46 protein-coding genes and 3 pseudogenes (1 of these 49 running past the window's edge) are annotated in these 50,217 nt (G+C 69.1%); 17 read left to right on the top strand and 32 right to left on the bottom strand.

Annotated elements, in window-relative coordinates:
* Positions 1–845, top strand: an 845-nt coding sequence (locus A5789_RS06565; protein WP_064927153.1) for an IS630 family transposase, incomplete at its 5' end; no start/stop codon positions are given.
* A 202-nt stretch (positions 846–1,047) separates the two neighbouring features.
* Here A5789_RS06565 and A5789_RS06560 read toward each other — a convergent pair.
* Together A5789_RS06560 and A5789_RS06555 are read right to left on the bottom strand one after the other, a co-directional pair.
* The gene (locus tag A5789_RS06560; protein WP_064901920.1) at positions 1,048–2,073 is read right to left on the bottom strand and encodes a C-terminal binding protein; all 1,026 of its coding nucleotides are present in this window, start codon (positions 2,071–2,073) and stop codon (positions 1,048–1,050) included.
* Positions 2,060–3,847: an IlvD/Edd family dehydratase gene (locus A5789_RS06555; RefSeq protein ID WP_064901919.1), complete on the bottom strand. Its 1,788-nt coding sequence runs from the start codon at positions 3,845–3,847 to the stop codon at positions 2,060–2,062. The genes A5789_RS06560 and A5789_RS06555 overlap by 14 nt, the downstream gene beginning before the upstream one ends.
* Positions 3,848–4,066: 219 nt before the next feature.
* On the opposite strand from A5789_RS06555, the gene A5789_RS06550 reads away from it, so the two are divergent.
* The gene (locus A5789_RS06550) at positions 4,067–5,059 is read left to right on the top strand and encodes a zinc-binding alcohol dehydrogenase family protein (RefSeq protein WP_064901918.1); all 993 of its coding nucleotides are present in this window, start codon (positions 4,067–4,069) and stop codon (positions 5,057–5,059) included.
* A 297-nt stretch (positions 5,060–5,356) separates the two neighbouring features.
* Here A5789_RS06550 and A5789_RS06545 read toward each other — a convergent pair whose 3' ends face one another.
* Positions 5,357–5,938, bottom strand: coding sequence for a TetR/AcrR family transcriptional regulator (locus A5789_RS06545; RefSeq protein WP_064901917.1), 582 nt, complete (start codon positions 5,936–5,938; stop codon positions 5,357–5,359).
* Between the two features lie 99 nt (positions 5,939–6,037).
* On the opposite strand from A5789_RS06545, the gene A5789_RS06540 reads away from it, so the two are divergent.
* Entirely contained in the window at positions 6,038–7,003 is a 966-nt protein-coding gene (locus tag A5789_RS06540; protein WP_227462923.1) for an NADP-dependent oxidoreductase, read from the top strand.
* Positions 7,004–7,212: 209 nt separating this feature from the next.
* Positions 7,213–7,614, top strand: a complete 402-nt coding sequence (locus A5789_RS06535) for a hypothetical protein (RefSeq protein ID WP_064901916.1) — start codon at positions 7,213–7,215, stop codon at positions 7,612–7,614.
* 132 nt (positions 7,615–7,746) lie between these two features.
* Here A5789_RS06535 and A5789_RS06530 read toward each other — a convergent pair whose 3' ends face one another.
* Positions 7,747–8,769, bottom strand: coding sequence for an NADP-dependent oxidoreductase (locus A5789_RS06530; RefSeq protein ID WP_064901915.1), 1,023 nt, complete (start codon positions 8,767–8,769; stop codon positions 7,747–7,749).
* A 253-nt stretch (positions 8,770–9,022) separates the two neighbouring features.
* Here A5789_RS06530 and A5789_RS06525 point away from each other — a divergent pair, with 253 nt between their 5' ends.
* Entirely contained in the window at positions 9,023–10,138 is a 1,116-nt protein-coding gene (locus tag A5789_RS06525; RefSeq protein ID WP_064901914.1) for an aminotransferase class I/II-fold pyridoxal phosphate-dependent enzyme, read from the top strand.
* A 19-nt stretch (positions 10,139–10,157) separates the two neighbouring features.
* On the opposite strand, the gene A5789_RS06520 is transcribed toward A5789_RS06525, so the two are convergent.
* Together A5789_RS06520 and A5789_RS06515 are read right to left on the bottom strand one after the other, a co-directional pair.
* On the bottom strand, positions 10,158–10,829 hold the full coding sequence (locus tag A5789_RS06520) for a DUF2064 domain-containing protein (protein ID WP_063015462.1): 672 nt from the start codon (positions 10,827–10,829) through the stop codon (positions 10,158–10,160).
* Positions 10,826–11,488 carry a glycosyltransferase family 2 protein gene (locus A5789_RS06515; RefSeq protein WP_227462922.1) on the bottom strand — a complete coding sequence of 221 codons (663 nt, stop codon included), beginning with the start codon at positions 11,486–11,488 and terminating at the stop codon, positions 10,826–10,828. The genes A5789_RS06520 and A5789_RS06515 overlap by 4 nt, the downstream gene beginning before the upstream one ends.
* Before the next feature lie 113 nt (positions 11,489–11,601).
* Here A5789_RS06515 and A5789_RS36335 point away from each other — a divergent pair, with 113 nt between their 5' ends.
* Genes A5789_RS36335 through A5789_RS06500 form a run of 3 tightly spaced genes read left to right on the top strand, consistent with a single transcriptional unit; the run spans position 11,602 to position 14,769 of the window.
* On the top strand, positions 11,602–13,008 hold the full coding sequence (locus A5789_RS36335; protein WP_369828757.1) for a hypothetical protein: 1,407 nt from the start codon (positions 11,602–11,604) through the stop codon (positions 13,006–13,008).
* Positions 13,009–13,013: 5 nt separating this feature from the next.
* Entirely contained in the window at positions 13,014–13,703 is a 690-nt protein-coding gene (locus tag A5789_RS36330) for a response regulator transcription factor (protein WP_064901939.1), read from the top strand.
* On the top strand, positions 13,693–14,769 hold the full coding sequence (locus tag A5789_RS06500) for a sensor histidine kinase KdpD (protein ID WP_082857128.1): 1,077 nt from the start codon (positions 13,693–13,695) through the stop codon (positions 14,767–14,769). Before A5789_RS36330 ends, A5789_RS06500 begins: the two co-directional genes overlap by 11 nt.
* A 9-nt stretch (positions 14,770–14,778) precedes the next feature.
* Here A5789_RS06500 and A5789_RS06495 read toward each other — a convergent pair whose 3' ends face one another.
* The gene (locus A5789_RS06495; RefSeq protein ID WP_064901912.1) at positions 14,779–15,843 is read right to left on the bottom strand and encodes an NAD(P)-dependent oxidoreductase; all 1,065 of its coding nucleotides are present in this window, start codon (positions 15,841–15,843) and stop codon (positions 14,779–14,781) included.
* Between the two features lie 172 nt (positions 15,844–16,015).
* Positions 16,016–16,501 (bottom strand): MarR family winged helix-turn-helix transcriptional regulator, encoded by a 486-nt coding sequence (locus A5789_RS06490; RefSeq protein WP_197516560.1) that lies wholly within the window; start codon positions 16,499–16,501, stop codon positions 16,016–16,018.
* 224 nt (positions 16,502–16,725) lie between these two features.
* On the opposite strand from A5789_RS06490, the gene A5789_RS06485 reads away from it, so the two are divergent.
* Entirely contained in the window at positions 16,726–18,333 is a 1,608-nt protein-coding gene (locus tag A5789_RS06485) for a carboxylesterase/lipase family protein (RefSeq protein ID WP_064901911.1), read from the top strand.
* A gap of 23 nt (positions 18,334–18,356) precedes the next feature.
* On the opposite strand, the gene A5789_RS06480 is transcribed toward A5789_RS06485, so the two are convergent.
* On the bottom strand, positions 18,357–19,838 hold the full coding sequence (locus A5789_RS06480) for an amidase (protein ID WP_064901910.1): 1,482 nt from the start codon (positions 19,836–19,838) through the stop codon (positions 18,357–18,359).
* Positions 19,839–20,163: 325 nt separating this feature from the next.
* On the opposite strand from A5789_RS06480, the gene A5789_RS06475 reads away from it, so the two are divergent.
* A complete protein-coding gene (locus A5789_RS06475; RefSeq protein ID WP_063910817.1) occupies positions 20,164–20,637 on the top strand; it encodes an NUDIX hydrolase in 474 nt (157 codons plus the stop codon).
* A gap of 37 nt (positions 20,638–20,674) precedes the next feature.
* On the opposite strand, the gene A5789_RS06470 is transcribed toward A5789_RS06475, so the two are convergent.
* On the bottom strand, positions 20,675–21,634 hold the full coding sequence (locus A5789_RS06470; protein ID WP_064901938.1) for an SDR family oxidoreductase: 960 nt from the start codon (positions 21,632–21,634) through the stop codon (positions 20,675–20,677).
* Positions 21,635–21,753: 119 nt separating this feature from the next.
* On the opposite strand from A5789_RS06470, the gene A5789_RS06465 reads away from it, so the two are divergent.
* Positions 21,754–22,341, top strand: coding sequence for a TetR/AcrR family transcriptional regulator (locus A5789_RS06465; RefSeq protein WP_064901909.1), 588 nt, complete (start codon positions 21,754–21,756; stop codon positions 22,339–22,341).
* 16 nt (positions 22,342–22,357) lie between these two features.
* On the opposite strand, the gene cbiE is transcribed toward A5789_RS06465, so the two are convergent.
* Entirely contained in the window at positions 22,358–23,653 is a 1,296-nt protein-coding gene (gene cbiE, locus A5789_RS06460) for a precorrin-6y C5,15-methyltransferase (decarboxylating) subunit CbiE (protein WP_082940499.1), read from the bottom strand.
* A gap of 121 nt (positions 23,654–23,774) precedes the next feature.
* Positions 23,775–24,530 carry an SDR family NAD(P)-dependent oxidoreductase gene (locus A5789_RS06455; protein ID WP_064901908.1) on the bottom strand — a complete coding sequence of 252 codons (756 nt, stop codon included), beginning with the start codon at positions 24,528–24,530 and terminating at the stop codon, positions 23,775–23,777.
* A 43-nt stretch (positions 24,531–24,573) separates the two neighbouring features.
* On the opposite strand from A5789_RS06455, the gene A5789_RS06450 reads away from it, so the two are divergent.
* Positions 24,574–24,984 carry a TIGR03618 family F420-dependent PPOX class oxidoreductase gene (locus A5789_RS06450; protein ID WP_063015455.1) on the top strand — a complete coding sequence of 137 codons (411 nt, stop codon included), beginning with the start codon at positions 24,574–24,576 and terminating at the stop codon, positions 24,982–24,984.
* Between the two features lie 57 nt (positions 24,985–25,041).
* Here the strand turns inward: A5789_RS06450 and A5789_RS06445 are convergent, their stop codons facing one another.
* A complete protein-coding gene (locus A5789_RS06445; protein ID WP_063015454.1) occupies positions 25,042–26,169 on the bottom strand; it encodes a Xaa-Pro peptidase family protein in 1,128 nt (375 codons plus the stop codon).
* 103 nt (positions 26,170–26,272) lie between these two features.
* On the opposite strand from A5789_RS06445, the gene A5789_RS06440 reads away from it, so the two are divergent.
* Positions 26,273–27,238: a 5'-3' exonuclease gene (locus A5789_RS06440; protein ID WP_064901936.1), complete on the top strand. Its 966-nt coding sequence runs from the start codon at positions 26,273–26,275 to the stop codon at positions 27,236–27,238.
* Positions 27,239–27,301: 63 nt separating this feature from the next.
* Here the strand turns inward: A5789_RS06440 and A5789_RS35320 are convergent, their stop codons facing one another.
* From A5789_RS35320 to A5789_RS06375, 13 genes are all read right to left on the bottom strand, one after another.
* A complete protein-coding gene (locus A5789_RS35320) occupies positions 27,302–28,045 on the bottom strand; it encodes a DUF4333 domain-containing protein (protein WP_063015453.1) in 744 nt (247 codons plus the stop codon).
* 104 nt (positions 28,046–28,149) lie between these two features.
* Positions 28,150–30,846 (bottom strand): RNA helicase, encoded by a 2,697-nt coding sequence (locus A5789_RS06430; RefSeq protein WP_064901935.1) that lies wholly within the window; start codon positions 30,844–30,846, stop codon positions 28,150–28,152.
* On the bottom strand, positions 30,843–31,832 hold the full coding sequence (tatC, locus tag A5789_RS06425; protein WP_064901907.1) for a twin-arginine translocase subunit TatC: 990 nt from the start codon (positions 31,830–31,832) through the stop codon (positions 30,843–30,845). The genes A5789_RS06430 and tatC overlap by 4 nt, the downstream gene beginning before the upstream one ends.
* A gap of 111 nt (positions 31,833–31,943) precedes the next feature.
* On the bottom strand, positions 31,944–32,234 hold the full coding sequence (tatA, locus tag A5789_RS06420) for a Sec-independent protein translocase subunit TatA (RefSeq protein WP_062997181.1): 291 nt from the start codon (positions 32,232–32,234) through the stop codon (positions 31,944–31,946).
* 67 nt (positions 32,235–32,301) lie between these two features.
* Complete coding sequence (locus tag A5789_RS06415) at positions 32,302–33,378, bottom strand: 2-dehydropantoate 2-reductase (RefSeq protein ID WP_082940498.1); 1,077 nt, start codon at positions 33,376–33,378, stop codon at positions 32,302–32,304.
* Positions 33,375–34,379, bottom strand: a complete 1,005-nt coding sequence (locus A5789_RS06410) for a YafY family protein (RefSeq protein WP_030518118.1) — start codon at positions 34,377–34,379, stop codon at positions 33,375–33,377. Before A5789_RS06410 ends, A5789_RS06415 begins: the two co-directional genes overlap by 4 nt.
* A 40-nt stretch (positions 34,380–34,419) precedes the next feature.
* Complete coding sequence (locus A5789_RS06405) at positions 34,420–35,415, bottom strand: YafY family protein (protein ID WP_030518119.1); 996 nt, start codon at positions 35,413–35,415, stop codon at positions 34,420–34,422.
* Between the two features lie 119 nt (positions 35,416–35,534).
* The gene (pafA, locus tag A5789_RS06400; protein ID WP_030518120.1) at positions 35,535–36,893 is read right to left on the bottom strand and encodes a Pup--protein ligase; all 1,359 of its coding nucleotides are present in this window, start codon (positions 36,891–36,893) and stop codon (positions 35,535–35,537) included.
* A gap of 313 nt (positions 36,894–37,206) precedes the next feature.
* Positions 37,207–37,989, bottom strand: a complete 783-nt coding sequence (prcA, locus tag A5789_RS06395; RefSeq protein ID WP_063015450.1) for a proteasome subunit alpha — start codon at positions 37,987–37,989, stop codon at positions 37,207–37,209.
* Positions 37,986–38,804 carry a proteasome subunit beta gene (gene prcB / locus A5789_RS06390; RefSeq protein WP_063015449.1) on the bottom strand — a complete coding sequence of 273 codons (819 nt, stop codon included), beginning with the start codon at positions 38,802–38,804 and terminating at the stop codon, positions 37,986–37,988. The genes prcA and prcB overlap by 4 nt, the downstream gene beginning before the upstream one ends.
* 26 nt (positions 38,805–38,830) lie before the next feature.
* Positions 38,831–39,025, bottom strand: coding sequence for a ubiquitin-like protein Pup (locus A5789_RS06385; RefSeq protein ID WP_030518123.1), 195 nt, complete (start codon positions 39,023–39,025; stop codon positions 38,831–38,833).
* Positions 39,026–39,207: 182 nt separating this feature from the next.
* Positions 39,208–40,707 (bottom strand): depupylase/deamidase Dop, encoded by a 1,500-nt coding sequence (gene dop / locus A5789_RS06380; protein WP_030518124.1) that lies wholly within the window; start codon positions 40,705–40,707, stop codon positions 39,208–39,210.
* An 82-nt stretch (positions 40,708–40,789) separates the two neighbouring features.
* Positions 40,790–41,545, bottom strand: a complete 756-nt coding sequence (locus A5789_RS06375; RefSeq protein ID WP_082940497.1) for a TetR/AcrR family transcriptional regulator — start codon at positions 41,543–41,545, stop codon at positions 40,790–40,792.
* Positions 41,546–41,644: 99 nt separating this feature from the next.
* Here A5789_RS06375 and A5789_RS06370 point away from each other — a divergent pair.
* Together A5789_RS06370 and A5789_RS37660 are read left to right on the top strand one after the other, a co-directional pair.
* Positions 41,645–42,543, top strand: a pseudogene (locus A5789_RS06370) (diiron oxygenase).
* Positions 42,540–43,430 (top strand): DUF4873 domain-containing protein, encoded by an 891-nt coding sequence (locus A5789_RS37660; RefSeq protein ID WP_227462921.1) that lies wholly within the window; start codon positions 42,540–42,542, stop codon positions 43,428–43,430. The pseudogene A5789_RS06370 and the gene A5789_RS37660 overlap by 4 nt, the downstream one beginning before the upstream one ends.
* Before the next feature lie 10 nt (positions 43,431–43,440).
* Here the strand turns inward: A5789_RS37660 and A5789_RS06360 are convergent, their stop codons facing one another.
* Both A5789_RS06360 and A5789_RS06355 read right to left on the bottom strand, forming a co-directional pair.
* Complete coding sequence (locus A5789_RS06360; protein ID WP_064901905.1) at positions 43,441–43,821, bottom strand: nuclear transport factor 2 family protein; 381 nt, start codon at positions 43,819–43,821, stop codon at positions 43,441–43,443.
* Positions 43,822–43,939: 118 nt separating this feature from the next.
* On the bottom strand, positions 43,940–44,308 hold the full coding sequence (locus A5789_RS06355) for an arsenate reductase family protein (RefSeq protein WP_064901904.1): 369 nt from the start codon (positions 44,306–44,308) through the stop codon (positions 43,940–43,942).
* Positions 44,309–44,349: 41 nt separating this feature from the next.
* Here A5789_RS06355 and A5789_RS06350 point away from each other — a divergent pair.
* Both A5789_RS06350 and A5789_RS06345 read left to right on the top strand, forming a co-directional pair.
* Positions 44,350–44,959, top strand: a pseudogene (locus tag A5789_RS06350) (TetR family transcriptional regulator).
* Between the two features lie 52 nt (positions 44,960–45,011).
* Positions 45,012–46,353: pseudogene (locus A5789_RS06345) on the top strand (FAD-dependent monooxygenase).
* Positions 46,354–46,368: 15 nt separating this feature from the next.
* On the opposite strand, the gene A5789_RS06340 reads toward A5789_RS06345, so the two are convergent.
* From A5789_RS06340 to A5789_RS06325, 4 genes are all read right to left on the bottom strand, one after another.
* On the bottom strand, positions 46,369–47,913 hold the full coding sequence (locus tag A5789_RS06340; RefSeq protein ID WP_227462893.1) for a glycosyltransferase family 39 protein: 1,545 nt from the start codon (positions 47,911–47,913) through the stop codon (positions 46,369–46,371).
* Positions 47,914–48,042: 129 nt separating this feature from the next.
* Positions 48,043–48,903, bottom strand: a complete 861-nt coding sequence (locus A5789_RS06335) for a biotin-dependent carboxyltransferase family protein (RefSeq protein ID WP_064901903.1) — start codon at positions 48,901–48,903, stop codon at positions 48,043–48,045.
* Positions 48,904–48,920: 17 nt separating this feature from the next.
* Entirely contained in the window at positions 48,921–49,553 is a 633-nt protein-coding gene (locus tag A5789_RS06330) for an allophanate hydrolase subunit 1 (RefSeq protein WP_063015444.1), read from the bottom strand.
* On the bottom strand, positions 49,550–50,217 hold the 3' portion of the coding sequence (locus tag A5789_RS06325; protein ID WP_064901902.1) for a LamB/YcsF family protein. 82 nt of this gene lie beyond the right edge of the window; 668 of the gene's 750 nt are visible here — the last part of the coding sequence; its start codon lies beyond the right edge, outside the window; it ends in the stop codon at positions 49,550–49,552. Before A5789_RS06325 ends, A5789_RS06330 begins: the two co-directional genes overlap by 4 nt.

Below are 50,217 nucleotides of genomic sequence, written 5' to 3'. Positions count from 1 at the left end.
CGCGGCCGGGCCGGCCGCCGTCGATTCTGCTGGATCAGGTGCAGCAGGTGGTGGAGATGACCTTGGAGCAGGCCCCGTCCGATGCCACGCACTGGTCTCGGTCGTCGATGGCGCAGCGGACGGGACTGTCGAAATCGACGGTCGGGCGGATCTGGCGGCGGTTCGAGCTGAGACCGCATCTGAGTGATGGTTTCAAGATCTCCACCGACCCTCTGTTCGTGGAGAAGGTCGTGGATGTTGTTGGCCTGTACCACAATCCGCCCGAACGGGCGGTCGTGTTGTGTGTAGACGAGAAGTCGCAAATCCAAGCCTTGGACCGGTCACAGCCGGTGCTGCCGATGATGCCGGGCATGCCCGAGCGTCGCACCCACGATTACGCCCGCCACGGCACCACCAGCCTGTTCGCCGCGTTCAACATCGCCGACGGCACCGTGATCGGCGAACTGCACCGCCGACACCGGGCCACCGAGTTCAAGAAATTCCTGACCAGTATCGACAAGGCCGTGCCGGCCGAACTGGATGTGCACGTGGTGTGTGACAACTACGCCACCCACAAGACCCCGCTGGTCCAGCAATGGCTCGCCGCACATCCGCGGTTCCACGTGCATTTCACCCCGACCGGATCGTCATGGCTCAACCAGGTCGAACGCTGGTTCGCCTTCCTCACTCAACAACTTCTGCGTCGCGGCGTCCACAAAAGCGTTGCGGCACTGGAGAAAGACGTCCGCAACTGGGTCGACCAGTGGAACACCAACCCACGCCCCTTCGTCTGGCGCAAGACCGCCGAAGAGATCCTCGACTCCCTCGCACGATATCTGCAACGGATTTCAGGCGCAGAACACTAGCGGCAACCGACTGCTCTCGCCGAAGCGGCCGAAATAGCCGAGGCCATCAACGCCCGTACGCCGATTCCGACGCCGAGCGCGGACTGACCCGGACTGTTCGAGTGGGACTGTGAACGTACGGCCGTCGACCGCGACTCCGGCAAGTTGATGCTGAAATACCCTCTGTGTGAGAGCCTTTCGGTTCGGCAGTCCGTCGGCCTTGTCAGCTCCGAACTTCGTTCCGCCCGGCGCCGGGCGGTAGGTCGTTGACCGGGTATCGCGCCGGTTTCCCGGTCAGAACCCGGACGGCCTCTTCCGCGGCGATGGCCCGCACCGTTCTGACAGCTTCCTCGGAGTAGTAGGCGGCGTGGGGTGTGACGATGATGTTGGGTAGTTCGAGGAGGGGGTTGGTCGGGCGCCATTCGCGCTGTTTCGCGGGCTCCTCCTCGAGGTCGTCCAGTGCCGCGCCGGCGATCCATCCTTCGGTGAGCGCCTGATGCAGCGCCGCGTCCTCCACGATCGGTCCGCGTGCTGTATTCACAAGGATGGCAGTCGATTTCATCCTGCGAAGCGTCGCACGGTCGAAGGTGTGGTGGGTCTGCGGAGTGAGCGGCGTTTGGACGATGACGTAGTCGGCACCTGCCACGAGGTCGTCGAACGACATCGGCCGGACCTGAGCTGCTCGGATCTCGGACTGGTCGGCGAAGGGGTCGTATGCCCAGACCTCTACGCCGAAGGCTTTCGCGCGTTCGGCGATGAGCCGTGCGATCGCCCCGAAGGACAGCAGGCCCAGCACCTGACCCCGCAATCTGTGGATGGGCTCCCCGGTCTTCCAATGCCATTCGCCCTGCCGGGTCGCCCGGTCGTACCGGCAGATCTTGCGGGCGGACGCGAGCCACAGCGCGACGGCATGATCGGCGACCTCTTCGGCACACCATTCGTTCGGCGCGTTCGTGACCTGTATTCCGTGGCGGGTCGCGGCGTCGACATCGACGATGTCCACTCCGGTGCCGTAGCGGGCGATCACCCGGCACCGGGTCATCGCGCTGATCGCGCGCGATCCGACCCGCGCGTACTGGGTCAGGACGCCGCCGGCCTCGCGGCCCGCCTCGATCACCTCGTCCTCGCTCTTGCACTGCGCGGCAACCAGCCGCAGACCGGCCCCCTCGATGATTGCGCGTTCGATATCCACATCGCCGAAGTCGAAGTCGGCGATCAGGATCGTTTCGCCGGAGTCAGTGTGAGTCACGAGGAATCCCCTTGGTGTGGACGAGGTCCTGGTACGCCACGGCAAGCTCGAGGCAGCCGCCGCTGTCCAGTTGGCCGACCGTGGCCCGGTAGATCTCCTGCCACGGTGTCTGGTTTTCCAGTTCCGGTGGTGTGTAGTCGGCCCACCGCGCGGTGATCTCCTCCTCCGACAGGAGGACGTCGACCCGCGCGTTGTCCAGATCGACACGGATCCGATCACCGGTGCGCAGGATGGCGAGATTCCCGCCGACCGCGGCCTCGGGGCTGGCGTTGAGGATGGACGGCGCGTCCGATGTGCCGCTCTGGCGACCGTCTCCGAGGGTGGGCAGCGCGGTGATGCCCCGTTGGATCACCGCGGCGGGAAGCTCCATGTTCACGACCTCGCCCGAGCCCGGATATCCGACGGGGCCGGTATAGCGGATGACAAGGATGCAGTCCCGGTCGATGCCCAGCTCCGGGTCTTCGATGCGAGCGTGGTAGTCCTCCGGCCCGTCGAACACGAGGGCGCGAAAGTCGAACGCCGACGGATCGTCGGGGTGCGAACCGCGGGCCCGGAAGTTGTCGGTGAGGACCGATGTCTTCATGATCGCCGAGTCGAACAGGTTCCCGGCCATGACGAGTAGTCCGCCGTTTGCGGTGACCGGGTCGTCGAGTGGGCGAATGACCGCCGGGTCGGCGGGCGGGACGTCCTCCAGGTTCTCCGCCACGGTTCGCCCCGAGACGGTTACGGCGTCCCCATGCAGGTGTCCCGCATCCAGCAGCGACCGCATGACTGCCGGGACACCGCCGGCGCGGTAGAAGTCCTCGCCGAGGAACTCCCCTGCGGGAGCCAGATTCACCAGCACGGGAATGTCGCGTCCGACGCGCTGCCAGTCCCGGTTGGACAACTCCACACCGACATGACGGGCAATCGCGTTGATGTGGATGGGCGCGTTGGTCGAGGCCGCGATGGCCGATGCGACAACGATCGCGTTCTCGAAGGCCCGCAGGGTCATGATCTTGCGGGGAGTCAGATCCTCTCGGACCAACGTGACAGCCCGAAGGCCGGTGGCGTAGGCCATCTGCGCCCGCTCGTTGTAGGGAGCCGGTATCGCCGCGCAGCCGGGCAACGACATTCCCAGCGCCTCGGCCAAACTGTTCATCGACAGTGCGGTGCCCATGGTGTTGCAATGGCCGATGCTGGGCGCGGAGGCGGTCACTCGCGTCAGATATTCGTCGTAGTCGATCTGCCCGCCGGCCAACAGCCGCTTCGACTGCCAGATCACCTGACCCGACCCGGTCCGCATGCCGCGATGATAGCCATTGAGCATAGGCCCTCCGGACAGGACGATCGCCGGGATATTGACCGTCGCCGCGGCGCTCAGACAGGCGGGCGTGGTCTTGTCGCAGCCCGTCGTCAGAACCACTCCGTCGAGTGGATATCCGTAGAGCACCTCGACCAGTCCGAGATACGCCAGGTTCCGATCCAGCGCCGCGGTGGGACGCTTTCCCGTCTCCTGCAACGGATGAACGGGGAATTCGAACGGAATGCCGCCGCCATCGCGGACGCCCGCCTTGATCCGGTCGGCGAGGGCGAGATGGTGCCGATTGCAGGGAACCAGATCATTACCCGTCTGAGCGATTCCGATGATCGGCCGGCCCGACTGAAGCTCTGCCCGGGTGAGACCGAAATTCAGGAACCGCTCGAGATAGAGAGCCGTCATCTCCCGGTTTCCCGAGTTGTCCCACCATGCCTGACTGCGTAGCTCCCCGACGGTGTGCTTCGTCTGCGACATAGATAAGAGCATGTCTTACGCAGGGCTTTTCGTGTAGCAGGTCGGAGCGGCGGCGAGTTGGACCGAAGTCTCTACCGGCGGGAAGGCCTGCTCTCCGCGGGAATGGACAATCATCGTGGCGTCGGTGGTCGCGCTCGGCGGCTCGGTCGCCAGGAATGTGCCTCCGCGTTGTGTAGTTGATCTCCATCGATCGACGGCAGTGAAGTGTTGGGAGTGACGATGCGAGCCCTGGTGATGACCGCCCCCGGCGGTGCGGAGAAGTCGGAGATCCGCGAGGTGGACCCGCCGCGACCCGCAGCGGGCGAGGTGACCATCGACGTTGCCTACGCGGGCGTGAACTTCATGGACGTGATGGCTCGCCGAGGCGATGCGGGCTACGCCTCGTCGTGGCCCTACCGCCCCGGATTGGAAATCGCGGGCACTGTGCGCGAAGTGGGTGCCGAGGTCACCGGACCGGCCGTCGGTGATCGGGTCGCGGCCGTAGCGCTCGGCGGCGGAGGTTTCGCCGAGATCGCCACGGCGCGAGCGGAACTCACCGTGCCGGTACCGGACGCCGTCCCGTTGAGCTCGGCCGCCGCCACCCCACTCGGCCTGGCGACCGCACTGCTGCTGCTCACCGAGGCCGGCCGCTTCACCGCTGGGGACACGGTTCTGGTGCACTCCGCCGCCGGCGGTATCGGCGGCGCGGTGGCACAGCTGGTGCCGCTGCTCGGTGGTGGCCGCCTCCTGGGGACAGTGAGCCGCGCCGGCAGGTCGGTGCCCGGCTACGACACCGTCCTCGTCCGCGGTGAAGGCCTGGCCGAGGAGATCCGCGCGGCGACCGATGGCCGCGGAGTGGACCTCGTGCTCGACCCGCTCGGCACCGAGGCACTGGATCTGGATCTGGATCTCGAGGTCACCCGCCCCACCGGCCGAATTGTCTTGTTCGGCAACGCAGGTGGCGGCGCACCCGCCCCGCTCCCGCCCTTCGGTCGCCTGCTTGGCGGCAACCTCACCCTGACCGGTTTCAGCCACCGCGGCCTCGTCGCCGGTGCGCCGGCGAAGGTCGCCGCCGCTACCCGCCGGGTGCTGGACTACCTCGCCGAGGGCACACTGTCGCTCCCGGTCACCGAACTGGCGTCGCTGGACGAGGTGATTGCCGGACACGACCTGCTGGCGTCCGGCCAGGGTGTGGGCAAATACGTCGCCAGCATCGGTTCGGTGTCGAACTAGGCGCACAGCGGAGTCAACGCCGTGCCGGCTCGGATATGGCGCGCAGGAAAACGATTGTGCGAGAGCGCAATCCGCTACGTCGTCGCCTGATCAGCTCGTCAGCCGGCGGATCGAGCGGGCCGGGCAGCACGGCGCGGGTTCATATTCGCACGGAACTCGAAGTCACGCCGCGTCGCACGCGGGCGGGGCGACGCGAAACAGTCTGGGCGGGTTGACCTTCCGCTTGCGCGACGGTGCCGTCGGTCCTGCGCTCGGTCACGCGGGATTGGTTGGCCGGTCGACCGTCCCAGGCCGGGCTCAGGCCGGCTGGGCGGCGGGTCGGAGGCCGTCCATCAGGAGGTTCAGTAGCCGGCTCGCCATGGCTTCATGGGTGGGCCTCGGGGTGACGGTGAAGATTCCGACGAGCATGGCGGCGATGTCTTCGGCGGTGGCGTCGGAACGAAGGTCGCCCGCCGCGTGGCCGGCGTCGAGGATCATGGTGATGGCCGCCAAGAGCTCGGTTCGGGTTTGGGCGTGGGCGATCTCGCCCGCCTCGATCATCGCCACCAGCGTGTCGAGCATCCCGTTCTTGGTCGCGATCCAGTCGCCGAACAAGTCCATCCATTGCCGCATCGCCGCGGCCGGGGGCAGTTGGCCGAGCAGTTCGCGGGCTCCGGTCGTCAGCCGCACGACCTGACCCCGGTAGACCGCGTCGACCAGCGACTCGCGGGTCGGGAAGTGCCGGTAGAGCGTGCCGATGCCGACGCCGGCCTCGCGCGCGATCGCACGGAGCGACGCGTCGGACTCACCCGAGGCGAACATGCGGGTCGCCACCGCGAGCAACTGGTCACGGTTACGGGTTGCGTCCGCGCGGGGCGCGCGCGTCTCCGATTCACTCAAAGCGGATCACGCTCCGTTTATGCTACGGTCGTTCATGTAAGCGGAGCATAGTCCGTTTCAGTGCGTTCTTCGGTCCGGACGAGACCTTCCCTCGGCCCGATGACAGAGGCATACATGCACGAACACAGCGATCGACGGCTGACGGGCAGGGCGGTCCGGCTCGAGTCGTTCGGCGGCCCCGAAGGTCTGGAAGTCCGTGAGATTCCGGCTCCGTCGGCCGGTCCGGGGCAGGTTCGCGTGCGGGTCACCGCGGCCGGCCTGAACCCGATGGATTGGAAGATGATCGTCGACGCCGACACTGCCGCCCGGTTCGGTTTGAGCCTTCCGGCGGGATTCGGGACCGATTACGCGGGAGTGGTCGACCAGGTCGGCGAGGGGGTGAGCGGCTTCGCGCCCGGCGAACGGGTGTTCGGGGCTGCCCTCTCCCGCGCGGTCGCCGACTTCGTGGTGGTCGACGCGGGCGGAGCGATCGCGGCGAACGAGGCCTATCGCACCCCGGACGAGGTCGACGATCGCACCGCCGCCACCCTTGTGATCGCCGGCCGCACGGCATCGGCGGCTCTCGCCGTGGTCAATCCCGGCCCGGGAGACACGGTGCTGATCGGCGGTGCGGGAGGCGGAGTCGGCGTGTTCGCTGTCCAACTGGCCCGGCTGGCGGGAGCGCGTGTGATCGGGACGGGATCGGCGACATCGGCCGATTTCCTGCGTGATCTCGGAGCCGAGCCGGTCATCTACGGCGACGGCCTGGCCGACCGGGTCCGCGCCCTCGCCCCCGGCGGTGTCACCGCCGCCCTCGACCTGCACGGGACCGAAACAGTGGACGCCGCAAGGGATCTCGGCGTCCCCGACAGCCGAATCAGCCTCATCGCCACACAAGTCGACGGCGTAACGTCGGCCAACGGCGCCACCGCCGCACCCGGTGCGGTGGACGAGTTGGCCCGCTCGGTCGCGGCCGGACAACTCCGGGTGCCGATCGCGGCGAGCTTCCCCATCGAGCAGATCCGCCGCGCGGCCGAACTGCAAGCCGGAGGGCATGTGCGGGGCAAGGTCGTCATCGACCTCTAGATCCAGTGCCGGCCGCGGCTCGGACCACCGTGCCCTGGACGATGCGATTCAGGCCCCTTCGGTCAGCGGCGCGTACAGCCCACCTGTCCGGTGTCAGAACGGCATCAGGGCCCTGTCAGCGGCACCGGACAAAGTAAGTCCATCGAACAGGCCGAGCCCCACCGAGACCGGTAGGGCAACCGCCACAACATCTTTCGAAGGAGTACGCCATGTCCACCGTCCTCGTTGCGACCAAGCAGGACCAGCTCACCGTGCGCACCGCCGCCTACGGCGCGGTCTCTCTGCTCGCCGCTACTTCCGACAAGCCCCACAAGGCCGCCACCGCGGGCTCGGTGGCGCTGATGTCGGCGACCGGTCCCGTCGGACATCTGCTGGCTGCGAAGTCCAAGGACATCACGTTGCGCGGAAAGTCCGTCGCCGAACTCGCCGACCAGGTACTGCCCGCGCTGACCACCGCGGTGACGGTGCTTGCCCAGCAGGATCCCGCCCGGGCCGACGACTTCCGCACCACCGTCGAAATGGCGCTCGAGGCCGCTGCGGCTCACGGCCGCCCCAGCCCCGTGACCTCCGAAATGATCCGCAAGATCAATGCGGCCATGCACACCGCGTAGAGACTGCACGCACCGTCGTCGGGCCGAGTTCCATCGCGCGGATGTGTCTCGGCCCGACGGTCTTCGAACAATCTGTGGCCTGACGTAGGCCCACCTTCCGGAGCGGCCTCGCGATCCTCGGCGATCGATAGGTCAGGACTCCACGATGTCGACCAACTGCTTACCGAGATTGCCGCCCTCGAAGACAGCGCGCAGTGCACCGGGAGCGGATTCCAAGCCGATACTCACGGTTTCGGCGATGGTGAGTTCGCCCCGGTCGTGCCAGTCGCGCAGCGCCGCGAACGCCTCGGGAAAGCGGTCGAGATAGTCGAGGAAGATGAACCCTTCCATGCGTGCCCGGCGCATGGCCAGCTGCATGTAGTTCCGCGGCCCGTACTGCGGGTCCGCGCCGCTGTACCCGGAAGAGATCGCACCGGCCAGAACGACACGAGCGCCGTGCGCCAGGTGCGCCAGACCATGCTCGAGAACGCGGCCGCCGACGCCGTCGAAGAAGACGTCGACACCGTCCGGGGCCAGGCGGGACAAACCGGCCGAGACGTCGTCGTTCTTGTAATCGATGGCGGCATGCAGGCCCGCCCGGTCGGTGATCCAGGTGCATTTGGCCGGACCGCCTGCGATGCCGATGACAGTGCAGCCCAAGGCTTTCGCTATCTGTCCCGCAATCGATCCGGTCACACCGGCCGCAGCCGACACCAGCACCGTCCGGCCCGGCTCGGGCCGGCCGATATCCGTCATACCGAAGTACGCGGTCAAGCCGGGCGCTCCGAACAGGCTCAGCATCAGCGTCGGGGCGACACCGTCGGGCACCACGTTCAGCCCGAACAAACCCCCGTCGGACGCGACGACGTAATCCTGCCAGCCGACCATACCGGCGACCCAGCTGCCCTCCGGATAGCTCACGGTGTTCGAGCGCACCACCTGCCCTACCCCGCTCCCCCGCATCACCATGCCGACCGGGACCGCATCGATGTAGTTGTCCGAATCGTTGAGCCATCCACGCTGAGTGGGATCGATACCCAGTCGATGCACCCTGACCAAGGCCTCCCCAGGCCCCGGCACCGGAATCGGAGCGCTTCCGAGCTCGAAATCACCCTCCCGCAACTCCCCTTCGGGCCGCCTCCGCAGAATCCACTGCCGGTTCACCGTATCCGCCACCGGGCGATGCTAAATCACACACATCACAACCTTCGAACCATTTTCCGCCGCGACCGGCAGGCACGGGTTCGACTACTACCCCGTCCCGACGAGACGAGATCATGACGTCATTGTTTCGTCATCGCATCGCGGGGCACCTCACCCTCCGAGTGCGCGATGATCTTCGGGGCGCCCGCTCATCAGGCTGTGGCGGCGGGCACCGACCAGGCATGGCGAATCACACCGACGAGCGCGACCTACCGAGGAGACCGAGGTGGCAACAGTCGCCGAACGCGTGCAGCAACATATCGGCCGCGGCCACGCGGCGCAGATGCGAGAAGCCCGGATGTTTCTTCGTGGCCCCGGCACCGCCGCCACCGACATCGGACTGTCGACGAGCGACTATCTGGCGCTGTCCGGCGACAGGCGGATCACAGCCGCCATGAGCGAGGCGCTGCTCACCCCGATCGAGCCCGAACCCGGTCCTCTGGCGCGTCGCCTGGCCGACTACACATACAGCGCTACGGCGGTGGTGTGCCAATCCGGCTGGGCGGCCAATATCGGGTTGTTGCAAGCCATTGCGGCGCCCGGCATTCCGATACATGTCGGGGAGAACACACACATGTCCTGGCGACAGGCGGCCCTGGCCGCGGCCGCGCCGCTGCACACCTTCGGGGACAACGACCCCGCCCGGCTGGCGGCGCAGATCCGCGCCCACGGCCCCGGCATCATCGCTGTCGACGCGATCGACAACACCACCGGCACACCCAGCCCCCTGGCGGCACTGTGCGACGTGGCCGACGAGACCGGTTCTCTGCTCGTGGTCGACGAATCGCACTCGCTGGGCGTCGTCGGCCCGCACGGTGCGGGTGCCGTGGTCGCGCTCGGGCTCACCCGGCGCGTGCCGTTTCGCACCGCCAGCCTGGCCAAGGCGTTCGTCGGCCGGGCCGGGCTGGTGACCGCGCTCGACCCCGAGTTCGCACCCTATTTCGATTCGGTGTCCTACCCTGCGATCTTCTCCTCGGGCCTGCGATCCCACGACATCGCCGGGCTGTCCGCGACCCTGGAGGTGATCCGAGCCGAGGACGGACGCCGCGCCCGGCTGCGCGAGATCGCCCATACCGTCCGAAAAGCGCTCGCCCGCACAGGTTTCGAGATGGCGGGAGTCGACAGCCACATCATCGCCGTTCCCGCCGGAACCGAAGCCGACGGTCGCGCGGTGCGCGCGATCCTGGAAGCACACGGTGTCCTCGGCGCGCCGTTCTGTCCGCCCGCCACCCCTGCGGGCAGGTCGCTGATCCGGCTGTCGCTGCACGCCGCCCTCACCGCCGAGCAGATCGGGCGAATCATCACCGCGTGCGAAGAGGTCCATGCCGTATACGGCGGGTGACCTCGGCCGCGCTCGGCGCTCATGCGTGCGGAGCCGTCACCGATCCGGCCGCCGCCGCGAACAGGCCCTGGCAGCCCGCTGCGACCTCGGCGATATCGGAGTACAGATCGACATCGTGGAGTTCCCGCAGCATATCGACGCGACAGCCGTTGCGCAGCAATGCCTCCCGAGTGAGCGCACCGGTTCGATCGGTGGACATCGGCACCTCCGCGAGGACTCGTGCCGGGCGCACGTCACACAGCCCCAGCGCCCACCAGCCGCCGTCGGCCGCCGGCCCCAGCACCGCATCCGGGCCGGCCAGCAGCCGAGCCCCGCATTCGGCCAGCAGCGCCGGCCCTGCCTGCGGGGTGTCCATCCCGATCTGCAGAACGGGCAGCCCGAATCGCGCCGCGTCGGCGTGCGCATTCGCCAGGCGCACACCGAAACCGTCGCCGCGCTGCGGGACCACATCGAAATCGCGCAGGGCCGAACCTATTTCGCGTGCGCGGCAGGCTCGCTCCAGATCGCCGGTCCACGCGACCACGCCTCGCGCCGCGCCGCAGTCGCGCGCCGCGGCCAGGGTGTCCAGGAGCGCGGCGGCGGCCAGATCCGCCGCCTCGGCCGGAGCCAGCGGCGGGGTCAGCCGGGTCTTGGCGAATCCGGCGACCGGCGCCTTCGCCACCACCAGCAGCGTCAATGGCAGAACAGTCATCGCACACTCCAGAAGTCGCGGGCGGCACGTACCGTCCCGATTACCGAACCGGACACTTTCGACACACCGTGGGTGCGCGGCCGATAGGTGACATCACGTTCGACCACCTTCCACCCGGCCCGCGCCGCGCCGGCCAGCAGGGCCAGCGGATATCCCGACCGGGGATGCAGCGGGCCCAGTGCCACCAGCTCGGAGCGGCGGATCACGCGCATCGCGGCCAGATCGTGCACGGGCAGCCCGTAATGGCGCCGCAACCAGTGCGCCAGCAGCCAATTGCCCAGGCGCGCATGCCACGGCCAGGCGCCGCGGACCGGGCGGCGGCGCCCGGCCACCATGGTCACGTCGGGGCCCAATTCGGCCACCAGCAGCGGTAATTCGTCGGGCGCCATCGAACCGTCACCGTCGAGCACCGCCACCAGTTCGGTTGTGGCGGCCGCGATCCCGGCTTGGACCGCGCTGCCGTAGCCCGGGACGGATTCGACGACCACCGTCGCGCCCGCGGCACGCGCCACCGCGGCGGTGTCATCGGTCGAACCGTTGTCCACGACGACCACCCGATACTCCGTCGGGACCGCCGCCAGGACGCCCGGTAGCGCGTCGGCCTCGTTCCGGCAGGGAATCACCACGGTCAGCTCTCCACTGGCTTCGACTGGGGTCACGTGTCGACCGTAAGGCCGATCGGACGAAAAACAGCTGGTGACACAGGTGACGAAAGTATGACGGCACGATCGCGTGCGCGCCGCGTCGCACCGACGGGACCTACGGTGAACGGGTGAGCGATACCCGCAGCAGCACCGCATCGCAGACACGGCGAGTATCGGGCGTGCGCGCCGATGTCGCCTGCGCGGCAGCAGCGACGATCCTGGTGGCGGCCGCCTTCCTCGTGCCGAGGATCAGCACACCGCACTATCGCGAATCGCTCTACGCCGCGGCGGCGCCGATCTTCGGCTCCTGGCTTCCACATATCGGCTGGGGTACGGGCCCCGCGATCGTGATCGCCTTCGCCGTGGTGCTCTACGGCCCCCGGCTCGCCGCCACGCTCACCTGGCGACGGCTGCTGCCGGCCACCTGGGTGACCGCACTGGCGTGGGCGTTCTCCCTGGCCATGGTCGACGGGTGGCAGCGCGGATTCGCCGGTCGGCTCACGACGATGCACGAGTATCTGCACGAGGTCGGCGGAGTGCACGACATTCCGGCGATGCTGCGCGGATTCTCCGCCCGCATCCTGGACTTTCAACCCGATTCGTGGACCACGCACGTGTCCGGTCACCCGCCGGGCGCACTGCTGGTGTTCGTCTGGATGGACCGGATCGGGTTGGGCGGCGGCGCATGGGCTTCCACGCTGTGCGTGGTGGTCGGCTGCAGCGCGTCGATGGCCGTGCTCGTGGCGATGCGGGCGTTGGGCGCGGAAAGCAGGGCGCGGGCGGCCGCACCGTATCTCGCCCTCGCGCCCGCGGCGATCTGGCTGGCGGTCTCGGCGGACGCGTTCTTCGCCGGAGTGGTCGCCTGGGCGGTGGCCGCGCTCGCGGTAGGACTCGGCGGCGCGCGGCCACGTCCGCTGATCCTGGTCGTCTCCGGGGTGCTGTTCGGATTCGGCATCTATCTCAACTACGGACTGGTTCTGATGGCCGTCCCGGCCGCGGCGGTGGCACTGCTGCGCGGTGTGCGAGCGGTGTGGCCCGCGGTGCTGGGCGCGCTGGCGGTCGTCGCCGCCTTCACGCTGTCGGGCTTCTGGTGGCTGGAGGGTTATCACCTGGTGGTGCAGCGCTACTACCAGGGCATCGCGACGACGCGTCCCGCGTCCTACTGGATCTGGGGAAATCTGGCGGCGACGGTGTGTGCGATCGGATTGGCGTCTGCCGCTGCGCTGCATCGGCTTCCGGGTGCGCTGCACCTTCCCGCACCCACGCAGATCCGCGCCGCCCCCGCGGCGGCGCTCGCGCGCTGGCGTGCCCGCGCGGACCCGGCGGCGCTGCTGGCTCTGGCCGCGCTGACCGGTCTTCTGCTCGCCGATCTCAGCGGCCTGAGCAAGGCCGAGACCGAGCGGATCTGGCTGCCGTTCGACATCTGGGTGATCGGCGGAACCGCCTTCCTGCCGGCGCACACCGCGCGCGCCTGGCTGACCGTCCAGGCCGTCGGCACCCTGGTGCTCGCCCACCTCGTTCTCACGAATTGGTGAGCGCGGTGCGCATTTTGATCGCCGATGACGATCCCGTCGTGCGTGAGGTGGTCCGCCGCTACCTCGAACGCGACGGCATGGAGGTCACCGAAGCCGCCGACGGCGTACAGGCGGAACGCGCCCTCGACGGCGGTGACATCGATCTGGCCGTTCTCGACGTGATGATGCCCGCGCCCGACGGCATCGAGTTGTGCCGGTCGGTGCGCGAGGGCGAGCGTCCCGAGACACCGATCATCATGCTCACCGCCCTCGGCGAGGAGGAGGATCGCGTGCTCGGACTGACAGCGGGCGCCGACGACTACCTGACCAAGCCGTTCAGTCCGCGCGAGCTGGCGCTGCGGGTGGCCTCGGTGCTGCGCCGCACCCACGGACCGGCACCGACGACCGGTGTGCTGCGCAGCGGCGAGATCCGCCTGCGGCCGGCGGCCCGGACGGTGGACATCGCCGGTCGGCCGGTATCGCTGACGGCACGCGAATTCGACCTGTTGTCTTTCCTGCTGGCCAATCAGCGGCGCGTGTTCAGCCGGACGGAGCTGCTCGCGCAGGTGTGGGGCTGGGATTTCGGCGACCAGTCGACGGTGACGGTGCACGTCAAACGCCTGCGTGCCAAACTCGGCGATACCCACCGGATCGAGACGGTGTGGGGGCGGGGCTACGCCTGGGGTATCGGGACAGGAGTCGATCGTGCCGAATGATGTTGCGGGACTGGTCGGATGGGCACTGGCCGGGTCGGTGCCGGTCGTCGCGCTCGGAGCGGTGCTGCTGCGCGCCTTTCGCAATCGGGCCCTCGGGCTGTCGATGGTGATTCTGGTGTTGATCCCGACGCTGGCCACCCTCAGCGGTTTCATCGCCGTCAGCGGTCTGATGTTCAGCGACGCGCTGGCCAAGATGTCGGTGGTCCTCGTCGTGGTCACGGCGGTGACCGTGCCCGCGGCGGTCGTCTTGGGCCGGGCGCAGGCACGGCAGCTGGTCTGGGAGAAACAGATGCTCGATCAGGAGCGCGCCGCCGAGGCGTCGCGGCGCGAACTGGTGGCGTGGGTCAGCCACGATCTGCGCACGCCGCTGGCCGGGATCCGGGCGATGGGCGAGGCGCTCGCCGACGGCGTGGTCGCGCAGACCGGAGATGTCGAGCGCTACGGCAGGCAGGTGGTGCGTGAGACCACGCGATTGTCGGGCATGGTCGACGACCTGTTCGAGATGTCGAAGATCAACGCCGGAGCCCTGCGCCTGCACCTGGAACCACTGGATCTGCGCGAACTCATCGACGAGGTGGTCGCCGCCACCGAGCCGGCCGCCGGGCGTGCGGGAGTGAAACTGTCTGCCCGGCAACCGGATTCGGCGATCACCGTGGCCGGCAGCGACCAGGCGCTGACCCGGGTGCTGACCAACCTCGTGGCCAATGCGATCGCGCACACCCCGCCGGGCGGATGTATCGACATCTCGGCCGGGGTCGCACACGCCGGCGCCTGGGTGCGCATCGACGACACCGGTCCCGGCATCGCCGAGGCGGATCTCCCCCGCATTTTCGAGGCCGGATATCGCGGCACCGCCGCGCGCTCGCCCGCGGCCGAGGGCGGAGGTAGCGGTATGGGCCTGGCGATCGCCGCCGGTCTGGTGTCGGTCCACCACGGCGAAATCAGCGCGTCGAACCGGGAACGAGGCGCTCGCTTCGACATTCGGCTGCCACTGCTCGGTGGTGCCGGCCGTGCCGCGGTGTCGCCGCCCGCTCACGAGCGCGGGTTGTCGATCTCGTCGTCCTGAGCGTCGCCGTCAGTGCCGCCACTGCGGCGCCCCCGCACCGGCGGCGGCCCGCAACGGAGCGGTGGCGAAGTCGGTGAGCCCCTGCGTGGGATCGATCGCCGCGGTGAAGCCCAGCAGTTCGCGGGCCCGATCCGGTCCCGCGACGATATGCCGCACATCGCCCGGCCGGAACTCGCCGGTCACCACCGGCTCGGGGCCGCCCTGGGCACGGGCGAGGATCGCGGCCACCGCGCCGATGCTGATCGGATGTCCCGATGCGATATTCAGCGCCGTGAACCGGTCCAACGGCTGTTCCACGGCCCGCCGGTTGGCGTCGGCGATATCGGTCACGTGCACGAAGTCGCGCATCTGGGCGCCGTCCTCGAATACGCGCGGCGCCGCCCCCGCCTCGAGCGCCGAGCGGAAGATCGCGGCCACACCGGAATACGGTGTATCCCTGGGCATCTCGGATCCGTAGACGTTGTGATAGCGCAGTGCGGTCACCGTCGAGCCGGTGGCCGTGGCCCACGCCGCGGCATAGTTCTCCTGCGCGAGTTTGCTGGCGGCATACAGGCTGCGCGGGTCCAGCGCCGCATCCTCCGGCACCGGCGCCCAGTGCAGTGGCGCACCGGTGTCGGGGTGGCGATGGTCGAATACACCGCGCTCGAGGTCTGCGCGCCGACGTGGCAACGGCGTCACCGCCACGGAATCGGCTGTGCGATAACGCCCTTCGCCGTACACCACCATCGACGATGCCAGCACCAGCCTGCGGCAACCGGCCCGATCCATCGCTGCCAGCAGTACCGCCGTTCCCAGATCGTTGTGACTGGCGTAGGCGGGCGCATCCTGAACGGTCACCCCCGCACCCACCACCGCGGCCTGATGGCACACCACATCGATTCCCGGCAGCACACGGTCGAGCGCGTCCTGGTCGCGGACGTCGACGCGATGCAGCCCGTCCGGCGGCCGGGCCTCGACGCCGTGCGCCGCACTGAGCATCGCATCGACCGCCACCACCTCGTGCCCCGAATCGGTCAACGCGCGCCACACATGAGATCCGATAAACCCGGCCGCTCCGGTCAGCAGAATCCGCATACCGAGATTCTGGCCACGGTCGCGGCGCGATGCGGGGACGCGGCGCCACCGGTAAGCAAACCGTCACAATTCGAAGCGACTCTCGGCCATCGCGAATCCGCGCCCGCAGCCGTGCGGATGGGGCGGCCTCATCGAACGCGCCTTCCGACGAAATCTCCGGGCGGCGACACCGTCACCGTGACCCCGGCTGACCGCTGAGCTCCGCGAGCAGCCGCCGCAATGCGGGGACCGCCGATTCCACCGCCCGGCGATCGGCGGCGGAGAGCCGGGCCAGCGTTTCGCGCAGCATCGCCGCGCTCGCGCGGTCGTACCGATCCAGCAGCTCGCGCGCCCGCGCCGACGCGACGAGCATCGCCCCACGCCCGTCCCCCGGTGTCGGCAGCCGCTCGACGAGGTCGTCCGCGGTCATGGTGCGCAGCAGATTGCTGATGGTGGACTGTGCCACGTTCAATTCGGCGGCCGCCCGGCTCGGCGCGACTCCGCCCGTCGCCACCAGGAGCCGGAGCAGTTCGATCTGCGCTTCGGGGAGATCCGGCAGATCCTCGGCGGCTCGCGTGCGACGCAGGACCGCCCGGCGCAGCGGTCCGAGCAACGCGCTGAGTTGGGCGTCCACCGGCACCCGCGAGACCGGATCCGTTGGTGAGGCCGAGGTTTCCACCCCCATATTCTGCCCGCACGGCCGGTACGGACCCGGCGGAAAGGATAAGTGGGGGACGCGACATACTTGGTTTTGCATTGAAAGTATCTTCGAATATCACTGCCGCGCAACCGAAAACGCATACGTGCGCGACAACCCTGGCTTTCACGAAAACGGTGCGCGCGGCGAAGACGCCCGCCTACAGTACTTTTGCTGCAAAATTAAATGGAGTCAGGGAGCTTCACATGCCGATCCGCACTGCCCCTCGCACCCGAGCGCGGTGGCTGTCCTCGATACTGATCAGCGTCGCCGCGGTAGCGATGGCGGTGGTGACACCGACCGCCCACGCCGCACCGGACGCCGGTTCGGAGCCGGTTGTCGGTGTCACCGGCGGGCAGATTCGCGGCGTACGCGCCGATGGTGTCGTTCGATATCTCGGGGTGCCGTTCGCGCAAGCCGCCCGGTTCGCGCCACCGCAGCCCGCACCGCCGTGGCCGGGTGTCCGCCCGGCGGTCGCCCACGGACCGCAATGCCCGCAGTCGTCTCCCGTGCCCGGAGTGGTGTTGCAGCCGTCGAGCGAAGACTGCCTCAGTATCGACCTCTACGTGCCCGAACACCCCGCCGGCACCGCGCTGCCGGTGATGGTGTGGCTCTACGGCGGCGCGTTCGTCCTCGGATCCAATGCCCAATACGACTCCCCCGCCCGCCTGGTCCGCGACGGACAGGTCATCGTGGCGGTCCCGAACTATCGCGTCGGGCCCTTCGGCTTTCTGGCCCTGCCCGAACTGGCCGCCGAAAATGGCGGCGCGACAGGGACATACGGCACCCTCGATCAGCAGGCCGCGCTGCGCTGGATTCACGACAATGCGACAGCCTTCGGCGGAGATCCCGGCAACGTCACGCTGTTCGGTGAATCCGCCGGCGGCATGAGCGTCTGCACCCAACTCGCCTCCCCGACAGCGCGCGGCCTCTACGCCAAAGCCATCGTCGAAAGCGGTTCGTGCGCACGAAGTCCGCTCGCACCACCCACCCCGCAGGTTGCCTATCAGCGATCCGGCGACTACGCATCCAGCCTGGGCTGCGCCGACCCCGCCACCCGGTTGGCCTGCCTGCGCACATTGCCCGTCGATCGGCTCCTCGACTCTCCGACCACGCAACTGAACACCATGGCCGTCACGTGGACACCCATCCGCGACGGGGTCGTGGTGACCGACACGCCCGAGAACGCCCTGGCGGGCGGCGCGGCGCGTGACATCCCACTGATTGTGGGCAGCAATGCCGACGAGGGCGCGACCTTCATCGCACTGCTCGACTACGGACACGGAACCACGCCCTCGGCAACCGATTACACGCAGTGGACCCGAGAACTGTTCGGCGATAGCGCCGATCGCGTACTCCAGCGCTACCCGATCTCGGCGTATCCCACGCCCGCGGCCGCCAAGGAACGCGTGCTCACCGACGGATTCTTCGCCTGCCCGGCACAATTCACCGCCGAGACCGCCCGCCGCGGCGGCGCGCAGGTGTGGCGGTACCAGTTCAACGACGCACCCCTGCCACCCAATCCGCTACTGCCGGGCGCGTTCCACGGCGCCGAGGTCCCCTACGTCTTCTCCTCGCTCATGGGCCTGCCCATTCCGTTGCCGCCCGCGGCCGACCGGCTTTCGCGCGATATTCAGGACAGCTGGGCGCAATTCGCCCACACCGGAAATCCCGAAACACCGGCCCTGACCCCGTGGCCCCATGCCGCCGCCGACACCACCCTCGAGCTCGGCAGCGACCGCATCGGACCCGCCGGCACCTTCGCCGCACAGCACCACTGCGACCTGTGGGCCGGTATCGATCACATCGGATAGCAGGCGACCGCTGCGCGCCGGTTTCAGCTCTGGAGCCGGCTCCGTTCGGCGACTTTGTCGAACCACGGCGCCGCCTGCTCGACCTGGGCGGCGATCTTGATCAGTGTCGATTCTCCGCCCAATGGGGCCACGAGTTGGACCCCCAGGGGAAGTCCATCGGCGGTCCAGTGCAGCGGCAGGGAGATCGCTGGTCTGCCGGTGATATTGGCGAGCTGGGTGTAGGGCACCCAGCCGAGATTACTGTTGATCAAGTCGTCGACGATCGAGGTGTGCTTGAGCAGGCCGGCGGTACGGGTCTTGAGAATCGCGTCGGTCACGCGTTGGAGCGACTTCGGCAATTCGAACTCCCCGATCTTGGGCGGCGGGGTGGCCATCGTGGGCGTCAGCAGCAGATCGTGGGCCCGGAAGTACTCGGTCAGTCGACGCGCATGGCCGTGCCGGGCCTCGACGGCGGCGACGTACTCCGGGCCTCGGGTCGCATTGCCCAACGCCGCCATGACCAGGGTGTCGCGTTCGAACCCCTCGTTGCCGCAGCCGGAGATGCGGCGCGCGTCGGCGACCTCGTAGGCGATGTAGACGAACCAGGTGAGCAAGAACTCACCGGCCAGGGCAGCGTCGTCGAACGGTGCCTCTTCCAGGATTTCCACCTGGTGACCCAGCTCGGTCAGTACTCGCGTTGCCGCCTCGACCGCCGCGTAGGCCTCGGGGTCGGGTTCGGGCGTAATGGCTGTCGGGATCCGCACGCCGATCCGGAGCCGGCCGGGATCCTGGCCTACCGCGTCGCGGTAGGGCCCGGCCACCGCCGGCTGAAACGGACCCCACGATTCTCCGCCGGCGATGACATCGAGCATCCCGGCGGTGTCGCGGACCGAGCGTGTGACGACCCCTTGAACAGCGGCACCGTGCATGAGTTCTCCGGTCGCCGGCCCCATGGGGGTCACCCCGCGTCCCGGTTTCAGACCCACGAGCCCGCAGCAACCGGCCGGAATCCGGATCGAACCGCCGCCGTCGTTCGCACCGGCGGCGGGAACGATGCCCGCCGCGACCGCCGCCGCGGAACCGCCCGACGACCCACCCGGCGTTCGCGACAGGTCCCACGGATTTCGGGTCGGTCCCCAGAGCTCGGGCTCGGTGATCGCCTTGGCGCCGAACTCGGGCATGTTCGTCTTGCCGAAGATCATCAGGCCGGCGTCGAGCCACCGCTGAACGATCGTCGCGTGCTCGGTCGCCGCAGTCGTGCGCAACGACCGCGATCCCTGCGAGGACGGGAGCCCGGCGTAATCCATTCCGAGATCCTTGATGAGGAACGGGACACCGGCGAAGGCTCCCGTGCGCTCCGCGTCGGCCGAGCACGGGACGTCGGCGATGATCGCGTTGATCCGCGGGTTCACCTCGGCGGCGCGTTCCCGGGCTGATGCCAGCAGTTCGGCGGCCGTGACCTCCTTCTTCGCGACCAGTTCCGCGAGACCGGTGGCGTCGTGTCGGCGGTACTCCTCGAAATTCACCTGCGCTCCTGTTTTCGCTCGACCGGTCACACCACGCGCGCGAGTTCCAGCGTCCTCTCGAACTCTACGACGAGGGACCCACGCCCGGAGCAATACCGATGGTTCATCGAATCCGTCCTTCCGAACGGCTTGCCCCCGGTCGAGACCGCCCCGTGGCCCTCGGACGGGAACCCGAGCGCGCCGAAGGCACCGACCACGCGAACGGTTCGGCCGTGACGCACCAAGGCGACCGAATCCGCCCTTCGCGCATTGCTTCCGGTCTACCGTAATAATGGGTCGTCTTGTACTGCCCGTGTGGTGCACCGATCGAGGGTTGGTGAGTCGGATGATCTCTACATCCATGCTCGACGAACTGTACGAAAGCGCGGAAAAGGACGGTGTCGCACTACGAATCGGCACGATCATCGATCGCGGCGGGGAGGTTCTGCTGCTGGAACGTGACGACAGCGGCCCCATCAAGGCCACCCTCAAACTTCCCGGCACCACCGTCGAACCCGGCGAACCGCTGGACGCGGCCGTGGCCCGCGGCGTCGCCACCGAGACCGGGCTGAACGTCACCCGAATCCGTTGCCACGTAGGTTCTTTCGACTATCTCTCGCCCGGCGGAAAACCGGTCCGCCGCCTGCACTTCGCCGTCGACGTGGCCGCCACGTACCCCATCCGCCTGTCCGTGCACAGTGCCTACACCTGGGCGCCACTGGGCAGCGACCTGCGCGTGACTCCCTCCATTCGCCGCATCCTCGAGGACTACCGCAAACTCGCCGAGGCTCGAACCCCCTTGTCGGAAACCTTGGGATGAGGATGGCCTCGCCGTCTCCCCGGTTCACACAGACGGGTCAGCTGTGCTCGTGCGCACCGTGCGGCAGCCACACACGCTCGGCCCGGATGCTCGCCTCCGGGGTGAAATAGTCCCCGGTCCGCAGGTCGTCGAGCAATGTCTCGTGGTGAGGCTTCCACCCCAGCAGCGCTCGGGTGTGGTCGCTGGAGACCGGGACGTCGAGGGAGAAGAATCGGGCCAGGAAGGGGTTTCCGAGATGCGCGGCGGCCTGGTCGAGCGTCAGGGAAGCGGTGGGGATGTCGAGCATGTGCGCGATCTGCTCCGCCACACTTCTGATCGTGACAGCGCTTTCGCCGACGCCGTGGAGCACGCTGCCGGCGGGAGCCTTCTCGAGGGCCAACCGGAACAAGACCGCGGCGTCGGCGCGGTGGACCGCCGGCCACCGATTGGCGCCCTCGCCGATGTAGGCCGAGACTCCTGACCTGCGCGCAGCCGCGACGAGAGCCGGAATGAACCCGTAGTCGCCGGGGCCGTGCACGGTCGGCGCGAGTCGTACCACGACGGCCCGCAGCCCGCACTCGGCAAAGCTCAAACAGGTCTGCTCGCCCGCAATGCGGAATGCGGCGACCGAATCGGGGTCCGGCGCCTCCTGCTCGGTGCTGACCCGCCCGGCCCTGGTCACCAGAGTGCCCGAGGTGCTGACAAGGGGCTTGCCGGAGCCGGCCAGCGCCTGCCCGAGTGCTTCGATCGCGCCGCAGTCGCGGCGAATGAGGTCATCCGGATCTGCGTAGTAGCCCCCGTAAGCCATGTGCAAGACGCCGTCGGCGGCTGCCGCGCCGCTCCGCAGACTGTCGAGGTCGTCCAGGGAGCCCGGATGCGGTGTGGCACCCAATGATTCGAGCCGGTCCGCGGCGGCCTTCGAGCGCGCCAGGCCGGTCACGGTGTGGCCGGCCGCGATGAGTTCGGTGACGACTGCGGGCCCGGTCTGACCGGAGCCCCCGGTGACGAAGACATGCATGGAACCCTCCATTTTTATGCCATTCACTGGCATTAACGCCAGTGACTGACTCTACGCGTAGCGCCAGTCACTGACGCAACGTGACGCCAGTCACTGACACATCGCGGTAGGCTCGGAACATGCCACGAAGCGGAGCAGAGGTGCGTCGCCGCCTGCAGCAGGCAGCCCTCGAGCTGTACCGGGAACGAGGATTCGACCAGACCGCAGCGGCAGAGATCGCCGCGCGGGCCGGGGTCAACGAGCGCACCTTCTTCCGGCACTTCCCCGACAAACGTGAGGTGCTCTTCGACGGCGAAGCCGACCTGCGGACCACTCTGATGCAGGCGATCGCCGAAGCACCTCAGGGCCTGAGCCCGTTCGAGGTACTGCTGTGCGCATTCCGGAAATCCGCCCGGAATCTGGAACGCAACCGCCCGTTCTCCGATCCCCGATGGAAAGTCATCGGGGCGACCCCGGCGCTGCGCGAGCGCGAGCTGGCCAAACACGCGTGGCTCACCGAGGCCGTGGCGGAGGCTCTGCGACACCGTGGCATCGACGCCGGTCCGGCCGACCTGGCCGCCCGAACCGGCTGGGCCGCTTATCAATACGCGGTTCACGCCTGGATCGACGACCCCGCCGACGGTCTGGACGCGCATCTCTGCCGCGCCTTCCACGATCTGCGCAGCCTCTGCGCCGACGCACCGATACGGGCAGGCTCCGTATACTGACCAGCGCCGCGCTTCGCTATTCAGGCGATACGGACCGATCGGCCGGCTTGACTGCGATCCACTGCGCGACCGGTAGGTGCGGGCGCCAGGCCGTGAATCCGCCGAGCGGCTCACCACGGTAGATCTGGAATTTCCGCAGTTCACCGCCGTGTGTCGCGGCCCAGCGCAGCAGCAGCGCCTCGGATTCCGCGGTCACGGCGTTGGCGACCAGCCGTCCCCCTGGCCGCAGCCGGTCCCAGCATGTCGCGAACAGTCCGTCCTGAGTGAGGCCGCCGCCGAGGAAAATCGCGTCCGGCGCCGGATCACCGGCCGCGGGCAGATCGGCGGGCGCCTCGCCGCGCACGACGATCGCGGGCACTCCGAGCGCCGCGGCATTGGCGGCGATCTGGTCGCGCCGCGCGGCACTGCGCTCGAATGTGATTGCGCGGCAGTCGGGATGGGTTCGGCACCATTCGATCGCGATGGTGCCCGACCCGCCGCCCACATCCCAGAGCAATTCGCCGGGCGCGGGGGCGAGCGCGGCGATCGACAGGGTGCGGACCTCCGCCTTCGTCAGCTGTCCGTCGCCGCCGTAGGAGGCATCGGGCAGTCCCGGAAGCCGGGTGAGCCGGGGTGCGGCCGGATCACGGACCGCCTCGACGGCGACGATGTTCAGCGGGTCCCCGGGCGGCCGCGACCACTGCGCCGCCGTGGCGGCGACGATCCGCTCGGCGGGACCACCGAGCTGCTCCAGCACGGTCAATCGCGATTCACCAAAACCGTTGCACCGCAACAGTTCCGCCACTTGCGCCGGAGCATGTTCGTCGGCGCTGAGCACCAGCAAGCGCCGGCCGTCGGCGAGAGCCGGCAGAACCGTCTCCAGGGGGCGGCCGACGATGCTCACCACCGGTGTGTGCGCACTCGCCCAGCCCAGTCGCGCACAGGCCAGCGTGGCCGAGGACGGCTGCGGGTAGACTCGGATCGCTTGCGGGCCGAGCAGGTTCGCCAGCGTGACGCCGATGCCGTAGAACATCGGATCACCGCTGGCGAGTACGCAGATACGCGAACCGCGATGCGCGGCCAGCAGTTCCGGCAACGCGGGCAGCAGCGGTGTCGGCCAGGCCCGGCGCTGCGCGATGCTCGCGTCGGCGGGGATCAGATCCAGCTGGCGGCGCGATCCGAAAAGCACCTGGGCCGCGGCGATCTCGTCACGCACGCGCGGGCTCAACCCCGGCCAGCCGTCGGCGCCGATGCCCACCACCGCGATGAGGCGATCGTTCTCCGGTGCGTTCTGCGTGTCTCCCGTTGCGAGAGTGTGTTTTTCGCCTGTCATATCGTCACCGCACGCCGTCGCGGCACTGGCCCGACCCGCCGCCCTCTGCCGCGCACGCGGGCAACCGCCCTGTCGTGCTTGTGGCGCAGCGGTTCTGCCGCGCTGCGGGTGAGCTCGCGCATCAGCGGGGCATCCGGCGCCAGACGGCCCGCGGTACCCATCGGGCCACAGCGAAGGCGAATCGCAATGTGCGCGGTACCCAGACTTCGCCCGCGCGCCGGTGCAAGGCGGTGACCACCGCGTCGGCCACCTGCTGCGGTGTACTCGACAGGGGCGCCGGGCTCATGCCCTCGGTCATCCGCCCGATCACGAAACCCGGCCGGACGAGCAACAGGTGAACGCCACTGCCGTGCAACGCGTCCGACAGTCCCGAGGCGAATCCGTCCAGCCCCGCCTTGCCCGATCCGTAGACGTAGTTGGCCCGCCGCACCCGCACCCCGGCGACCGAACTGAACACCACCAGCTGCCCGCTGCCCTGGGCGCGCAGCAGATTCGCCAGCACCGTCAGCAGATTCACCTGCGCGACGAAGTCGGTGTGCAGTATCGCGACCGCCGCGGCCGGATCCTGTTCGGCGCGGGCCTGGTCGCCCAGTACCCCGAAGGCCAGGATCGCCACCCCGATACGGCCGTGGTCGGCGGCCAGTTTCTCCAGCAGCGGCTGATGGCCGGACAGCTCGTCGGCGTCGAACTCCACCGGATGGACCGCACGGGCGCCCGCCGCGCGCAGCATCGCGGCCTCCTCCCCCAGCCGATCGCTGCGGCGCGCCGCGAGCACGACCTCGCGGTCCGCGCAGATCCGGCGGACGACCTCGAGTCCCATCTCGCTGCGCCCGCCGAACAGTACGATCACCCCGTCGTCGACCTCACGCACACCCATGGCGCATAGTCTGCCATCGGCGCCGGTTGCTAGCGTCGCAGCCATGACGAGTACCGCGGCCGCACGCATCGACCTGTCTCCCAGCGCGCTGGAATTCGTGACCGAACGGCATCTGGCCACGCTCACCACGCTGCGTGCGGACGGTACACCGCACGTGGTCGCGGTCGGCTTCACCTGGGATCCCGAGGCCGGCATCGCGCGGGTGATCACCAGCGGTCCCAGCATCAAGGCGCGCAACGCGGACCGGCGCGGATACGCCGCGCTGAGCCAGGTCGACGGCCCGCGCTGGCTCACCCTCGAGGGCCCGGCCGAGGTCTGGACCGAACGCGATCAAGTCGCCGAAGCCGAAGCTCGCTACGCCGAGCGCTACCGCACCCCGCGGGAGAACCCGCAGCGCGTGGTCATCGCGGTGCGCGTCGCGCGGGTGTTGTCGAGCAGCACCCTGCGCGGCTGAGTTCTCCGCGCCGGGTTCTCCGCGCCGGGGCTCAGCGGTGCCTGTACTCGTTCGACCTCACAGCACCGTGAGACCGTGCGGACGCCGGTTCACCGATTCGCCGCCGTCTTCGGTGACCACCACGATGTCCTCGATCCGGGCGCCCCATTCGCCGCCGAAGTAGATGCCCGGCTCGATGCTGAACGCCATCCCCTCCCGCAGCACGGTCTCGTTGCCCGCCACGATGTAGGGCTCCTCGTGCACCGACAGCCCGATGCCGTGGCCGGTGCGGTGAATGAACGCCTCGCCGAAACCCGCCTCGGACAACAGGTTCCGGGCCGCGGCGTCGACCGATTCGGCGGTGACGCCCGGTCGCACGGCAGCCACCGCGGCGGCCTGTGCGCGTTCGAGTGCGGCGTAGCGCTCGGCGATCTCCGGATCGGGCTCCCCCAGCACGTACGTGCGGGTGGAATCGGAGAAATACCCCGGTTCGACGGGGCCGCCGATATCGATGACCACCACGTCACCGGCTTCGATGATCCGGTCGGAATGGCTGTGGTGCGGGTTGGCGCCGTTGGGTCCGCTGCCGACGATGACGAAATCGGCGCGGTCGTGTCCCTCCTCGACGATCGCGGCGGTGATGTCGGCGGCGACCTCGGCCTCCGTGCGGCCCGGCTGCAACCACTCACCCATCCGGGCATGGACCCGGTCGATGGCCGCACCCGCGCGGCGCAAGGCATCGATCTCGGCGGCATCCTTGATCATCCGCAACTCGCGGATGATCGGGGTCGCCGACACCGGCAGTGCCGTCAGCGCGTCCGCGATCGGAAGCAGATGCAGGGCGGGCATGGCATCGTCGACCGCGACTCGCGCGCCCGCGTTCAGCGTCGATTTCACGACCCCGTACGGGTCCACGCCGTCCACCCACGGCACCATGTGCAATCCGAGTTCACCGGCCGCCGAGCCGTCCAGCGCGGAGAGCTCCAGCTTCGGCACGACCACCGACGGGGTTTCGCCGCTGGCCGGGACGACCAGGCAGGTGAGCCGCTCGAAGGATTGCGCGGCCGATCCCAGCAGATATCGCAGATCCGGTCCGGGCGTGATCAGCAGCGCGTCCAGATGTGCCGCGCGGGTCAGCTCCGCCGCCCGCTCCAGCCGCTTGCCGTAGATCTCGGCACCGAATCGTGACTCCGTATGCGCGCTCATGCGATACGACGTTACCCGCCGCGCCGGACACGGTCCGGGCGATCACGACGTTCGCGACCGGGTCGTGGCCCGATTGTCGGTGCCGCCCGGTAGCGTCTGCGCCATGCTCACCTCCAGTGCGAGTGACCGGCCACTGCTGCTGCTCGACGGCGCCAGCCTGTGGTTCCGGGCGTTCTATGCCATCCCGGAGAAGATCACCGCGCCCGACGGCCGGCCGGTGAACGCACTGCGCGGTTTCACCGATATGGTCGCCGCGCTGATCACCCGGCACAATCCGGGCCGCCTGGTGGTGTGCCTCGATCTCGATTGGCGCCCGGCCTTCCGCGTCGAGCTCGTGCCCTCCTACAAGGCCCACCGGCTCGACACCGGCGCCGACGCCCAACCGGGCGCCGAGGAGGTGCCCGACACCCTCACTCCGCAGGTCGACATGATCGCCGAGGTGCTCGCGGCGGCCGGGATCGCGACCGCCGGCGCGGCCGGCCTGGAGGCCGACGACGTGATCGGCACCCTCGCGACCCGCGAGCGCGACAACGAGGTGATCGTGGTCAGCGGTGACCGCGATCTGCTGCAGGTGGTGCGCGCCGACGCGCCACCCGTCCACGTCTTCTACGTGGGCCGCGGGCTGGCCAAGGCAGAACTGTACGGCCCTGCCGAGGTGGCCGCGAAATACGGTGTGCCGCAGGAGAATGCGGGCCCGGCCTATGCCGATATGGCGACACTGCGCGGCGATGCTTCCGACGGCCTGCCCGGTGTCGCCGGTATCGGCGACAAATCCGCCGCCACGCTGATTTCGCGCTACGGCTCGCTCGAGGCGCTGGTGGCCGCCGTCGCCGACCCGGCATCGGATCTGGCTCGCGGCGTACGCGCGAAACTCGCTGCGGCCGAAGAGTATTTGAAGGCGGCCGCACCGGTCGTGCGGGTCGTCCGCGACGCCGAGGTCGACCTGTCCGGCCCCGACCTGCTGCCCGCCGAGCCGGCCGATTTGGACCGGCTGCACGCGCTGGCCACCGCCTACAACGCCGAGAGCCCCGTCAAGCGACTGACCGCCGCCTTGGCGGCGAGCGCCTGATACCCGGCATTCATCACCGCCACGAGAACGTGGCGCCCGGCGATGGCTCCGGGCGCACGGCACTCAGTTGGGCCGGCCGACCTCGTAGGTGCCGTCGTCCTTGGTGATCTTGACGGTGACCTTCTTCTGCTCGCCACCGACCTTCAGGGTGCAGTCGAACGTGCCGCCGACCTCGACCTTCTGCCCCGAGGGGCAGCTGACGTTCTGAACGTCGTCGATGCCGTAGGAATCCTTGAGGACCTTCTGCACGCCGTCCTGCACGGCCTTGTTGTCCAGTTTGTCGCTGCCCAGGAAGACGAAGGCGAGGACCACCGCGACGACCACCACGACCAGTACGCCGATACCGCCGAAGAGCAGGCCCTTCTTCGACTTCTTGGCGGGCGTGGTGCTCAGCTGCGGTTCCTGCATCCCCCACTGCTGCTGCGACTGGTCGGGCTGCGGCGCCCACCCCTGCTGGGTGGGCTGCTGCTGCGCCCACTGCTGCTGCGACGGCTGCGGCGGCTGTCCCCACTGCTGCTGGGTCGGCTCCCACGGCTGCGCCTGGGCCGGTTGCTGCTGGGGCCACGACGGCTGGCTCTGGCCGCCCCACTGCGGCTGCTGCGGCTGCTGCTGTTGCGGTTGCGGCGCCCACTGCTGCTGCGACGGTGCGGGCTGGCCCCACTGGGGCTGCTGCGGCTGCTGGCCACCCCACTGCGGCGGCGGTCCGGACTGGCCGGGCTGCGGCTGCCCCGACCACTGCTGGGTCGGATCGCTGCTGTGGCCCTCCCCTGGGCCAGGGGTCTCGTTCGGTCCGTACGGGCCGCTCATGTGCCTGCCTCCACTCGCACTCGTCGTCTCACATCCCCCCGCGTGAGGTGATCAGGCCCTCACCACGGTCGGTACCGGTAGTCATCCAATCACAGCCCGGCACGCTACGCGGCGTCCACCGCCACAACGCCACGCCGGATGGCACGCACCGACTTGGCGGCGGTGGCGGCGATTTCGGTGTCGTCGGCGGTCTGGTGGATCTGGTCGAGCAGATCGATCACCTGCCGGCACCAGCGCACGAAGTCGCCCGCCGACAACGCACTGCCCTGATCACCACTGGCCAGCAACGATTCGGCCAATCCGTCGCCGCGGGCCCATTTGTAGATGCCGGTGACGAAGCCCAGATCCGGTTCCCGGGTCGGCGGCAGTTTGTGCTTGGCCTCGTCGGTGCGCAACTGGCTCCACACGCCGATGGTGGCGCCGACCGCGCGCCGCACCGGCTCGGTCGGCCCGGACGGGCCGAGGTAGCCGCCCTCCTGCCGCGACTCGAAGACCAGCACCGACACCACGCCCGCGAGTTCGGCGGCGCCGAGCCCGCGCCACAGCCCCTGCCGAAGGCATTCGGCCACAACGAGATCCGCCTCGGTGTAGATTCGGGCGAGCCGCCGACCGTCGGCGGTGACCTCCCCGCCGTCGACATAGCCGCGCTCACTCAGCAGCGCGACGATCCGATCGAAGGTGCGCGCGAGCGAATTCGTTGTCGCAGCGACCTTCTGGCGCATCGACTCGGTCTCGCGCTCGAGCCGGTTGTAGCGCTCCCCCAGCCGGGCCAGCTGCTCCCGGTCGGGCCGGGAGTGGGCGGGATGAGCGCGCAGCGCCCGCCGCAGCGTCGCCAGTTCTCGATCGTCGGCCGCGCGGGCGCGACCACCGCGCCGGCCCCGCCCGGGTACGGCGATTCCGGTGCTGCGCAACGCCGAGGCCAGATCGCGGCGCGCCCGCGCGGTGCGGTGGTCGACGTGGCGGGGCAGCCGCATCCGGCCCAGCGGCTGAGCGGGGGTCGGGAAGTCGGCGGCCGAGACGCGACCGGCCCAGGTGTCGGCAGTCAGCACCAGCGGCCGCGGATCGCCCGGACTCGCGTCCGGTTCCAGGATCACCGCGAGACCCTGGCGGCGCCCGGTCGGGATGGCCACCACGTCACCGCGGCGCAGCGAGGTCAGCGACTCGACCGCCGCCCCGCGCCGGTCGGCGCGGCCCTGCCGTTCCAGTTCGCGTTCGCGCTGTTTGATCCGCTCCCGCAGCGACAGATACTCGAGGAATCCGTCGTCACCGATCTGCGAACGCAGCTTGCGCACCTGCGCCTCGTTGCGCTCGATACCGCGGACCAGGCCCACCACCGAGCGATCGGCCTGGAACTGCGCGAACGAGCGCTCCAGCAGCTCTCGCGACTGCGCGGCGCCCATCCGGTCGATCAGGTTGATCGACATGTTGTAACCGGGCCGGAAGGAGCTGCGCAGCGGATAGGTGCGGGTCGAGGCCAGGCCCGCGACGGCGCTGGTGTCGACATCGGGGTGCCACATCACCACCGCGTGGCCTTCGATGTCGATGCCGCGCCGCCCGGCTCGGCCGGTCAGCTGCGTGTACTCGCCGGGAGTCAGCTCGGCATGGGTTTCGCCGTTGAACTTCACCAGCCGTTCCAGCACCACCGTGCGCGCCGGCATATTGATGCCGAGAGCCAGTGTCTCCGTGGCGAATACGGCCCGCACCAACCCGCGGACGAACAATTCCTCCACGGTGTGCCGGAAGGCGGGCAGCATGCCGGCGTGATGGGCGGCCAGGCCGCGGAAGAGCGCCTCCCGCCATTCCCAGTAGCCGAGCACATCGAGGTCGGCGCGCGGCAGATCACCGGTATGGCGTTCGATCACCGCCTCGATCTCCGCCGCCTCCTCGGGACGGCTCAGATCCAGGCGCGAGCGCAGGCACTGGGCGAGGGCGCCGTCGCAGCCGGCCCGGCTGAAGATGAACGTGATCGCCGGCAGCAGCCCTTCCTCGTCGAGGCGGGCGAGCATCTCCGGGCGCGGCAGCGGCCGGAAGTCGCGGCGCGGACCACCGCGGTGGCGCGGACCGGACCAGCCGTTCATCCGGTCGGCGGTCTCGCGATGTTTGATGTAGCGAACCAGATCCTCGTCGACGAGGATTTTCTGATCGCTGGACTTCGTATCGAACAGATCGAACAGCCGCCGCCCGACCATGACGTGCTGCCACAGCGGCACCGGCCGCGTCTCGTCGACGATGACCGCGGTATCGCCCCGCACGGTCTCCATCCACGCGCCGAACTCCTCGGCGTTGCTGACCGTCGCCGACAGGCTCACCAGCCGCACCTCCGGCGGCAGATGCAGGATGACCTCTTCCCACACCGCGCCGCGGAATCGGTCGGCCAGATAGTGCACCTCGTCCATGACGACGAACGACAGCGCGTGCAGCGCGTCCGAACCCGCGTAGAGCATGTTGCGCAGCACTTCGGTGGTCATGACCACGACCCGGGCGTCCGGATTGATCGACTGATCACCGGTCAGCAGTCCGACCGCGTCGCGGCCGTAGCGATCCACCAGATCGGCGTACTTCTGATTCGACAGCGCCTTGATCGGGGTGGTGTAGAAGCACTTGCCACCGGCCGCGCGGGCCAGGTGCACGGCGAATTCCCCGACGACGGTCTTACCGGCGCCGGTCGGCGCGCACACCAGCACACTGTGCCCGTTCTCCAGGGCCGCGCAGGCCTGCTGTTGGAACGGGTCCAGGGAGAATTTCAGGTCGGCGGCGAATGCCGCGAGTTCGCCAGTCAGCGACGGTTGTCCCACGCTCAGAGGGTATCGGAGTAGTCCGACACCGGGCGCGGAGTTTTCGGCGCGGGCTCGGCCGAGACCGGTCCGGTCGCCGTCACCGGGCGGGCGGGCTCCACCGGGCTCACACCGTCCAGATCGTCGGGTCCGGCCAGCGGGGAGGCCTCGTCGTCGGACAGCGCGCCCCAGTTGTCGCCCCGGCGCGCGCGGCGTCGGTCGTTGAGCCGGGCGATCTGCACGGCCACCTCGAACAACACGGTGAGAGCGGCGGCCAGCGCCAGCATCGAGAAGGGATCCTGCGGGGTGACGATCGCGGCGAAGACGAACAGCCCGAAGATCATGCCGCGGCGCCACTTCTTGAGCCGCTCGTAGGTCAGCACGCCCACCATGTTCAGCCCGATGATCAGCAGCGGCGTCTCGAAGCTGACGCCGAAGATGATCAGCAGCTTGATGATGAATCCGAAGTACTGACTACCGCTCAGCGCGGTGATCTGCACATTGCTGCCGATTCCCATCAGGAAGCTCAGCGCGTGCGCCACCACCCAGTACGCGAGCACCGCGCCGGTGACGAACAGCACCACGCCGGAGGCGACGAAGCTGATCGCGTACTTGCGCTCCTTGGCGTAGAGGCCGGGCGTGACGAACGCCCACAGCTGGTACAGCCAGATCGGGCAGGCCATCACCACACCCGCGGTGAAGGCGACCTTGAACCGCAGCATGAACTGTTCGAACGGTGCGGTGGCCAGCAGCCGGCAGGTGCCGTCGGTGGTCAGCTGCGCACGATGTTCCGGCGGCAGCGAACAGTACGGGCCGCGCAGCAGATCACCCAGGCTCTCGATGCCCAGGAAGGAGTGCGAGTACCAGAGGAATCCGAGGATCGTGGTCAGCGCCACCGCCAGCAACGACTTCAACAGTCGCGAACGCAACTCTTGCAGATGTTCGACCAACGACATGGTGCCGTCGGGATTCGTCCTGCGCCGGCTACGGCGGGGGTCGAACGGAATGCGCATGGATGTGACTGCCTCGCTGATCACCTGGCCGGATCCGGATGAAACGCCCAACCGCCATCGCACCGCCACCCCGCGGGCGTTGCCGGGGTGACGGCCTCGAGACGGACCGGATCAGGCCGTGTGACGATCCTTGTCGGCCTGCGGGGCCGGATTCACCGGCTGGGCAGGCGGCAGTTCGGCCGCGGGCGCCGACTGCTGCGCGGTGCCGGACGCGTTCGCCGACCCCGTGTTCGCAGAACCCGCGTTCGCCGAGCCCTCGGAATGCATCTCGCTCATCTCGCTCTTGAAGATGCGCAAGGAACGTCCGAGACCCCGGGCGGCGTCGGGCAGCCGCTTGGCGCCGAACAGCAGCAGGATCACCAACGCAATGATGAGCCAGTGCGTCGGGCTCAATGAACCCATCGAAAACCTCCCAAGACTGTGGTATGTCCGATGCTACCGGACCCCGATCCGACGACTACGCGCGTCGTCACCCGTGGAACGGCCGGATGCCGGCGCGGGTTCGGCGCGACACCGGTCCCGGTGCCGCTGCGGTCGCGGCCCCGCGCAGCTCCGCGAGCAGGTCCGGGCCGCTCCAGCGTCGTTCGTCGCCGCTCTCGGCGGCCCGGATCAAGGCGACCAGCCGCGCGTTCACCGGGGTAGGCACGGCCACCATCCGGCCCAGCTCGACGATCTCCCCACAGAGCCAATCTATTTCGGTGCGCCGGCCCAGGGCCAGATCGTCGGCCATCGACGAGCGCGCCATCGGGTCCACCGCGAGCACCCGTCCGGCCACCCGCTCGAAGACGGCATCGGGAACGGTCAGCATGCGGGCCATCACGCGCGGCGGCAGGACGGTCAACCGCGCGGGACGGATCCGGGCCCGCCGCATCACCGCGAGTGCCTCGTTCTGGGCCAGTGCCAGGCAGCGCCGGTAGTCGCGGGTGGCCAGTTCCTCGCGCAGCGGCCGGCCCGACAGCGCGTTGATCGCGTTGTTGAGGTTGAGCAACAGTTTGGCCCATTGCACCGGGCGCAGATCGGAATGGCGGTCCAGGGGCAGCCCGGCCCGCTCGAACAGCGGCGCGAATCGCGACAGCGCCGGATCGTCGGACACCGCCACGGTGCCGTCGGTCCCGCGATGGAAATGGCCGGGGCCGCTGTGGACGACATTGAACATCACCATGCCCGCCGAGACCACCGCCGCGGGCAGCACCTCCCGGATCGCCGCATCGTTGCCGATGCCGTTCTGCAGGCTGATCACCACGGTGTCCGCGCGCACCCGATCGCGCAGCTGTGCCGCCGCCTGGGCGGTCTGCGCCGATTTCACGGTGACCAGCACCAGATCGGCGGTGGCCGCGCTGTCCGGTTCGGTCTCGGTGCGGAAACCGCTCGCCGCGACGCGGTCGTCGCCGCCGTCCAGATCGGTCAGCCGCAATCCGTGGGCGCCGATCTCGTCCAGCAGCCGCGGGCGGCCGACGAAACTCACCTCGGCACCGGCGGCGGCGAGCTTGCCACCGACGAACAGACCGATGCTTCCGGCGCCGAGCACCGTCACCCGGAACGTCACGCGGGCCCGACCTCCTCGACCATGTTCCGGTCGTATCCGAGATCGCCGACGTGGTCGTAGGCGGCCAGCGCCGCGGCCGAACGTTCCCGCACCGCGCTCACCAGCTCGGGCGGTCCCAGCACGGTGACACCCGAACCGAAGCCGAGCAGCAGTCGCGCGATCCAGCCCAGCGTGGCGAACCGCATGGTGGCCTCGACGCTGCCGTCGGGGTGCACCACCACCGGATGCATCGGATACTGGTCCAGCACCCACCCGTAGTCGGCACGAATCCGCAAGCGCGCCAACGCGACTGCCGGATCGTCGGAGAACAGGTCGAGACCCGCGGACTCCTCGGTGGCGTGGCTGGGCGGGTTCGCCGCCTCCTCGAGTTCGGTGGCCTCCTCGATCCGGTCGAACCGAAACAGCCGCACCCCCTCGGCCTGCCGGCACCACGCCTGCAGGTAGGAGTTGTTGTCCACCAGCACGATTCGGATCGGATCGACGACGCGTTCGGACACCACATCCCGGCTCGCCGAGTAGTACACCAGCCGCAGCGCACGCCCGTCGGCCAGCGCGGACCGCACGGTGGTCACCGCCGGCGCCTCGGCCGGTTCGGCGGTGTCGGGTTCGCTGCGATGCCCCGCCTCGCCGGAAATGGCGGATTCGATCTTGGCGGTGGCCGACCGGGCGGCCGTGGGATCGACCATGCCCGGCAGATCCGCGATCGACCGCAGAGCCACCAGCAGCGCCGTCGCCTCGATCGAGGTCAGCCGCAGCGGCCGCTCGATACCGGCGGAGAAGGTGACCTCGATGCTCTCCTCGGAGAACGACAGATCGATCAGATCACCGGGACCGTAGCCGGGCAGTCCGCACATCCAGAGCTGATTGAGGTCGCTCATCAGCTGTTTGGTGCTGACACCGAGTTCGGCGGCCGCCTCGGGCGCACTGATCCCCGGATTCGCGAGGAAGTACGGAACCATATTCAGCAGCCGGGACAGCCGCGTCGACAATCGGCTGCTCATCGCCGCACCCCCGCCCGGGCCGTCGCGACGCTCGCGCGTCTCATGCCGACACCTCCGTCCGTTCCAGTACCGACCGCAGCCGCGCGATCACATCGGCCCGCAGATCCTCCGGGGCCAGTACCAGCGCATCCGGGCCGAGACCGGTGATCAGCCGCGCCAGCCAGTCCCGCGACCGCACCGGCACCTCCACCACCGAACCCGGGCGACCGGCGACCGTCTCCTCGGCGATCACCACGCCCAGCCGGCGGATCTCCTGGCCGCGGCCCTGCGCCACCCACACGGTCGCCGATCCGCTCACTGGCGCCGCACCCGTCACCTGCGCCACGATCCGGCGCAGATCCACATCCGCCGGTTTGTGCACGGCGTTCTCGGGCCCGTACACCTCCACGTCGGCTCCGATCCGCGACAGCCGGAAGGTCCGCACCGCATCCCGGTCGCGGTCGTGACCGACCAGATACCAGCGCCCGTGCCGGGTCACCACACCCCAGGGCTCCACATCGCGCGTGGTGTAGGGCGCGTTGTGGGTGACCCGATGCTCGAATCGCACCGCCCGCCCCGCATCGATGGCCGCCAGCAGTTTGCCCAGCGCGGCTTCCGACCCGCGCGTGCGCGCCGGTACCGCGGGCACCGACGCCGAGGCCGCGTCCGCGTCGACGTGCACACCGGCGGCCCGCAACTTGAGCACCGCGCTCTCCGCGGCACTGGCCAGCTCCGGGGACTCCCACAACTGCACCGCCACCGCGACCGCCGCCGCTTCCGCGCTGGTCAGGTCGATATCGGGCAGTTCGTAGGCATCGCGATTGATGCGATACCCCTCCTGCCCGGAGAATCGGCCCACCGGGCCGACCTCCAGCGGGATCCCCAGATCCCGCAGTTCGTTCTTGTCGCGCTCGAACATCCGGCTGAACGCTTCGTCGCTGGCCGACTCCTCGTAGCCGGCGACGCTGTCGCGAATGCGTTCCGCGGTCAGGAACTGCCGGGTCGACAGCAGCGCGATCACCAGATTCATCAGCCGCTCGACCTTGGAAATCGCCACCCGACACAGAGTAATCGGACTCCCGGAACGACGGTGCACCACCGCACCGATCCGCGCCGGGATATCGCCGCCGGAATCCGAATCGACCGGCCCCGCGGACCACCGCGGGGCCGACAACCTCACATCGAGGCGATCAACCGATCCACACGCTCGTCCACGGACCGGAACGGGTCCTTGCACAAGACCGTGCGCTGCGCCTGATCGTTCAGCTTCAGATGCACCCAGTCGACGGTGAAATCGCGGCCCGCCTCCTGCGCGGCGGTGATGAAATCACCGCGCAGTTTGGCCCGCGTCGTCTGCGGCGGAGTCGTCACCGCCGCGTCCACCGCCTCGTCCTCGGTGACCCGCTTGACCAGACCCTTGCGCTGCAGCAGATCGAACACCCCGCGACCGCGCTTGATGTCGTGATAGGCCAGATCCAGCTGGGCGATCTTCGGATCCGACAGCTCCATCGAGTACCGGTCCTGGTAGCGCTGGAACAGCTTGCGCTTGATCACCCAGTCGATCTCGGTGTCGACCTTCGCGAAATCCTGCGCCTCGACCGCGTCGAGCGTGCGGCCCCACAGGTCCACCACCGCGTCCACCTGCGGATCGCGCTCGCGATTGCGCAGATGCTCGACCGCGCGGGCGTAGTACTCACGCTGGATGTCGAGCGCGCTGGCCTGGCGGCCACCCGCCAGTCGCACCGGCCGCCGGCCGGTCAGATCGTGGCTGACCTCGCGGATCGCGCGGATCGGATTGTCGAGCGCGAAATCGCGGAACGACACCCCGGCCTCGATCATCTCCAGCACCAGCGCCGCGGTGCCCACCTTCAGCATGGTGGTGGGTTCGGCCATATTCGAGTCGCCGACGATCACATGCAGACGGCGGTACTTCTCCGCGTCGGCATGCGGCTCGTCACGAGTGTTGATGATCGGCCGCGACCGCGTGGTCGCCGACGACACCCCCTCCCAGATGTGCTCGGCCCGCTGCGACAGGCAGAACGTGGCCGCCTTCGGCGTCTGCAGGATCTTTCCGGCACCGCAGATCAGCTGCCTGGTCACCAGGAACGGCAACAGCACATCCGAGATCCGGGAGAACTCGCCGGCCCGCACCACGAGGAAGTTCTCGTGGCAGCCGTAGGAGTTGCCCGCCGAATCGGTGTTGTTCTTGAACAGATAGATGTCACCGCCGATCCCCTCCTCCGCCAAGCGCTGCTCGGCATCGATCAGCAACTCCTCGAGCACCCGCTCACCCGCGCGATCGTGGGTGACCAGCTGAACCAGCGAGTCACATTCGGCCGTCGCATACTCCGGATGGGAACCGACATCGAGATAGAGCCGCGCTCCGTTGCGGAGAAATACGTTCGAACTACGGCCCCAGGACACCACCCGGCGGAACAGATACCGGGCCACCTCGTCAGGACTCAACCGACGGTGACCGTGGAACGTGCACGTCACCCCGAACTCGGTCTCGATCCCCATAATTCGTCGCTGCACACCATCGACATTACGGCAAAGCGAACGGCGAAAGTGGCTGTGCGAGCAAGCGGTTGCATACGGGTTCACAACAATATGGGCGGGGTCCGACGGCGCCGGCGCCGGCCGCACGGCGTTGGTGGCCTCTGGACCTCGTCGTCCGGGGCCCCTGCTGTGCGTCCACAGTGGGCGACCGACCTCGCGGCCGCCACAAATCCGCAGGTCGGAGCATATGTTCGCGTCGGTGTCCCGCTACCGGAGCACGACGACGCCCGGCCCGGCCCTCCGCGTGGAGGACCGGGCCGGGCGTCGCGTTCGAAGCCGCTACCAGCGCTTACGGGTTGGAGGGGTCGCCGGCGGAGGGTGTCTCCGGTTCGGCGTTCTCCTCGTCCGCACTCGCCGCGCCGTCGACGGACAGCAGCGTCTCCAGCATGGCGTGCGGAATGCGGCGGAAGGCCCGGCGCGGGCGGGCCTGCTCCAGCGTCGCCACCTCCAGCGAGGACACCGCGATACCGCGCTTGTCCTTGTCGCTGTTGTCCGGCGACCCCTTCTGCAGGGCGTCCACGGCGGTGCGGATCGCGGCCCGCAATTCCAGGCCCGGCTGGAAGGTGTCCTTGAGCGCGGTGCTGATCGGGTCGGTATTGCCGCCCATCACCACGAAGTCGCGCTCGTCGACGATGGAGCCGTCGAAGTTGATCCGGTACAGGACCGAATTCGACTCCTGCTCCGGATAGCCGACCTCACCGATGCAGATCTCGACCTCATAGGGCTTGAGCTGGTCGGTGAAGATCGTGCCGAGGGTGGACGCGTACATGTTCGCCAGCGCCCGCCCGGTCACATCTCGCCGGTCGTACTGGTATCCACGCAGGTCGGCCTGCAGGATCCCACCACGACGCAGACTTTCGAACTCGTTGTACTTGCCGACCGCGGCGAATCCGATGCGGTCGTACAGTTCACTCACCTTGTGCAGCGTCGCCGAGGGGTTCTCGGCGACGAACAGCACACCCTTGTCGTACACCAGCACCACGACACTGCGTCCCCGGGCGATGCCTTTGCGCGCAAGTTCGGTCTTGTCGCGCATGATCTGTTCGGCCGACGCGTAGTACGGCAGTGTCATGGACGCGCACTCCCTTCTTCGGCCACCCGCTCGTCGACGATCGAGCGCGCGATCTGCTCGAGCCGCTCGTCCGAAACCTCCAGCGCCCCTTCGGCATTGATGACGATCGCCGTCGGGAAGATGCCGCGCTGCAGGTCCGGGCCGCCGGTGGCGGTGTCGTCGTCGGAGGCGTCCAGCAGCGATTCGACGGCGATGCGCAGGGCGCGGTCCTCGTCCATATCGCGGCTGTAGGTCTTCTTCAACGACGACTTGGCGAACATCGAGCCCGAGCCGGTGGCGGTGTAGCCGAAGCGCTCTTCGCTGCGGCCGCCGACCACGTCGTAGGACACGATACGGCCGGCCCGCGCCGGATCGGTGGCCTCGAGGTCGTAACCGACCAGAATCGGCACCACCGCCAGGCCCTGCAGTGCCGCGGGCAGATTGTCGCGGACCATCTTCGACAGCTTGTTGGCCTTACCGTCGAAGGTCAGCGGCACGCCCTCGATCTTCTCGTAGTACTCCAGCTCCACCGCGAACAGGCGGATCATCTCGACCGCCACGCCCGCGGTACCGGCGATACCGGCCGCGGAGAAGGTGTCGGTGATGTACACCTTCTCCATATCGCGGCTGGCCAGCAGGTTGCCCTGAGTGGCCCGGCGGTCGCCGGCGATCAGCACACCGCCGCGGTAGGTCACCGCGACGATGGTGGTGCCGTGCGGCGCCAGGTCCCCGGCCGAGCCGTTGCCCCCGGACGCGCGCCCGAAACCGTTGCCCGGCAACAGTTCCGGCGCGTTTTCCCGCAGATATTCGGAGAATGACGAGAGGGCGTACCCCATGTGGAGCCGCAAGGGGTCACCTGATGTCACTGGCCGCCTTTCTGGACGTAGGCACGCACGAAGTCCTCCGCGTTCTCCTCGAGCACGTCGTCGATCTCGTCGAGCAGGTCGTCGGTCTCCTCGGCCAGCTTTTCGCGGCGCTCCTGTCCCGCGGCCTCGACACCGGCCGCGTCGTCGTCCTCGTCGCCACCACCGGCGCGCTTGGTCTGCTCTTGTGCCATAGCAGCCGACCTCCTCTGTACTGATCATCGGCGAGCATCGGAAACCTCCGATGCTCGTCCCTCAACACTACCCAGCGACGGTGACAACATGCCGGATTACATCGCAATGTGCCCCCGCCGCAACGTCACAGCACGCCGTGCCACCCCGGCACGAACGCACCGCCGGCGGCCCGGCCGCCCGGTCAGGAAGTGAGCTGCTTGACCAGTTCGGCGGCCGTACCGGCGCCCTCGAGCAACTTGCCGACGTGGGATTTCGTCCCGCGGCGCGGCTCCAGGGTGGGAATGCGGACCAGCGAGTCGCCGCCCAGGTCGAAGATCACCGAATCCCAGCTCGCCGCGGCGATATCGGCGCCGAAGCGGCGCAGGCATTCGCCCCGGAAGTAGGCGCGGGTGTCGGTCGGCGGGTTGGTCATCGCGTCGGTGACCTGCTGTTCGGAGACCAGCCGCTCCATCGAACCGCGCGCCACCAGGCGGTTGTAGAGGCCCTTGTCCAGGCGCACATCGGAGTACTGCAGATCCATCAGATGCAGCTTCGGCGCCGCCCAGCCCAGGCCCTCGCGGCTGCGCATACCCTCGAGCAGGCGCAGCTTGGCCGGCCAGTCGAGCAGGTGCGCGCAGTCCATGGGGTCGCGTTCGAGCAGGTCGAGCACGTGCGCCCACTTCTCCAAAACATCGGTGACGCGCGCGTCGTCGGTGCCCTCGCGGTCGTGGAACTTCTCCACCCGGTCGAGGTAGATCCGTTGCAGCGCAAGGCCGGTCAGTTCGCGGCCGTCCACCAGCGCGACCGTGGCGCGCAGGCTCGGGTCGTGGCTGATGGTGTGCACGGCGGTGACCGGACGGGCCAGTTGCAGATCCGACAGATCCTCGCCGGCCTCGATCAGATCCAGCACCAGCGCGGTGGTGCCGACCTTGAGGTAGGTCGACCATTCGGCCAGGTTGGCGTCGCCGATGATCACGTGCAGGCGGCGGTACTTGTCGGCGTCGGCGTGCGGTTCGTCGCGGGTGTTGATGATGCCGCGCTTGAGGGTGGTCTCCAGGCCCACCTCGACCTCGATGTAGTCCGAGCGCTGCGACAGCTGGAATCCGGCATGGTCGCCGGACTGCCCGATGCCGACCCGCCCCGAGCCGGTGACGACCTGCCGGGAGACGAAGAAGGGCGTCAGGCCGACGATGATCTGATTGAACGGCGTATCGCGGTTCATCAGATAGTTCTCGTGGGTGCCGTAGGAGGCGCCCTTACCGTCGACGTTGTTCTTGTACAGCTGCATGCGCGGCGCACCCGGCACGCTGGAGGCATAGCGGGCGGCGGCCTCCATGACCCGCTCACCGGCTTTGTCCCAGATCACCGCGTCCAGCGGGTCCACGACCTCCGGGGCCGAATATTCGGGGTGGGCGTGGTCGACGTAGAGGCGGGCGCCGTTGGTGAGGATCATGTTCGCCGCGCCGACCTCGTCGGCGTCGATCACCGGCGCCGGCCCGTTGAGCCGGCCCAGATCGAAGCCGCGGGCATCGCGCAGCGGCGATTCCACCTCGTAGTCCCAGCGCGTGCGCTTGGCCCGGGGTACGCCCTCGGCCGCCGCGTAGGCCAGCACCGCCTGGGTGGACGTGAGAATCGGGTTCGCCGAGGGTTCCGTCGGTGTCGAGATGCCGTACTCGACCTCGATTCCGATGATGCGCTGCATGGGTCGAGCCTAGGCGACGCGCGGGATCCCCGGGGCCGCCCGGGTGCGGTGGCCCGTCACCGCAGCGCTGCGCGCCCCGAAATCAGTTGACCGCCAGCGGGTCCGAGGCCGCGGCATCGGTCCGGGCGACCAGGTCGGCGACGGTGGCGTCGCGATCCAGCGGAACCCCCAGACTGCGTGCATTGCTCTCCAGCAGACCGAGCACCGATTCGGTCACGATCGCCTCGATCTGCTCCGATCCCAGCGCCGGAGCGGTGTCTGCGCGCCAGCTGTTGACCACGCCGTCGACGAAGCCGACGATGCCGAAGGCCATCGGCCGGGCCCGCAGGGGATCGATCCCGACGCGCGCGGCGGCGGTGGCGAACAGATCCGCGAGCCGGGCGCCGATGCGGTCGCGGGCCCCCGCCAGCGCGAGCGACGAATCTCCTTGCGGGGCACTCGCCGCGAGGAAGCGGTGCAGTTGCGGATGCGATGCCACCCATCCGACGTAGGTGCCGACCGCCCCGCGCACCGCGTCCTTGACCGTGCCGTCCGCCCGCAGCGTCGGAAGCAGTTGTTCGAGTAGCGATTCCAGGATCCGGCCGCGAATCTGCTCGTCCAGATCGGTCCGCCCGTCGAAGTGGCGGTACACGACCGGACGCGGCAGGCCCAGCCGGTCGGCGATCTGCTGGACCGACACCTCGGCGCCATTCTCCTCGATCACCGCGACCGCGGCCTCGATCACCTCGGCACGCCGTCGCTGTTTGTGCCCGTTCCAGCGGGTACTGCGACCGTCCACACCGGTCGCGGCGGACCGTTCCGCACGCCGCGGGGGCCGCTGTCCACCGGTTTCACTCACATGTCAACGATACTCATGCGGTATTGACCGATACATGCCGTCTCACTAACCTTGGTGTTACAGCCTGTCTCGGTAATTCGATTCGTTTGGAGCGCAGTCATGGGCAACGACGCCACCCTGCTCCCGCGGGATACCTTCGCGCAGCGCCTGCTGCTCGGTTCGGTCCGCAAGTCCTACGACCCGGTGGTCGATCTGGACTGGGACGCGCCACTGGATCCGGACAAGTTCTTCCTGCCGCCGGAGGTGGTCTCGCTCTACGGCACCGCGCTGTGGGACGCGATGCCCCTCGAGCAGCGGCGCGAACTGTCGCGGCAGGAGCTCGCGAACATCCTCTCGGTGGGGATCTGGTTCGAGAACATCCTGAACAGGCTGCTGTTGCGTGAGTTGATGAACGGCGACCCCACCTCGCACCGCTCGCCTACACGCTGACCGAGATGGGCGACGAATGCCGGCACATGACCATGTTCGGCAAGTTGATCGACCGCATCGATGCCCGGCCCTATTGGCCCAAAGCTCCTGCCCGGCTGGCGATCTCGTCGCTGCAGCTGGTGCTGCACGGTCCGATGGTGTGGGTGGGAGCGCTGGTCGGTGAGGAGATCTTCGACGCGCTGCAACGCCGCACCATCGACGATCCGCAGTTGCAGCCGGTGGTGGCGCGCACGTTCCGCGTCCACGTCACCGAGGAGGCGCGTCATATCGGCTTCGCCCGCGACGCACTCGCCCGTCGCGTGCCGGCGATGTCGCGGGCGGAACGCGCCTATGTGCGCCTGTGTGTCGCCGTGGCCGCACCGCTGTTCGTCCGGCTGATCACCAACCGGCACATGTACATTCGGGCCGGCCTGGACGGGCGGGCGGCCACGCGGGCCGCGCTGGCCAATCCGCACGCGCATCGCATGCTCGCGGCCGGAGCCGCCGACCTCGGCGCCTTTCTGGACGAGAACGGTCTGCTCGGCCCGATCGGCAAGCGGCTCTGGCGGAGGCGGGGGTTGCTCGGATGAGGCCGGTCCGGCACAGCCCGGGTGGCGTGGCCGTCGTCGCTGCCCGTCCGGCGGCTCCGATCGTCGCGGCGACGCTGCGGCGCAACGGAATCCGCGATCTCACCGTCCTCGGCTCGACCTCGCGCACGGCCGATCGGCCGCCGCCCGCGGTGCACACCATGGAATTCGACGGCGCACGCGACCTCTGGCGGCTGCGTTCCGACGACGGCACGACCACGGCGGCGGTAGTGATCCTCGCCGATGCCGACCTCGACCCGCGCCGCATCGCCGGAGTCGGCACCGACCTGCATACGCTGCTGGCCGATGGCCGGGTGGCCCATCTCGCCACGACGATGCACGAGATGCCCAATCTGTTCTGGACGCACTCCCCTGCCGGCGCGAACTGGCCGCACTATCCGGTGCAGGCCCGCGCCGAATACGCCGCGCGCTGCATCGCGGCGATGCGGCGGGCCGGTTGTAGCCGGATCCAGCTGCGACGTGCTGTGCAGCACGAGTCGGCTCGCCGCTGGGCGGCAGATCCCCGCCCCGGCCGGCGGCTGCCGCGACCGGATTCCGATCACTTCGATACGACCGTCGCCGCCGAGCGGGCGCCCGCCTACGAGTACGCCGGTCCGGCGGTACTCGACGCGCCGGGCGCCGAACTCGCGGTGACGGTCGCGCTGAACGGGCATCCGGACCCGATCGACGGCCACTACCACTGGTACGGCCGTCTCAGCGCCGCGGAGGCGGACCGCCTGCCCGATCCGGGGCGCGGTGCGGTATCGCTGCGGATCCCGGGCGGCGAGCCCGCCCCGGGTCGGCTGCAGGAGCGCGACCCGTGGGGAAATCTGCGGATCGCCGGAATCGGACGGCCCCCGTTTCCCCTGGCGGACAACGGCATTCACTGAGAACGGGCGGTCAGCCCGGGATCTTGTCCAGGAATCCGTGCACGCGGGCGATGCGATCACCGTCGAGAACGACCACATCGAAGCCCACGATCAGCGGTTCGGCGCCGGGAGTGCCCAGCGTCCACGTGAATCGCAGCTGGTCGTGGTGTCCGTCGACCGGTCCGAGACCGAATCGCATGCCGGCGAACTGGTCCCGGACGCCGGCGATCATCTCGTCGATCGCCGCGACTCCTTCGACGGCCGCGAGCGGATCGGTGTAGGTGGCATCCGGCCGGTACAGCTCCTCGAGCAGTTTGCGCCGGGCCGGGGCGTCGGCTTCGTTCCAGGTGTCGATGTAGCGCTGGGCGACGGTGTCGTAGGTGCTGGTGGTGGTGGTTTCGTTTTCGCTCATATGACGAGCATGTCGCAGTGCGCGCGCCCGGTCGATTACCCGTCGGGTAATGCCACGCCACACCGAAGTGGTTGCCGCGCAGCCGGTCTGGACCTCCGGCCGCGCGGCGCGGGACGGATTACAGCACCGATTTCAGCGATTGCTCGTCGCGCGCGACGACGGCCCGGCCGTCGGGGGTGACCACGATCGGCCGCTGGATCAGCTTCGGATTGCTCGCCAGCGTCTCGATCCACTGCTCGCGATCGGCCTCCGTCCGCGACCAGCCCGCCATACCGAGCTCTTTGGCCGCCGGTTCACCGGTGCGGGTGATGTCCCAGGGCTCCAGGCCGAGCTGGGCCAAAACCTCGCGCAGGTCCGCCACGGTCGGCGGATCGTCGAGATACTGCCGCTCGATGTAGTCCACCCCGGCCTCGTCCAGCGCGGCTTTGGCCGCGCGGCTCTTGGAACAGCGAGGGTTGTGCCAGATCTGCGTGTGCCCGGAAGTCATAGCCGAAACCCTAGCGCGCCGGCCTGATCGCGACTGAGTGCATGACCACGGAGCCGGCCCTCGGGCTGCGGGAACGCAAAAAGCTCGATACGCGGCGCGCGCTCAGCGATGCCGCACTCGAGCTGATGTTCGAACGCGGCCTGGACCAGGTGCTGGCGCGAGGACATCGCCGCCCGCGCGGGGGTCTCGGTGCGGACGTTCACCAACTACTTCGCCAACAAATACGAGGCACTGGCGTACCGGCAGATCGACCGGATTTGCCGAGGGATCGAACTGTTGCGGGCACGGCCGGCCGGTGCGCCGCTGTGGGCCGCGATCACCGAGGCGATGCTGGAGCCGTTGCGGGTCGACGGCCTCGATGCCGATCCGCCGCCGCGCGACCGGCTGGCCGAGGTTCGCAAGCTCGTCGCCAGCCCCGAAACGCAGGCAGCACTGACCTGCACCACCACCGACGCCTTCACCGAGGCGGTCGCCGAACGCACCGGCACCGACCCCGGCACGCTCTACCCACGGCTGGTCACCGAAGCCGCGTTCGGGGCACTGGTGGCGGCGATCGAGGTCTACCCCCGGTGTGATCCCCCGGTCTCGATCACCGCGCTGACGCGGCAGGCACTGGAACTGGTCGCCGCCGGCCTGCCCGAACCCAACTGACTTCTCCACCCTTCCCTCGAAACCGCCTATCCCACAAAGGGGTTGATTTGTCATGCCCGAAAACATCTGTGAGGTACTGATTTCCGGTGCCGGACCGAACGGACTGATGCTGGCCTGTGAACTCGCACTGGGCGGCGTCACAGCGACCGTCCTGGAAGAGCTGCCCGCACCCAGCACCGAACCCAAGGCCAACGGCCTCGTCGGGCAGGTGGTGCGGCTGATGGATATGCGCGGCTTGTACCGCCCCGCCGCAGGTGACGATGCTCCGGCGATCCCGCCACCGCTTCCGCGCTACTCGTTCAGCGGGCTGCCGCTGGACTTGGCGGAATTCGCGGACAACCCGTTGTACGCCCTGCCGATTCCACAACCGCGACTGGTCGCGCTGCTCGCCGCCCGCGCGCGGGAGCTGGGTGTGGCTGTCCGCTGGGGACACCGCCTGCACGATCTCGAATCCCACCGCGACCAGGTAATCGCGACCGTCGACGGTCCCGACGGGGACTACCGCATCCGGGCCCGCTATCTGGTCGCCGCGGACGGCGGGAAGAGTGCGGTGCGCAAGCTGGCCGGAATCGATTTTCCCGGCTGCACGGTGGCCGACCGCGTCACGCGATTCGGCCATGCCACCGTTCCGGACGGGCTGCGAACACCCGACGGCGGCATCCGGCTGGCGGAGCGTTATCGCGCGGGTCGGGTGCTGCTCCTCGGAGATTCCGCGCACGTACACTCCGCGATGGGTGGCCCGGGGCTGAACCTCGGACTGCAGGATGCGATCAATCTGGGCTGGAAGCTGGCGGCGGAGATCAACGGCTGGGCACCGGCCGGACTGCTGGACACCTACGAGAGCGAACGCCACCCGGTGGCCGAGCGCGTGATGATGCACAGCCTGGCACAGAGCGCGCTGATCGCACCGGGACCCGAAATCTCCGGATTGCGCGACCTCGTCGCGGAACTGGTACGGATCCCGGCGGTCGCCGCCCACCTCGCCGAGCTACTGGCCGGGTCCGACACCCGTTACGACGTCGGCGACGACCATCACCTGTCCGGACGACTGGCCCCCGACTTCTCGGTCACCACGGACGGCACTCGCATGCGGATCGCCGACCTGCTGCACACCGCACGGCCGCTGCTGATCGACGGGACGGGCGTAGCGGCCGCCGTAGCGGAGGAATGGCGGGACCGTATCGAAATCGTTTCCGGCGCAATCACGCTCACGGAATCGAACCGGTCCGTCGACACCGCGTCCGGACCCGACATCGCGAGCACGCCGGCGGCGATGCTGCTGGCGCACCGACGGGTACGTCGCATGGGCCGCCGACGACGCGAGTGCCGACGGTCTGCATCGGGCGCTCACCCGGTGGTTCGGCGCAGCACCGGTGCTGTCGCACGCGCAGTGAGGTGGCGCACCGAAATCACAGGTGCCTCCACTCCGGCCACATCCGCGACCACGGCTGCGTCGGGCCGGTGCAGTCGAAGATCGTGACATCGCGGGTGTTGCCGACGAATCCGAGCCGGGTGTCGACCCTGCCGACCGGGGTGAGTGAGGTGCACCGGCCGCGCATGTCCGCCTCCTCGCCACCGACGATCAACGCCGTCTCGGCACTGTCGGGCGGGGCGCCGAAGTAGCCGAAGCCGCGACTGGGACTGTAGATCGGCGGCAGCTCCGCGCGGCCGAGGTGGTCGAGGGCGCTCGCCTGCCAGTAGGTGTCGGTGACGACGACAGCGCGGTCCCGGCGCGCGGGTGGGAGCCCGCGATAGGCCGTCGTGACCGCCGCGGTGAGTTCCGGCCAGCCGAATTGCCCGTAGGTGCCGATCGCTATCGCCGCCGAGACATCGTCTCGGGGTGGCTCGACCGCCGCGGCCGGACGCCACGGCAGCGAGCTCACGATCGTGGCCACCGCCGCAATCGTCACGACCGCGGTCGCGACACCGGCGATCCGGCGGCCGACCGCCGCCCGCGCTCGCATCCAGTGCACCACCGCGACGGCGCCCGCCGCGAGCACCACCCCGTACATCCCGGCCGGGTAGTACACCCGGCCGCCGGTGACGAGGAAGACGAGGTCGACCAGAATCAGGGTGGCGCCCAGAAAACGATACGGCCGCAACGGTTTCCAGCGCAGCAGCGCCCACAGCCCGCCCAGCAGCACCGGGACGCCGAGAACGCCGGCCAGGATCAGCGAGATCGGCACGAACAGCAGCCGGCCGCCGAGGATCGCCTGTTCGGATGCGATCTCCGCGCCCATCGCCAGTTGCGGCCAGCCGTGACTTACCTGCCAGATCACCTGCGGCACCGCAGACAGCACGGTGACTCCGGCACCTGCCCACAGCAGCGGCCGGCGCAGCAACTCGCGGGGACCGAAGACCGCACAGCTCACGGCCAGTGCGATCCAGAAGAAGGGAATCAGCCATTTCACCTGCAGGTCCACCGCCGTCACGAGACCGGCGATCAGCAGCAGGCCGTCGCGGCGGGTCCGCACCCACCGCACCACCAGCCAGGTGATCAGCACCCACAGTGCGGTATCGACGGTGTTGGTGGTCAGCATCGACCCCTGCAGCAGCAGAAACGGCGAGCACGCGTAGGCGAGGGCGGCCAGTGCCTGCGCGGTGCGCCCGCCACCGAACTCGCGAGTGATCATGGCGCACAACGCGACCGCCGCGACCGTGATCAGCACCGCGGGCAGCCGCAACGCCGGATAGGAGCCGGGAACGAGCGTGTCCATCATCCGGGCCAGCAGCGGCAGCATCGGGCCCTGATCGGCGTAACCCCAGCTCAACCGGCGACCGGCGGCGAGGAAGTAGAGTTCGTCGCCGAAATATCCGTACCTCGAGGCCGCGAACAGCAGCGCCGCCGCGCCGAGGGCGGCGATCGGCGCGACCACCGGCCACGCGAGCGGTGGAATCGCGGCCGATTCGGTCGCACCGCGCGCGTCGGTGTCGGACTCGCACACATCGGTCACCGGCACACTCCTGTAGCGGATTTCGTGGGGACGTCTGCGAACGTATCGGTTTCCGGCCGCGGCGGAGTCGCCCCGCAGACCGATCCGCGGTCAGCCTCGAGAGGTATGCCGACCCATCCCCACGGCGGATCAGGGCTGCCAGGAACGGAATTCGATCAATTGGCCGGGACGGGCCTGGCCGAGCAGATCGACATCGGCGTCGATCACGGTGCCCACCACGGGATAGCCGCCGGTGATCGGCCGGTCGGCCAGCAGCACCACCGGGCGACCCGCCGGTGGCACTTGAATCGCACCCAAAGCCATTCCCTCGGTGGGCAATTCGGCATCGTTCGCCCGCCGCAGCGGTGGGGCGTCACCGTGGCGGTCCAGGCGCACACCGATCCGGTCGGTGTCGGTAGAGACCGCCCAGGCGCCGGTGAACAGATCGGCGGGATTGTGGAACCAGTCCGCGCGCGGCCCGAGCCCCACGCGCACCCGCAGCGTCCCCTGGGTGAGCGGCGCGACGGGAGCCATCTCGACCGTCGGCCAGCCGCGCGGCGGGGCGCCGACCGGCAGGGTGTCGCCTCGGCGCAACGGTTCCGGACCCAAACCCGCCATGGTGTCGCGGCTGCGCGATCCGAGAACCGGCTCCACCACGATCCCGCCGCGCACTGCCAGATAGCAGCGCAGGCCCGCCTCGGCCATGCCGATCCGCACCCGCTGCCCGGCCGCGACGAACAGCACCGACGCCGGGGGTTCGGGCCGGACGCCGACGTTGATCGGCACCGGCGCTCCGGTGATGCTCACCACCGCCGGGGCGTCGAATTCCACGCTCAGCCCGCCCAGCACGCATTCGATGGCCGCCGCCGATTCGGCATTGCCCACCAGGCGGTTCGCCAGCCGCAGCGCCCGCCGGTCCACGGCCCCGGAGACCCCGACCCCGGCATGGAACCAGCCGGGCCGGCCGAGATCCTGCACGGTGCTCAGCGCGCCCGGTTCGAGCACCCGCATCCGCGCCGCCGAGGATCTCACCGATCCACCGCCTCGAACCGGACCCGGGTACCCGCGCGCAACAGCGCCGGTTCGGGCCGCGCCACGTCCCAGAGGACCACGTCGCTACGGCCGATGATCTGCCAGCCGCCCGGCGAACTGCGCGGATAGACGGCGCTGTATCCACCCGCCAGGGCGACCGACCCCGCCGGAACGACGGTCCGGGCCTGCGAGCGGCGCGGCACCGACAGTCCGGCGTCGGGCGCGTGCAGATAGCCGAAGCCGGGCGCGAAACCGATGAACGCGCACCGCCACTGGGCATCGGTGTGCCGTTCGACCAGTTGCCCGGGTGTGATGCCGAGAAGTTCGGCGGCGTCGGCGAGGTCGGGGCCGTCGTAGCGCACCGGAACGGTGACCACATCCGCCGCGGCGGCACTGTCGGAATCGGCGTCCGATGCGAGATCCAGTGCGCGCACGCGTGATTCGATCGCCGCGGGGTCGATGCCGGGACACAGTGTGAGCAGGACGGTCCGGGCGGCGGGCAGGAGGTCGGCCACGCCGTCGATCGGCGCCCGCCGCAGGTGGTCGAGTAGCAGCGGCAGCTGGGCGGCGTCGGCCGGTTCGAGCAGCAGCGCGCGGTCTCCCGCGGGCCGCACGGTCACCGCGCTCATGTGAAACTCCGCAGTTCGACGCCCTTGTCCAGCAGCGACTGCCGGATCGAGCGCGCCATCCGGACGGCATCGGGCGAATCGCCGTGGACGCAGAGGCTGCGCACCTCGACCCGCACCTGCTCACCGGCCACCGTGTGCGCGTGCCCGTCCACGGCGATCGACACCGCCTGCCCGAGCGCCGCCTCCGCGGCCAGCACCGCACCGGCTCGCCCGCGCGGCACCAGCCTGCCCTCGGGCGTATAGGCCCGGTCGGCGAAACCTTCCGCGTGGAACGGGATTCCGGCCGCCTCCGCCGCGCGTGCCAGTTCGGAATCGGCGGGGCCGAGCAGGCTCAACTCCTCGAAGGCGAGCAACGCCGCGACCACCGCCTCGGCCGCCGCCGGATCGGATGCCGCCGAGTGATACAGCGCGCCATGGGGTTTCACATAGCGCACCCGGTCACCGGCCGCCCGGGCGAAGCCGTCGAGCGCGCCGATCTGATAGATGGATTCCGCGGTCAGCTCGGCCGGGGACACCATCATCTCGCGGCGGCCGAATCCGGCAAGGTCGCGATAGGAGATGTGCGCGCCGATCCGCACCCCGTGCGCGACCGCGAGATCACACGTGCGCCGCATGATCAGCGGATCCCCGCCATGGAAGCCGCAGGCGATATTGGCGCTGGTCA

Origin of the sequence: Nocardia sp. 852002-51101_SCH5132738, assembly GCF_001665695.1 — a bacterium.
GTDB classification, from domain to species: domain Bacteria; phylum Actinomycetota; class Actinomycetes; order Mycobacteriales; family Mycobacteriaceae; genus Nocardia; species Nocardia nova.
This window is presented reverse-complemented; position numbering and strand designations above follow the sequence as displayed.

Bases quoted from the DNA above. Each gene is read 5' to 3' on its own strand.
- A5789_RS06410 (WP_030518118.1), bottom strand. From the start codon at position 34,379: ATGAGCAGCCGATTGTCGACGCGGCTGTCCCGGCTGCTGAATATGGTT.
- A5789_RS06555 (WP_064901919.1), bottom strand. From the start codon at position 3,847: ATGTCGCAGACGAAGCACACCGTCGGGGAGCTACGCAGTCAGGCATGG.
- A5789_RS06355 (WP_064901904.1), bottom strand. From the start codon at position 44,308: ATGACTTCCGGGCACACGCAGATCTGGCACAACCCTCGCTGTTCCAAG.
- cbiE (WP_082940499.1), bottom strand. From the start codon at position 23,653: ATGACAGGCGAAAAACACACTCTCGCAACGGGAGACACGCAGAACGCA.
- A5789_RS06445 (WP_063015454.1), bottom strand. From the start codon at position 26,169: ATGAGCGCGCATACGGAGTCACGATTCGGTGCCGAGATCTACGGCAAG.
- A5789_RS06455 (WP_064901908.1), bottom strand. From the start codon at position 24,530: ATGGGTGTGCGTGAGGTCGACGACGGGGTGATCGTACTGTTCGGCGGG.
- A5789_RS06495 (WP_064901912.1), bottom strand. From the start codon at position 15,843: ATGCGGATTCTGCTGACCGGAGCGGCCGGGTTTATCGGATCTCATGTG.
- A5789_RS06520 (WP_063015462.1), bottom strand. From the start codon at position 10,829: ATGACTGTTCTGCCATTGACGCTGCTGGTGGTGGCGAAGGCGCCGGTC.
- A5789_RS06465 (WP_064901909.1), top strand. From the start codon at position 21,754: ATGCCACGAAGCGGAGCAGAGGTGCGTCGCCGCCTGCAGCAGGCAGCC.
- A5789_RS06535 (WP_064901916.1), top strand. From the start codon at position 7,213: ATGTCCACCGTCCTCGTTGCGACCAAGCAGGACCAGCTCACCGTGCGC.
- prcA (WP_063015450.1), bottom strand. From the start codon at position 37,989: ATGACACTGCCGTACTACGCGTCGGCCGAACAGATCATGCGCGACAAG.
- A5789_RS06485 (WP_064901911.1), top strand. From the start codon at position 16,726: ATGCCGATCCGCACTGCCCCTCGCACCCGAGCGCGGTGGCTGTCCTCG.
- A5789_RS35320 (WP_063015453.1), bottom strand. From the start codon at position 28,045: ATGAGCGGCCCGTACGGACCGAACGAGACCCCTGGCCCAGGGGAGGGC.
- A5789_RS06540 (WP_227462923.1), top strand. From the start codon at position 6,038: ATGACAGAGGCATACATGCACGAACACAGCGATCGACGGCTGACGGGC.
- A5789_RS06475 (WP_063910817.1), top strand. From the start codon at position 20,164: ATGATCTCTACATCCATGCTCGACGAACTGTACGAAAGCGCGGAAAAG.
- A5789_RS06470 (WP_064901938.1), bottom strand. From the start codon at position 21,634: ATGCATGTCTTCGTCACCGGGGGCTCCGGTCAGACCGGGCCCGCAGTC.
- dop (WP_030518124.1), bottom strand. From the start codon at position 40,707: ATGCAGCGCATCATCGGAATCGAGGTCGAGTACGGCATCTCGACACCG.
- A5789_RS06335 (WP_064901903.1), bottom strand. From the start codon at position 48,903: ATGCGGGTGCTCGAACCGGGCGCGCTGAGCACCGTGCAGGATCTCGGC.
- tatC (WP_064901907.1), bottom strand. From the start codon at position 31,832: ATGCGCATTCCGTTCGACCCCCGCCGTAGCCGGCGCAGGACGAATCCC.
- A5789_RS06550 (WP_064901918.1), top strand. From the start codon at position 4,067: ATGCGAGCCCTGGTGATGACCGCCCCCGGCGGTGCGGAGAAGTCGGAG.
- A5789_RS37660 (WP_227462921.1), top strand. From the start codon at position 42,540: ATGAGGCCGGTCCGGCACAGCCCGGGTGGCGTGGCCGTCGTCGCTGCC.
- tatA (WP_062997181.1), bottom strand. From the start codon at position 32,234: ATGGGTTCATTGAGCCCGACGCACTGGCTCATCATTGCGTTGGTGATC.
- A5789_RS06330 (WP_063015444.1), bottom strand. From the start codon at position 49,553: ATGAGCGCGGTGACCGTGCGGCCCGCGGGAGACCGCGCGCTGCTGCTC.
- A5789_RS06450 (WP_063015455.1), top strand. From the start codon at position 24,574: ATGACGAGTACCGCGGCCGCACGCATCGACCTGTCTCCCAGCGCGCTG.
- prcB (WP_063015449.1), bottom strand. From the start codon at position 38,804: ATGGGGTACGCCCTCTCGTCATTCTCCGAATATCTGCGGGAAAACGCG.
- A5789_RS06385 (WP_030518123.1), bottom strand. From the start codon at position 39,025: ATGGCACAAGAGCAGACCAAGCGCGCCGGTGGTGGCGACGAGGACGAC.
- A5789_RS06440 (WP_064901936.1), top strand. From the start codon at position 26,273: ATGCTCACCTCCAGTGCGAGTGACCGGCCACTGCTGCTGCTCGACGGC.
- A5789_RS06360 (WP_064901905.1), bottom strand. From the start codon at position 43,821: ATGAGCGAAAACGAAACCACCACCACCAGCACCTACGACACCGTCGCC.